At 40.7% G+C, this 55388-nt stretch carries 48 protein-coding genes and 2 tRNA genes; 32 read left to right on the forward strand and 18 right to left on the reverse strand.

Annotation, left to right across the window (positions count from 1 at the left end; translation table 11 throughout):
* Positions 1-263 precede the first annotated feature (263 nt).
* Positions 264-2852, forward strand: a complete 2589-nt coding sequence (gene clpB / locus DW103_RS14150) for an ATP-dependent chaperone ClpB (RefSeq protein ID WP_122277248.1) — start codon at positions 264-266, stop codon at positions 2850-2852.
* A 118-nt stretch (positions 2853-2970) separates the two neighbouring features.
* On the opposite strand, the gene DW103_RS14155 is transcribed toward clpB, so the two are convergent.
* The 7 genes from DW103_RS14155 to DW103_RS14185 form a co-directional block, all read right to left on the reverse strand.
* Positions 2971-3603, reverse strand: a complete 633-nt coding sequence (locus tag DW103_RS14155; protein WP_122277250.1) for a hypothetical protein — start codon at positions 3601-3603, stop codon at positions 2971-2973.
* Positions 3584-4384: a metallophosphoesterase gene (locus DW103_RS14160; protein ID WP_122277252.1), complete on the reverse strand. Its 801-nt coding sequence runs from the start codon at positions 4382-4384 to the stop codon at positions 3584-3586. The genes DW103_RS14155 and DW103_RS14160 overlap by 20 nt, the downstream gene beginning before the upstream one ends.
* Before the next feature lie 128 nt (positions 4385-4512).
* The gene (locus DW103_RS14165) at positions 4513-5445 is read right to left on the reverse strand and encodes a phosphatase PAP2 family protein (RefSeq protein WP_122277254.1); all 933 of its coding nucleotides are present in this window, start codon (positions 5443-5445) and stop codon (positions 4513-4515) included.
* Complete coding sequence (locus DW103_RS14170) at positions 5442-6128, reverse strand: CDP-alcohol phosphatidyltransferase family protein (protein ID WP_122277256.1); 687 nt, start codon at positions 6126-6128, stop codon at positions 5442-5444. The genes DW103_RS14165 and DW103_RS14170 overlap by 4 nt, the downstream gene beginning before the upstream one ends.
* A gap of 20 nt (positions 6129-6148) precedes the next feature.
* Positions 6149-6655: a GtrA family protein gene (locus DW103_RS14175; protein ID WP_122277258.1), complete on the reverse strand. Its 507-nt coding sequence runs from the start codon at positions 6653-6655 to the stop codon at positions 6149-6151.
* Positions 6640-7113, reverse strand: a complete 474-nt coding sequence (locus tag DW103_RS14180) for a phosphatidylglycerophosphatase A (RefSeq protein ID WP_122277260.1) — start codon at positions 7111-7113, stop codon at positions 6640-6642. The genes DW103_RS14175 and DW103_RS14180 overlap by 16 nt, the downstream gene beginning before the upstream one ends.
* 123 nt (positions 7114-7236) lie before the next feature.
* Positions 7237-8529, reverse strand: coding sequence for an inositol-3-phosphate synthase (locus DW103_RS14185; RefSeq protein WP_122277262.1), 1293 nt, complete (start codon positions 8527-8529; stop codon positions 7237-7239).
* Positions 8530-8914: 385 nt separating this feature from the next.
* Here DW103_RS14185 and DW103_RS14190 point away from each other — a divergent pair, with 385 nt between their 5' ends.
* The 5 genes from DW103_RS14190 to DW103_RS14210 all read left to right on the forward strand — a co-directional run bounded on the left by DW103_RS14190 (position 8915) and on the right by DW103_RS14210 (position 18245).
* Positions 8915-9160 (forward strand): RNA-binding protein, encoded by a 246-nt coding sequence (locus tag DW103_RS14190; protein ID WP_122277264.1) that lies wholly within the window; start codon positions 8915-8917, stop codon positions 9158-9160.
* Positions 9161-9320: 160 nt separating this feature from the next.
* Positions 9321-10511 (forward strand): hypothetical protein, encoded by a 1191-nt coding sequence (locus DW103_RS14195; protein ID WP_233545700.1) that lies wholly within the window; start codon positions 9321-9323, stop codon positions 10509-10511.
* Positions 10512-10936: 425 nt separating this feature from the next.
* Positions 10937-12193, forward strand: coding sequence for a Gfo/Idh/MocA family oxidoreductase (locus DW103_RS14200; protein WP_122277266.1), 1257 nt, complete (start codon positions 10937-10939; stop codon positions 12191-12193).
* An 18-nt stretch (positions 12194-12211) separates the two neighbouring features.
* Positions 12212-15673 carry a DUF1080 domain-containing protein gene (locus DW103_RS14205; RefSeq protein ID WP_122277268.1) on the forward strand — a complete coding sequence of 1154 codons (3462 nt, stop codon included), beginning with the start codon at positions 12212-12214 and terminating at the stop codon, positions 15671-15673.
* Positions 15674-15878: 205 nt separating this feature from the next.
* Positions 15879-18245 (forward strand): PAS domain-containing sensor histidine kinase, encoded by a 2367-nt coding sequence (locus DW103_RS14210; protein ID WP_122277270.1) that lies wholly within the window; start codon positions 15879-15881, stop codon positions 18243-18245.
* Between the two features lie 8 nt (positions 18246-18253).
* Here the strand turns inward: DW103_RS14210 and upp are convergent, their stop codons facing one another.
* Positions 18254-18907: a uracil phosphoribosyltransferase gene (gene upp, locus DW103_RS14215; RefSeq protein ID WP_122277272.1), complete on the reverse strand. Its 654-nt coding sequence runs from the start codon at positions 18905-18907 to the stop codon at positions 18254-18256.
* A gap of 117 nt (positions 18908-19024) precedes the next feature.
* The gene (locus DW103_RS14220; protein WP_122277274.1) at positions 19025-19315 is read right to left on the reverse strand and encodes an HU family DNA-binding protein; all 291 of its coding nucleotides are present in this window, start codon (positions 19313-19315) and stop codon (positions 19025-19027) included.
* Between the two features lie 260 nt (positions 19316-19575).
* Between DW103_RS14220 and murB the strand changes: the two genes are divergently transcribed.
* Together murB and DW103_RS14230 are read left to right on the forward strand one after the other, a co-directional pair.
* Entirely contained in the window at positions 19576-20586 is a 1011-nt protein-coding gene (gene murB, locus DW103_RS14225; protein WP_122277276.1) for a UDP-N-acetylmuramate dehydrogenase, read from the forward strand.
* Positions 20587-21348 carry an MBL fold metallo-hydrolase gene (locus DW103_RS14230; protein WP_122277278.1) on the forward strand — a complete coding sequence of 254 codons (762 nt, stop codon included), beginning with the start codon at positions 20587-20589 and terminating at the stop codon, positions 21346-21348.
* Here DW103_RS14230 and DW103_RS14235 read toward each other — a convergent pair.
* From DW103_RS14235 to DW103_RS14255, 5 genes are all read right to left on the reverse strand, one after another.
* Positions 21345-22250 (reverse strand): hypothetical protein, encoded by a 906-nt coding sequence (locus DW103_RS14235; protein WP_122277280.1) that lies wholly within the window; start codon positions 22248-22250, stop codon positions 21345-21347. The two genes, DW103_RS14230 and DW103_RS14235, sit on opposite strands and share 4 nt — an antisense overlap.
* Positions 22251-22254: 4 nt before the next feature.
* Positions 22255-22896, reverse strand: coding sequence for an endonuclease III (gene nth, locus DW103_RS14240; RefSeq protein WP_122277282.1), 642 nt, complete (start codon positions 22894-22896; stop codon positions 22255-22257).
* A 2-nt stretch (positions 22897-22898) separates the two neighbouring features.
* Positions 22899-23285, reverse strand: a complete 387-nt coding sequence (gene crcB, locus DW103_RS14245) for a fluoride efflux transporter CrcB (RefSeq protein WP_122277284.1) — start codon at positions 23283-23285, stop codon at positions 22899-22901.
* A gap of 80 nt (positions 23286-23365) precedes the next feature.
* Positions 23366-24385 (reverse strand): phenylalanine--tRNA ligase subunit alpha, encoded by a 1020-nt coding sequence (pheS, locus tag DW103_RS14250; RefSeq protein WP_122277286.1) that lies wholly within the window; start codon positions 24383-24385, stop codon positions 23366-23368.
* A gap of 107 nt (positions 24386-24492) precedes the next feature.
* Positions 24493-25374 carry a DUF3078 domain-containing protein gene (locus DW103_RS14255; protein WP_122277288.1) on the reverse strand — a complete coding sequence of 294 codons (882 nt, stop codon included), beginning with the start codon at positions 25372-25374 and terminating at the stop codon, positions 24493-24495.
* Positions 25375-25712: 338 nt separating this feature from the next.
* Between DW103_RS14255 and DW103_RS14260 the strand changes: the two genes are divergently transcribed.
* The 3 genes from DW103_RS14260 to DW103_RS14270 are packed head-to-tail and all read left to right on the forward strand — an operon-like array spanning position 25713 to position 30750.
* The gene (locus DW103_RS14260; protein WP_122277290.1) at positions 25713-27053 is read left to right on the forward strand and encodes a TolC family protein; all 1341 of its coding nucleotides are present in this window, start codon (positions 25713-25715) and stop codon (positions 27051-27053) included.
* 31 nt (positions 27054-27084) lie between these two features.
* Entirely contained in the window at positions 27085-28335 is a 1251-nt protein-coding gene (locus DW103_RS14265) for an efflux RND transporter periplasmic adaptor subunit (RefSeq protein ID WP_122277292.1), read from the forward strand.
* Between the two features lie 27 nt (positions 28336-28362).
* Entirely contained in the window at positions 28363-30750 is a 2388-nt protein-coding gene (locus DW103_RS14270) for an ABC transporter permease (RefSeq protein ID WP_122277336.1), read from the forward strand.
* Between the two features lie 239 nt (positions 30751-30989).
* On the opposite strand, the gene DW103_RS14275 is transcribed toward DW103_RS14270, so the two are convergent.
* The 4 genes from DW103_RS14275 to DW103_RS14290 form a co-directional block, all read right to left on the reverse strand.
* Positions 30990-31072: transfer RNA gene (locus DW103_RS14275), tRNA-Tyr, on the reverse strand.
* An 18-nt stretch (positions 31073-31090) separates the two neighbouring features.
* Positions 31091-31164: transfer RNA gene (locus DW103_RS14280), tRNA-Thr, on the reverse strand.
* A 157-nt stretch (positions 31165-31321) separates the two neighbouring features.
* Entirely contained in the window at positions 31322-31732 is a 411-nt protein-coding gene (trxA, locus tag DW103_RS14285; RefSeq protein ID WP_370453487.1) for a thioredoxin, read from the reverse strand.
* Between the two features lie 166 nt (positions 31733-31898).
* Positions 31899-32549: a superoxide dismutase gene (locus DW103_RS14290; protein ID WP_122277296.1), complete on the reverse strand. Its 651-nt coding sequence runs from the start codon at positions 32547-32549 to the stop codon at positions 31899-31901.
* 276 nt (positions 32550-32825) lie between these two features.
* Between DW103_RS14290 and DW103_RS14295 the strand changes: the two genes are divergently transcribed.
* The 21 genes from DW103_RS14295 (at position 32826) to DW103_RS14395 (ending at position 55274) form a co-directional block, all read left to right on the forward strand.
* Positions 32826-33365: a pyruvoyl-dependent arginine decarboxylase gene (locus tag DW103_RS14295; RefSeq protein WP_122277299.1), complete on the forward strand. Its 540-nt coding sequence runs from the start codon at positions 32826-32828 to the stop codon at positions 33363-33365.
* Between the two features lie 171 nt (positions 33366-33536).
* Complete coding sequence (locus tag DW103_RS14300; RefSeq protein WP_122277301.1) at positions 33537-34010, forward strand: PaaI family thioesterase; 474 nt, start codon at positions 33537-33539, stop codon at positions 34008-34010.
* 20 nt (positions 34011-34030) lie between these two features.
* Positions 34031-34870, forward strand: coding sequence for a deoxyribonuclease IV (gene nfo / locus DW103_RS14305; RefSeq protein ID WP_122277303.1), 840 nt, complete (start codon positions 34031-34033; stop codon positions 34868-34870).
* 50 nt (positions 34871-34920) lie between these two features.
* Positions 34921-36330 carry a sodium:proton antiporter NhaD gene (gene nhaD / locus DW103_RS14310; RefSeq protein WP_122277304.1) on the forward strand — a complete coding sequence of 470 codons (1410 nt, stop codon included), beginning with the start codon at positions 34921-34923 and terminating at the stop codon, positions 36328-36330.
* 11 nt (positions 36331-36341) lie between these two features.
* Positions 36342-37982 carry a dipeptidase gene (locus tag DW103_RS14315; protein WP_122277306.1) on the forward strand — a complete coding sequence of 547 codons (1641 nt, stop codon included), beginning with the start codon at positions 36342-36344 and terminating at the stop codon, positions 37980-37982.
* Between the two features lie 40 nt (positions 37983-38022).
* Complete coding sequence (locus DW103_RS14320) at positions 38023-38523, forward strand: porin family protein (RefSeq protein ID WP_122277308.1); 501 nt, start codon at positions 38023-38025, stop codon at positions 38521-38523.
* Between the two features lie 89 nt (positions 38524-38612).
* Complete coding sequence (locus DW103_RS14325; protein WP_122277310.1) at positions 38613-39677, forward strand: DUF4855 domain-containing protein; 1065 nt, start codon at positions 38613-38615, stop codon at positions 39675-39677.
* Between the two features lie 253 nt (positions 39678-39930).
* Positions 39931-40155, forward strand: coding sequence for a winged helix-turn-helix domain-containing protein (locus tag DW103_RS14330; RefSeq protein WP_122277312.1), 225 nt, complete (start codon positions 39931-39933; stop codon positions 40153-40155).
* Between the two features lie 396 nt (positions 40156-40551).
* Entirely contained in the window at positions 40552-41232 is a 681-nt protein-coding gene (locus tag DW103_RS14335) for an ABC transporter ATP-binding protein (RefSeq protein ID WP_122277314.1), read from the forward strand.
* Between the two features lie 98 nt (positions 41233-41330).
* A complete protein-coding gene (locus tag DW103_RS14340) occupies positions 41331-43652 on the forward strand; it encodes an ABC transporter permease (RefSeq protein ID WP_122277316.1) in 2322 nt (773 codons plus the stop codon).
* Positions 43653-43749: 97 nt separating this feature from the next.
* Positions 43750-44865: an acyltransferase family protein gene (locus DW103_RS14345; RefSeq protein ID WP_122277318.1), complete on the forward strand. Its 1116-nt coding sequence runs from the start codon at positions 43750-43752 to the stop codon at positions 44863-44865.
* Positions 44866-45999 carry an acyltransferase family protein gene (locus DW103_RS14350; protein ID WP_122277320.1) on the forward strand — a complete coding sequence of 378 codons (1134 nt, stop codon included), beginning with the start codon at positions 44866-44868 and terminating at the stop codon, positions 45997-45999.
* A 26-nt stretch (positions 46000-46025) separates the two neighbouring features.
* Positions 46026-47231, forward strand: coding sequence for an L-serine ammonia-lyase (locus tag DW103_RS14355; protein WP_122277322.1), 1206 nt, complete (start codon positions 46026-46028; stop codon positions 47229-47231).
* Between the two features lie 17 nt (positions 47232-47248).
* Entirely contained in the window at positions 47249-48241 is a 993-nt protein-coding gene (locus tag DW103_RS14360; protein WP_122277324.1) for a glycoside hydrolase family 43 protein, read from the forward strand.
* A gap of 121 nt (positions 48242-48362) precedes the next feature.
* Positions 48363-48992 carry a TetR/AcrR family transcriptional regulator gene (locus DW103_RS14365; RefSeq protein WP_122277338.1) on the forward strand — a complete coding sequence of 210 codons (630 nt, stop codon included), beginning with the start codon at positions 48363-48365 and terminating at the stop codon, positions 48990-48992.
* Between the two features lie 105 nt (positions 48993-49097).
* Positions 49098-50339, forward strand: a complete 1242-nt coding sequence (locus tag DW103_RS14370) for a TolC family protein (protein ID WP_233545702.1) — start codon at positions 49098-49100, stop codon at positions 50337-50339.
* A gap of 19 nt (positions 50340-50358) precedes the next feature.
* Positions 50359-51276: an HlyD family secretion protein gene (locus DW103_RS14375; protein WP_122277342.1), complete on the forward strand. Its 918-nt coding sequence runs from the start codon at positions 50359-50361 to the stop codon at positions 51274-51276.
* Positions 51277-51308: 32 nt separating this feature from the next.
* Positions 51309-52244 carry an ABC transporter ATP-binding protein gene (locus DW103_RS14380; RefSeq protein ID WP_122277326.1) on the forward strand — a complete coding sequence of 312 codons (936 nt, stop codon included), beginning with the start codon at positions 51309-51311 and terminating at the stop codon, positions 52242-52244.
* A gap of 51 nt (positions 52245-52295) precedes the next feature.
* Complete coding sequence (locus DW103_RS14385) at positions 52296-53030, forward strand: ABC transporter ATP-binding protein (protein WP_122277328.1); 735 nt, start codon at positions 52296-52298, stop codon at positions 53028-53030.
* A 5-nt stretch (positions 53031-53035) separates the two neighbouring features.
* The gene (locus tag DW103_RS14390; protein ID WP_122277330.1) at positions 53036-54166 is read left to right on the forward strand and encodes an ABC transporter permease; all 1131 of its coding nucleotides are present in this window, start codon (positions 53036-53038) and stop codon (positions 54164-54166) included.
* Positions 54167-54182: 16 nt separating this feature from the next.
* Positions 54183-55274: an ABC transporter permease gene (locus tag DW103_RS14395; protein WP_122277332.1), complete on the forward strand. Its 1092-nt coding sequence runs from the start codon at positions 54183-54185 to the stop codon at positions 55272-55274.
* Positions 55275-55388 lie beyond the last annotated feature (114 nt).

The raw sequence follows: 55388 nt of genomic DNA on the forward strand, positions 1-55388 counted from the left end.
CACTTTAATGATGAACATTCTGTCACCTGTCAAAGATATAACGGCGAACTCCTTTTTCTTAAACTTTTTTCCGTCTCCTCTTGTTTTCATACCGAATGTTTGTGTTTCTGTCATAAATTCCAGCACATAGACTTTACGATAGATATTTTTTTAGCGATAGTTGAATATTCGGACAAAATGTCATGTTTTAACTCTGGTATTTATTTTGTAGAAAGATAAATGAAAATTAAAAATAAGAAGAAAATAGAAAGGAGTATAACTATATGAATTTAAATAACTTTACAATTAAAGCACAGGAGGCTGTTCAGCAGGCCGTACAGCTCGCTACTCAAAACGGGCAGCAGGCTATCGAGGCGGTTCACTTGCTGAAAGGTGTCATTATGACGGGTGAAAGTGTGACCAATTTCATCTTTCAGAAACTGGGGGTAAATATCCAGAATTTGAATCGTGTATTGGATGCACAAATCAGCTCTTTACCGAAGGTTTCCGGCGGCGAACCTTATTTGTCCAGTGAAGCAAACGCAATATTGCAGAAAGCAATCGATTATTCTTCCAAAATGGGAGACCAATATGTTTCTTTGGAACCGATTTTTCTAGCTCTCTTTACAGAAAAAAGTACAGCTTCTCAAATCTTGAAAGATGCCGGCGTGACTGAAAATGAATTGCGTCAGGCTATAGAAGAGTTGCGAAAAGGAAATAAAGTGACGAGCCAATCGGCAGAAGATACTTATGATGCTTTGGGTAAATACGCTATTAATCTGAATGAACGTGCCCGGAGTGGTAAGCTGGACCCGGTAATCGGGAGGGACGATGAAATTCGTCGTGTTTTGCAGATATTGAGTCGTCGTACAAAAAACAATCCGATTTTGATTGGTGAGCCTGGTGTCGGTAAAACGGCTATAGCAGAAGGACTTGCACACCGTATTGTGCGTGGCGATGTACCGGAAAACTTAAAATCCAAACAGATTTTCTCGCTGGATATGGGAGCACTGGTTGCCGGGGCAAAATACAAGGGTGAATTTGAGGAACGTCTGAAAGCTGTCGTGAACGAAGTGACAAAATCGGAGGGCGAAATTATTCTTTTTATTGATGAAATCCATACATTGGTTGGAGCCGGAAAAGGAGAAGGGGCCATGGATGCCGCTAATATTCTGAAACCTGCTTTGGCACGTGGCGAATTGAGGTCCATCGGCGCTACGACTTTGGATGAATATCAGAAATATTTTGAAAAGGACAAAGCACTCGAACGTCGTTTCCAGATTGTTATGGTGGATGAACCGAACGAATTGGATGCCATATCCATCTTGCGTGGTTTGAAAGAAAAATATGAAAATCACCATAAGGTTCGTATTAAAGATGATGCGATTATTGCTGCCGTACAGTTATCTACACGGTATATTACGGATCGTTTTTTGCCGGATAAGGCTATCGACCTGATGGATGAAGCGGCTGCTCGTCTTCGTTTGCAGATTGATTCTGTGCCGGAGTCGCTGGATGAAGTTTCTCGTCGTATCAAACAGCTTGAAATCGAACGGGAAGCCATTAAGCGTGAAAACGACAAAGTGAAATTGGAACAACTGAACAAGGAAATTGCCGATTTGAAAGAGGAAGAAACGAAGCAGAAAGCGCAATGGCAGAGTGAAAAGGAACAGATAAATAAGATTCAACAAAATAAGATTGATATCGAAAGTTTAAAGTTCGAAGCTGATAAAGCCGAACGTGAGGGTGATTATGGCCGTGTAGCCGAAATCCGGTATGGTAAAATCAAGCAGAAGGAAGAAGAAATCAAGGAAGTGCAGGAAAAGTTGAGAACAATGCAAGGGGCTGCTGCCATGATTAAGGAAGAGGTTGATAGCGAAGATATTGCGGATGTGGTATCCCGTTGGACCGGTATTCCTGTCAGCAAAATGATGCAGAGTGAAAAAGAGAAACTGCTTCACCTTGAATCTGAGCTTCATACTCGTGTAATTGGGCAGGAAGAGGCCATTAGCGCGATTGCAGATGCCGTACGTCGTAGCCGTGCCGGATTGCAGGACCCGAAACGTCCGATTGGCTCGTTTATCTTTTTAGGTACGACGGGTGTTGGTAAGACAGAACTAGCCAAGGCTTTGGCTGAATATCTGTTCGACGACGAAAATATGATGACTCGTATCGATATGAGCGAATATCAGGAGAAATTCAGTGCGACTCGTCTGATTGGGGCACCTCCGGGATATGTGGGATATGATGAAGGGGGGCAGTTGACGGAAGCTATCCGGCGCAAACCTTATTCGGTTGTTTTATTTGATGAAATCGAAAAAGCGCATCCGGATGTTTTCAATATTCTTTTGCAAGTACTCGACGATGGCCGTCTGACGGACAATAAGGGACGTGTCGTTAACTTCAAGAATACGATTATCATTATGACCAGCAATATGGGGTCATCCTTGATACGTGAAAACTTTGAAAAGATGACGCCGGAGACGCATGATAGGGTAGTGGATGAAACGAAAATCCAGGTTTTGGAATTGTTGAAAAAGACTATTCGGCCGGAATTTTTGAACCGTATCGATGATATTATCATGTTTACACCGCTTAACGAAGAGGAAATTCGTCAGATTGTTTCTTTACAACTGAACAGCGTAAAGAAAATGTTAGCTCAAAACGGTATCTCTCTGAACTTTACAGATGAAGCTTTAGCTTTCATCTCTGATAAAGGCTACGATCCGCAGTTTGGTGCTCGTCCGGTAAAACGTGTTATTCAGAAGTATGTGTTGAACGAACTGTCGAAGGAACTTTTGGGTGGTAAGATAAACAAGGACCGCCCAATTACAATTGACAGTAACGGCAGTGGCTTGGAGTTTAAGAACTGAGAATAAGTGTTGGTTTGATAGATATATGTGTGTAAAAGGCTTTGCTTCCACAGAGGAAGTGAAGCCTTTTCTTTTTGGAAAAAACAGGAAGTATCGTTTTTCTATCGGACGAATATTCTTATAGTATCTGTAGTTTGATACCGAACGATAGGCTTAAATAATCCTTAGGTTTCAGATAACTGTTCCCGAAAGCACTAATCAGATATAAATCGCAGGTACTGAGTTCATAAAAGAAAGTGATGGACTTATGCCAGCTCCTATTGTGTGGTAGATTAATCGTAAAACGTTCTCCCATAAATACATGTGAACGGATTCGCGTTGAAAAACCGTAGTATCCGTCCGGATAACGACTCGGTTCTCTTACCCAGAAATCACGGTCGAATAGAGTGTTGAAATAGAGTCCGCAACTCAGAGGCTCGAATGAAAAATGTTCTCCTATCGGGATATTCCAGGGAATATAGTTTTGCTTCAATGTAAATGTTGCCATGGCATGCCGGTCTGCATTGCGGGGAACGAGACCTAACAGCATATCTGTTTCCCAGTGATTATTCCCATAATTCCAACCTGGACCGATAGAGAGCATACCCATAGAGCCGGCAAACTGGATTTTAGCATAACGGGGAATTATTTTTTGCCAGTTGGATGAATATTTCTGGACACGTTTACTGTAACGGTCATTTTCTTCCTGGGCCTTGGCCGTATGGGAGAATAGAAAGAGCAAAAGCAATATTTTAAAAGTCGATAACTTCATAGGTATAGTTGTCTGGGGTGATTGTAAACAGCATGTAATTACGTTTGGCAATATTGCTGCATCCGAAATACAAAATGCCGTCATTGAATAAATCATTGACAGACAAATTATGGTTGTGCGCATGCAGGCAGAATATCAATGAAGGGAATTGCTTGATGTACAGTTGGAATACATCTTTTACATTGTTATTGAACTGTTCATTGCCCGGAGGCGCATGCATTACGACGATAGTTCGTTTAAAGCGGGTACTGTCCTGAAATTCGTTTTTTATGAATTCAAAATCAGGTACGGGATGCGAATAATCATATTCGATGGCATTGGTATTCAAACATACGAATTTGATATCATTCGTAATGAATGAAAAATTTTCGTTCCCGAAAAGTGCTTTGTACACTTGGTCGCCATTTCCAATGATGTCATGGTTGCCTATAAGGGCTACATAGGGGGCTTTTAGTTTGCCCAGAATATCGATGGTCCATTCGTATTCCTTCTTCATCCCGAAATCGGCTATGTCGCCGCCGTGAAGGATAAAGTCGATGCTGTCATTTTGATTGATGTGTTTGACAAAATCGACGGTTTCGTCGTAATTACGTTGCGTATCACCGATAAAGGCAAAGCGGATGGTATCGCTGTTTTGCGTATTTGCTTCAATAATGCGTATGTTTTTGGCATTGATATCACGCTCTTTTGTATGAAGTCTTCCATCGTATGGATGATAATCTATCAACTCGCATGCTGTCAGCAATGTGAAAAGAAAAAAAGGTATTATTTGTTTCAACATATAAAAACGTCCTGATTTTTTATACAAATTTAGGACGTTTTTGTATGTTGGAAAAGGGCAGTATTTAGCTTGTAATGGTCTAAATACTGTTTTTTTGTAGTTAGTAGTAAATGTTTTTGGTTGTATGTCTATTGGATATAATGGTAATAGCGATTGAAGAAATTCCGGAAACCGGAAAGTTTTAAAAGCCCTTTTTCGAAGACGAAAATACCAAGCAGGGCACAACCTATTCCCAATGTCACGTCAATAATATAATGATGGGAGGTATAAACCGCTGTCGACCAGATACCCAGCATAATAATGGCAAAGAGCGTGATAACGATTGCATTACATCTTTTGATGATGGCATAAACCAGTGCGACAACCATATAAGCTGCATGCAGTGACGGAACAGCTGCAAAGACGTTCGCATTTCGTCCGTAGATGGAGTCGAATATGGAAAGTCCCGTTAAAGCATCGAACCGACCTAATCCGGCTACGTTTCCCGGCGTGTTTAATACCGCTTCAAAGCCGTAATTGATTGCATACCAAGGGGGAGCTGCCGGATGAATATAATACCCCGCGAAACCAATCAAATTGACGAATAGAAATACCATTGAATAACGTAAGTACAGACCCCTGTCCTTAAAATATAGCCATAATCCGAAGGCTATGGGCACAGGTACCCAGCAGAGGTAGAAAATACCGGCGAAAAAGTCGGCAACCTTGCAATTGTGAATAGCGAAAAACTCACAGGGAGTCAGGATGTTGCCATTTTCGTTTATCCCGAATAAACTCTTTTCCAGGTTATATAATCCTTCAACATCTATCGGGTTGACCTGATAATTAGGATAAACCCGCATATAGTCGTATGAAATGGCAAAAATGATGAAAGGCAATAGTCCGACTGCCAGTTTACGGGTAACGGGACTTGCGAAAAATAGCAGTAAAAACAGTATCGAAATCAAGATATGTTCCGGACGAAGCCCTACGGCTACAGCTGTCAGCATCAGAAACAGTATTGTGATGCCAATAACAATTATTGTTTCTTTTCCTGAAGGAAATGTCTTTTTGTTTATCATTGGTTATCTTTATTGTTCAACAACTTACGGCAATGTTCCAAACGCGCGAATGCTGTCACGTTCGAGAAAATGGCAACGAAAAACAGGGGAATTACAAAAATCATAATGGGTTCGAAGACTTTACTTTCAGTCATCATCGGGGCAAAAATACCGCAACATAAAGCACCGAGACCGGTCAGTACTACTCGTTCGGGACGTTGCATGAATCCTACCTTGCAATCCAAACCCAATCCTTCGGCACGTGCTCTGACATAGCTGACCATCAGAGAACCGATTAAAGCAATAAAAGCAATAATGGAACTGATTACATATCCTTGGTTAATCAGGTAAAAACAGATACCGAAAAATACAGTCAATTCACTGTAACGGTCCAGTACCGAGTCGTACAAAGCTCCGAAAGTGGAACTCATCTTGCCGATACGTGCCACTTGCCCGTCCATCATATCGAATAATCCTGCAAACAGGATGATGCCGCCTCCCCAGCCGACATAAGAAAAATCCCCTCGTTCACCTTCCATACCTGCGTAAAGGAAGATACATGCTGCTACTATATTCAGGACTAGTCCTGTTGTTGTGATAAAATTAGGCGTAATGCCTATTTTTATCATTCCGCGTACGATTGGATTGATGATTTTGTAAATCATCTGTTGTGCCCAATCTCTGAAAATTTTAAAAGCTGCCATATTTGTTATTTTGTTTTATTTTATTTTTCTCTACTCCGTGGAAATATATTCCGGATGTTGCAGTTTTTATAAACAAATATACGATGTAAATTGTAATTCCAAAGAAAACCGACGAGCAGTGAAACCACAATTTTGGAGAAAACGAACACATCGTCGATGTAATGCTTCAATATTTCTCTGACCCATGGGCTTTTGCTGATTGTTTCCGTCAAAAAGTAAGTCCCGTAAGTATTCAATACAATACTGCCTATCCATACCAAAACATATTTAAAAAAGACATATCTCTTTTTGCATTCTCTTGATTTGAATGTCCATTTATAATTGACCACGCAATTTACGATACCGCCGCAGACGGAACCGAGGAATGTAGCGTATACATAGTAAATGCCAAATAATTTAACCAATAAAATGGTGATAATGAAATCTGAAATACTGGCTATTTGGGAAGAGAACTGGGCTCGCATGAACATGAAAATTCCTCCCTTTTCGGAAAAAGCCTTAGCCCCTTTCTTTATCCAATCAAACATCTTGCACCGATTAAGAGGATGAGGCTGTATATACCAGCCAGTATATCATCCATCATTACACCAACTCCTCCTTTAAGACTTTCCATTTTGCGCACTCCCAGCGGTTTGAAAATGTCGAACAGCCGGAATAAAATAAATGCGGCGAGTACATACCACCAGTTTCTTTCCGGGACAGCCAATAAAGGAATCCAAACACCAACCATCTCGTCTACAACCACTCGCGACGGATCTTTTCCCCATATAGGTTCGACTGCATTGGCTGAGCAGATGCCGGCTATCGTGAAAATGATGATTAACGCTGCCGTCAACATTCCAATCAGATAAAACGGAACAAGATAGGAACAAACAATCCAGATGGCAGTAGCCAGTAGAGCACCTGCGGTTCCCGGAGCAACCGGCGAAAAGCCGGAACCGAAACCTGTGGCTATTATAATATGAAAAAGGGGTACTTTTTTCATCTTGTCTATTTGTTAAAGAGGGACAAAGTTATGAAAATAATAAAACTTTCCCCTTTATTGCAAGAGGAAAGTTTTATAGAACTATAGGGCTAACACGTTACCCCCATATGGTTTATACTTTTATTAATCCAGGTAGCTGGGGGATTTTTCACCAATTATATCACGTAAAGTTTGTTTTACCATTCTCCACTGGGTGAACAAATCGTGTACGGGCTGATGCTCGAAATCATGCATCGGACTTTTGCAGAAGAATGACAGCCAAGTCTGGATACCGCACATGCCTGCACGCATAGCCAAGTCGCTAAACAACACGAGGTCGAGTGCGATAGGAGCAGCCAGGATAGAATCGCGGCAAAGGAAGTTAACCTTTATTTCCATCGGGTATCCCATCCATCCGAAGATGTCGATGTTGTCCCATGCTTCTTTGTTGTCTTTACGAGGTGGATAGTAGTTGATACGAACCTTATGATAAACGTTACCGTATAATTCCGGATACTTTTCAGGTTCGAAGATATTGTCGATGACAGATAATTTACTAACCTCCTTCGTCTTGAAGTTTGCAGGATCATCCAACACTTCTCCGTCGCGGTTTCCTAAAATATTGGTAGAGAACCAACCGTTTACACCCAACATACGAGTCTTGAACATAGGAGCCAAAACCGTTTTCATTAAAGTCTGACCGCTCTTGAAGTCTTTACCCGAGATAGGTACATTCATTTTTTTAGAAAATTCCCACATTGCGGGAGTATCCACACATAGATTAGGTGCTCCCATGATGAACGGAGCGCCTTCTGCAATGGCAGCATAGGCATAGCACATACTTGGAGAAACAGCTTCAGTGTTGTTTTCCTTCATTGCTTTTTCCAGTGCGGCAAGTGATTTATGTTCGTCTGACAAAGGAATGTAGATTTCTGTGCTTGCCGCCCACAATACAGCGATGCGGTTGCAGTTGTTTGCGGCTTTAAAGTTACGGATATCCTGACGTAATTGTTCAACCATATCCCAGCGTGTAGCCGCTTTCTTGATATGAGTGCCGTTCAGACGTTTAGCCCAATTGTGGTCGAAAGCAGCGGGCATTGGCTTGATAGCCTCCAATTCGTCTTTTACGCCATTCAGGTCTTTTTCTTTTAACACCTCTGCATACATGGCGGCTTCGTATGCATTATCAGGGAAGATATCCCATCCGCCGAAAACGATATCGTTTAAATCCGCTAAAGGTACGATATCCTTGATGCGTTTTTCTTCACCGTTCTCCATCCGCATCGTGGCTAATTGTGTAATAGAGCCGATGGGTTGGGCTAAACCCTTGCGGGCAGCCAGTGTACCTGTAATCATAGTAGTCGCTACAGCACCACCTACACCAACAACAAGAATACCAAGTTTACCCTTGGCTTCTTTCACTTCGATTTTTTCCATGTCAAATTAAGTTCAAAAATAATGGGGCAAAATTAACTCTTATTATTGGGAGAAAAAAGACCTGCATGCGTGTTAATTGGTCAAAAACGTTATAATTTAAGGCTATTTTACATATTGGATGGGGATGGCTTCCTGAAAATTCATTGCTTTTGACCTATCTGGAGTTATTGATTTTTCTTGTTTTTGATATTATTAAGTAATTGATTCGATATTTATGGTGCGATATCCGTATTTATTCCTTTCCTTTGCACAGACAAACAAAACGGTTTGTATTGCTCTTTATCTCCGATGTGATATTCATTTGAATATAATTTTGTAGAAATAGGCTTTCTCTCAAGCTTTGTTGTTTTAATTTTTTTATTAATTATTTTATATCATTTTTTGTATGAATATTTACATTGGTAACCTGAACTATCGGGTTAGAGAATCAGACCTGCAACAGGTACTGGAAGAGTATGGAACAGTAGACTCAGTAAAATTAATCATCGACCGTGACACACGTCGTTCCAAAGGTTTCGCTTTTGCAGAACTTCCTAACGAAAATGAAGCGAAAAATGCAATTGAAGAACTGAATGGGGCTGAATATGAAGGCCGCCAGATGGTTGTAAAGGAAGCTACTCCCAGACGTTAAGATAAACATCAAACGAATAGCAACGGGGATACGGAGAAATCTGTATCCCCGTTTTTTTATTTATTCCTCATAAATGCTTACGTTTGCAGGAAATTTACAGCAAATGAAAACTTTTTTTCTCAAGTCGCGCCGTCGGTTGCTTCTTTTTGTTTTACTGTTTATGACAGGTTCATCGCTGAGTGCTGTTGTATATGCGCAGATATCGGAACGTGTTTTTAAGACTGATTATCGGATAGATCCAGAAAAGAAAGGGGAATTATCGATTGATGTTGATAACCTGAGTTTCTTCAAGGATAATGAGTTTTCTAGCTATTATATAAAAGGATATTCGCTTCCGGGATTGTGGTTGCAAACAAAAGCTGTTTATTATCCACTCGATATAATAAAAGTGGAGGCTGGTGTACATATGTTGCGTTTTTGGGGTGCCAACCGTTACCCGAATGTGGCCTATCAGGATATTGCAACCTGGAAAGGAGACCAATATCAAAAAGGACTTCATGTTCTCCCTTTTTTCCGTGCACAAGTGGCTTTGTCGGAGCATGTGAATATTGTATTAGGAGATATTTATGGAGGAGCCAACCATAATTTAATTGAACCTTTGTATTTCCCGGAATTGAATTTGACAGCTGATCCGGAAATGGGATTGCAGTTTCTTTATAATTCCCGTTTCTTTGATTTGGATACTTGGTTAAATTGGGAAAGTTTTATCTTTAAAGATGATACGCATCAGGAGGCATTCTCCTTTGGGGTATCCACCCGCGTTAAATTTAATGATCCGGAATCCTGTTTTCATTTTTACCTGCCGGTACAAGGAACAGGGCAACATCGGGGGGGGGAGTTGATTGAAATTCATTCCGTCGCGACTTTGTTGAATGGAGCTGCCGGGATTGGTGCCCTTTGGAATACTGGGCATCCCGTATTCAAGAATGTTAATCTGGAGTTTGACGCTGCCGGATATACCCAACAGTCGGGTAGTTTATTGCCATTTGATTCGGGTTATGGTTTGTATGCTCGTGCCTCTGCCGATATTTATGATTTCCGGATAAAAACTTCTTATTGGAAATGCCATGAATTTGTGTCTTTGTTCGGTTTCCCTTCTTATGGCGCATTATCTACTAAGTATGAGGGGTTTGTGTTTGAGGACCCCACTTCGTTTTATATTGGTCTGGAATATTCGCGTGAATTTGCAAAGGGTTTTTCAATGGGGCTAGATTTGGACGTTTACCAACAATCTGCCGGTACAATGCGTGTTATTGCAAATGGCGATACCTTTCCTATTAAGAGTTATACCGATATCTCTGTTGGTATTTATCTGCGTATCAATCCTTCTTTCCTGATAAAGAGGTTCTAAACCAATCTTATCTTTCCGAAAATTCTTACATCCTTTTCAGAAAAAGCATCCGTGCTTAAGTGATTTTCCATGTGAGGGATTTTAGTTTCCATATATGTTGAAACTAAAAACTACAATTGTTGTTTTCAAGAAAGACAATTGTCTATTTTGAATTCAATATATGTTGAAAGTAAAATTGCATGGTTAAAAATGAGAATTCCTGAATTTCCCTGAACGGGAATATAATCGGAAGAGAATGATGTGTCTGCAAAGATAACCTTATTTTTTAGTTTGCCTCGTTTTTAACATGAATCAGGTAGGATTTTATGCAACTGTATTTAAAAACGCGCAAATATTTACAAGGATTGTCAAAAAATTAATATCTTTGTAAATAGATTGCTTTTGAACAATAAGTAATTAGAATTGATATAAATTAAATTATTACCATGAAGACGAACAGAAGGGACTTTCTTAAAACCCTTGGAGGTGTTGCACTTTTCTCTATTGTGCCGCGTCACGTGTTGGGAAACGGGTATATTGCCCCAAGTGATCAACTCACCAAAGGTATTATTGGAACAGGCGGTATGGGACGAGGCCATGTAAATTATGGTGGTACTCGTTTAGTTGCAGTTTGTGACGTAGACAAAAATCATTTAGAGTTAGGAAAAAAATTGGTAAAGGAGAATATAGCTGCTTACCATGATTTTCGAGATTTGATACTGGATTCAAATGTCGATATCGTACATATCGCCACGCCACCGCATTGGCATGGTATTATGTCGGTTGAGGCTGCTAAAGCCGGTAAAGATATTTGGTGTGAGAAGCCAATGACACGGACGATTGGAGAAGGTAAGCGGGTGATGGAGGCAATGAAGCAGTATGGACGCATGTTCCGTTTAAATACTTGGTTCCGTTTTGCTGATCCTTTTTATGGTTTGGGTACCCCTGTTAAACCTTTGAAAAAACTTGTACAAAGCGGAATGTTGGGTTGGCCGTTGAAAGTGACGATTAGTAAACATACCGGTTTTGACTGGAAGTTCTTTTGGGTTGGAAAAGAATATTTGGAACCACAATCCATTCCTTCCGAACTGGATTATGATATGTGGTTAGGACCGGCCCCATACAAGCCTTACAATGCACATCGTGTACATCAGACATTCCGTGGTTATTGGGATTATGACGGCGGTGGACTGGGAGATATGGGACAACATTATATAGATCCTGTGCAATATATATTAGGAAAAGATGATACCAGCCCTGTGAAAGTGGAAGTGGATGCTCCGCAACAACACCCGGATGCTGTCGGAACTTGGCGTTCAATTACATATACATACGATGATGGTTGTCAGATAGTTCTCTGGGGAGGCGACTTTGGGGATCCCAATACTCCTTATATTTCGGGACCTAAAGGAAATGTTTACAAGAATTTTGTGTGTGATATCCCTGATTGGGAAAGAAAATTGGCAGATTATCCTGAACCTGAACCTCAGGTGACAGATTTTATTGAATGTATAAGAACACGTCAACCTTTTGCTTTGAACGAACGTAATGGGTTCCGTTCGGCTACTATTGTAAATATGGGAGCTGTGGCGCTTCGTCTGAACCGCACATTGAATTTTGATCCTGTGAAACTCGAATTTATAGACGATGAAGCTGCCAATCGTTTGTTGGACCAGCCAATGCGGTCACCATGGAATATTTAATATAAAAAGTAATTTCTTATGAGAAAAGCATATATATCAATAACTGCCTTACTGCTATGTGGAAGCATGCTGATGGCACAAGCTCCGGCCAATCGAACGGCCAAAACGATTGCAGCCGATGTGTTGGCTCAGATGCCGGCGGATAAACAGGCGGAGTATGATAAACTAATAAGTGATTTGAGCTCTACCGGTGATGAAGGTGTTTTGATGCTGGTAAATATGATAAATGCACCGGGTAAGGGTAGCAATTCGAATGTGGATTATGCATTGAGCGGTTTGACACATTATGTAATGGCAAAAGGGCAGGAAAATGCCCGTTTGGCAACTGCGAAAGCTTATATAAAAGCTTTGGAAATGACGAACGAGCGCGAAACGAAAGCGTTTATTATTCGTCAGCTTCAAATTTTAGGCAAAGATGAAAGTGTGGAGACATTGGTCTCTTATTTGAATGACGAGAACTTGAGTGGTCCTGCTGCAAGAGCTCTTTCATCTATAGGTACGGAGAATGCCGGGAAAGCGTTATTAGCTTCTTTAATGCGCCGTTCTGGAACTCCTAAAACGCAAAAAGATATAATCCGTGCAATTGCCCAAGCTCAGGTAGAGGGTTCTGAAGAAGCATTGAAAGCTCTGTTGGGATCGTCAGACCCCAATATGCAAAAAGAAGTTTTGTATGCATTGAGCCGTGTTGGTTCCAAAGCTTCTCTCAATGAATTGGCGGATGCTGCTGCTAAGGTAGGCTATACAATGGATAAGTCCGGTGCAAATGAGGCATATATTGTTTTGATTAAACGAATAGCTGGGCAGGGTGATTTGGCCACTGCGGAAAAAGCAGCCAAGGATTTGATGAAAAAGGCAACAAAAGCAGGTGCGCAACAGAGTCGGGAGGCTGCTTTGCAAATCCTTCTTTCTTTACAGAAGGAAAAGGATGTGATTAAATTGGTTACTGCAGCCATGAAGGATGCTGATAAAGGTTATCGGAATGCTGCTTTGAATTATGCATCAGATCAGGCTAACCAGGAAATGTATGTTGAATTGATGAAACTGATGGCAAAAGCAAAACCGGAGGTTAAGATTGATATCCTCAATTGGATTGGTCGTGAGGCAAAAAGACCGTCTCAACATGATATTATTCAAAATCTTGAAATCCGTTTTGATCTTCCGGCTAAGCAGTTGTTAGTCGAACAGTTGAAGAACGAAGATTACGGAGTGAAAGAAGCTGCTGTCTGGACATTGGTTAAAATAGGTGACAAATCGGTTATTCCGTCATTGGCTAATTTGCTGGTAAGTGATGATAACCAGGTCGTTTTGTTAGGACAGGATGCTTTAACAGCTTTCAATGGCGACATAGATGGAGCTGTGGCTAAAGTTATTCCACAGGCAGGCAATGCCGGTAAGATTGCCGGACTTGAATTATTGGCAATGCGTAAAGCTACATCTAATTTGAACGCAGTATTGGAACAGATTAATACCGGCTCTCCGGAAGTAAAAGCTGCTGCTTATGTTGCCTTGAAAGATGTTGTCAGCGATCGTGATTTGACTAATCTCTGTGGCATGCTTGAAACAGCAGATGCGTTGGCTATTCCTCCGATGCAACGTGCTGTAATTTCCGCATTGTCTTCTTTACCAGCTGCAGAGCAGGTGCAGACAATATCCCGGCGTATGATACAGGCCGGAGATAATAAAAAATATCTTTATTATATTGTATTATCATCGACAGGAGAACCGGAAGCTCTGGCTACGATTGTAAAAGGTTTCCGTTCTGCTACAGGTGAGCAACGTGATGCGGCATTTGAGGCATTATTGAACTGGAAAGGTGTAGAAGTTGCAGATGAACTGTATACTATCTGTAAGGATGCTCCGACTTCCAGTTATTTTGCACCGGCAATGGATGCTTATGTAAAGCTGGTTTCCAATCCGGTATTTACCGGAGAAAACCGTCTTCTCCGTCTGCGTAAGGCAATGGAAATAGCTCGTACGGACGAACAGAAAAATGCTATCCTGAAACAAATTGAAAGGACTGGTACATTCTTGGGTATGATATATGCCGGTGAGTTTTTGGACCAAAAACCGGTTCAGCAGGCTGCTGCCAATGCCGTAATGAATATAACTTTGGGTAACAAGGAATATACGGGAACAATTGTTCGTGAACTTCTGAATAAAGTGATGCAGGTACTCGACAATCCGGATGCCGGTTATCAGAAAGAGGCGATTAAGAAACATTTGGCTGAAATGCCTGCCGGAGAAGGTTTTGTATCTATTTTTAACGGCAAAGATTTGACTGGATGGAAAGGTTTGGTCGAGAATCCGATAGCTCGCGCCAAGATGAAGCCTGCTCAACTTGCAAAAGCTCAGGTTGCTGCGGACGAGAATATGCGCAGAGACTGGAAGGTGGAAGATGGTTTGCTTGTCTTTGAAGGAACAGGATATGACAATTTGTGTACAGAAAAGCAATATGGTGATTTTGAAATGTATGTTGACTGGATGCTTGACCCTGCAGGTCCCGAAGCGGATGCCGGTATTTATCTCCGCGGTACGCCACAAGTTCAGATATGGGATACTTCTCGTGTGAATGTCGGTGCACAAGTTGGTTCCGGCGGATTATACAACAATCAGGTGAATGAAAGTAAACCGTCAAAAGTCGCTGATAATAAGCTGGGAGAATGGAATAGCTTTTATATTAAAATGGTAGGTGACCGCGTAACGGTTGTATTGAACGGTGAAAAAGTAGTGGATGATGTTATCCTTGAAAATTATTGGGATCGTAACCAGCCTATTTTCCCGGTTGAACAAATTGAATTGCAGGCACATGGCAGTAAGGTATATTATCGCAATCTGTATGTAAAAGAATTGGAACGTAAGGAACCGTTTAAACTTTCAGCAGAAGAGGTAAAAGAAGGTTTCAAAATTTTGTTTGATGGAACCAATATGCATGAATGGACGGGTAACACAGTTGATTATACATTGGAAGACGGCTGTATTTCTATGATACCGAGCAGAAGTTTTGGTGGTAATTTATATACTAAGAAAGAATATGGTAATTTCATTTATCGTTTTGATTTCCAATTAACCCCGGGAGCTAACAATGGAGTTGGTATTCGTACCCCGATGGAAGGAGATGCTGCTTATGTCGGTATGGAAATCCAGATACTTGATTGTGAACATCCTATTTATAAGGATATCACTCCGTTACAACATCATGGTTCCGTATACGGTATTATTCCGGCGAAGCCCGATCATCATAGTGCATTTAAGCCTGTAGGTGAATGGAATACGGAAGAAATTGTTGCGAATGGCGATAATATCCGTGTAACAGTTAACGGTGTTGTTATCTTGGAAGGTAATATTCGTGAGGCAACAAAAAATGGGACAGCAGATCATAAAGAACATCCGGGACTTTTCAATAAAAAGGGACACATTGGTTTCTTAGGTCATGGTTCTCCGGTTAAATTCCGTAATATTCGTATTAAAGAGCTGAAATAATAATTTGCTTTTGGTTAGATAGTAAGAAACTGTCTGGGATAACAACACTTTTGAGTCCATAATAATTGTAAAAGTGTAGGTTTTATCTCTGGCAGTTTCTTTTTATATGGTATTAATTGAAATCTCTTGAATTTTAACCCAAGTAAAATTTGTGGATATAATATTTTATATCGAATTTTGCACTATATAGGTAAGTTGTTTCACTATGAGTATAGATAAATATCGTTTGTTTTTAGATACAGCTCAGGTTGGTTGGTGGCAAGCTGATTTTGAGAATGGGTATTATATCTGTTCAGACTATTTGGTTAGTTTGATGCAACTTCATAGTGATAAGATTTCTTTTTCTGATTTTATAGCATTGATTCGTGAAGACTACCAAGAACGTATAAAAAAAGAATTTCTTTTCTTTAAAGGAATTGGTATTTATGAACAAATATTTCCGCTTCTAACGTGTTATGGTTATAAATTTGTCCGTTCGAAAATCTGTGAACGGGAAATTGATGATACGGGAAAAATTAATGTATTGGGTATTATGCAATTGCTCCCTTATAGTGATTCAGAAGCGGATAAATTGAAAGTTAAGGATCAACTGAATGGCCTTCTCCGGCATTTAGGCAGTCTTACCCGTTCCCTGCATTCGTTTATTCAAACAAACGATTTGCCGACATCTATCCATTTGGTTCTTACGGAGATTCTTAATTCGATAGATACGAAAGGACGTGCCAGTATTATGGAATATATGAATGACGGACAAACTTTGAATTGTACATACGAGGTGTGCAGTGAAGGGGTTTCCCCCGTTCGCTCTTCTTTGCAAAATATTCCGGTATCGACATTGCCTTGGTCTACCCGTAAAATAAAAAATCTTTATCCTGTACTGATAAATAATCTGGATGAACTTCCTCCGGAAGCGGCAGAAGAAAAACGTTATTTACGTTTAAGAGGAACTCTTTCTATGATATTGGTGCCTTTAATTATAAAAGGAAAAGCTTGGGGATATATGGGGATTGACATTATTGTCAAAAATCGTATTTGGAATCTTGAAGATTACCAGTGGCTTTCTTCTATAGCCAATATTATTAGTATCATAACGAAAATGGCAAGGATAAATGAGGCTTTGGACTGTAATGAAAGGCTATTGCGCAATATTTATAATAATATCCCAGCAGGTATTGAGCTGTATGACAAAGACGGTTATTTGGTCGATTTGAATAATATGGATATTGAAATATTCGGAATAGAGTCAAAAGCAAGCGTGTTAGGACTTAATATTTTTGAAAATCCAATTATTCCGGAAGAAGTCCGAAAGAAATTGTTGGAACGAAAACCTGCTACTTTCCGTGTAAATTATTCTTTTGATGTAGTAAACAAATATTATAAAACAGATAGGGAAGGTAATATTGATGTCTTTACAAAAGTCAGTATGCTCTATGATACACATGGAGATTTGATTAATTATCTGTTTATAAATCTGGATAATACGGACAAGACAGTTGCTTATAACCGTATCGAAGAATTTGAACATTTTTTTCGCCTTGTCAGCAGTTTTGCAAAAGTTGGTTATGCTAAATTTGATTTGTTGACAAATGATGGTTATGCCATCAGTCAATGGTATCAAAATTTAGGAGAAAAAGATGGAACACCATTGCCGGATATTATTGGTGTGTATAAAGCTGTTCATCCTGAGGACAGGCAAGTTATGTTGAATTTTTTCAAGCGGGTAAAACAAGGAAAAGCTAATAGTATTCGTAAAGAATTGCGTATACGGGCCGGAGAAGATTGGAAATGGGTACGTGTGAATGTGATGCGGAATACACAATCGGTTGATCCGAAAAAATTGGAAATGATTTGTGTGAATTATGACATCACTGAATTGAAGGAAATACAGAAACAACGTGAAAAGGCAGAAGAGCTAGATCGTTTGAAATCAGCTTTTTTAGCAAATATGAGCCATGAGATTCGTACTCCGTTGAATGCTATCGTCGGTTTTTCCACATTGTTAGTTGATACGGATGATCCGGAGGAAAAACTGCAATTCGTGGATATTATACAAAAGAATAATGATTTGTTGCTACAGTTAATTTCGGATGTGTTGGATCTAGCCAAAATAGAGTCGAATGCACTCGAATTAAATTTTTCCAGTTTTGATTTGTTGGAGTCATGTGAAGAACTGGTAACATCCATGCGAATTAAATTACCGGAAAATGTTACATTGAATTTAGCACCTGGACTTTCTTCATGTGTTATTACTTGTGATCGAATTCGATTGACACAAATACTGTCTAATTTTATCAATAATGCAATCAAGCATACGGCAAAAGGTTCTATTACTCTTGATTATCAACTTCGACCTAGAGAAATAGAGTATTCGGTTACTGATACTGGTGAAGGAATGTCACCTGAAATATCAGCACGGGTATTCGATCGTTTTTATAAGGGAAATAGTTTTAAGCAAGGAACAGGATTGGGGTTATCCATTTGCAAAAGTATAGTGGAACAATTCGGAGGAAAAATAGGAGTAAAGTCTGTACCGGGAAAAGGTTCCCGTTTTTGGTTTACTTTACCCCGCTAATTTGTTTGCTATTCTTTTTCTCCAAAAGCCAAATCGCCTGCATCACCCAGACCTGGAATGATATATGAATGGTCATCTAATTTGTCATCAAGAGCTGCAATCCAGATTGTTGTAATATCGTCCGGCATCTTACGCTGGATATATTCGAGTGCCTGTTTGCTGCAAATAATGGATGCTACGTGGATATGTGCCGGGTGTCCTTTTGTACGCAGAGCCTCATAGGCTAGTTCCATGGAACTACCTGTGGCCAGCATTGGATCTGTAATAATCAATGTTTTATCGGTTAATCTGGGAGAAGCTATATATTCGATGTGAATATCGAAATTTAGTCGGTCTTTATATTTGCGGTAAGCGGAAACAAATGCATTTTCTGCATTATCCAAATAATTTAAAAAACCTTGATGATAAGGAAGTCCAGCACGTAAAATAGTGCTGATTACGATATGATTGTCAGGTGTCTTTACTGGAGCAATGCCTAAAGGCGATTGAATATCTTTTGTGCTGTAAATGAAATCTTTACTGATTTCATAGGCCATAATTTCTCCAATCCGTTCGATGTTACGGCGGAAACGCATGCTGTCTTTTTGGATATTCACATCACGTAGTTCAGATACGAATCGATTCAATATCGAATTTGTTTCTCCTAGATTAACTATTTTCATGTTATTTGATTTTCCGGTGGCGAAATTAGTTATAATCTCCGCTGTGAGCAAATAGAAAGACGAAAAAAGAGACAATCTTTTGAGACTGTCTCTTTTTGTCTACAATTTGAAAATGTTTTATTTCTTCTGGCCTGGTTTGTTGATAGCTTCAAGCAAATATTTTCCAGGTTTGAATTTTACAGTTGTTCTGGCTGGGATTGTAACGGGTGTACCGGTTTTAGGATTTCTAGCCAGACGACTTGTTTGTGCACGTGGAGTCAACGTGCCGAAACCGATAAGGACGATTTCTTCATTGTGCGCCATTGCTTCGGTAACGATGCCAATATATGCATCCAACATTTTCTTCGTTTTTTGCTTCTGTAATCCGGACCTTTCTGCTAAGGCCTCAATCAATTCTGCTTTGTTCATGAGTGTTTCTTTTTTTTTAATTTAAATACATGGCAAATGTACAAGATTCCTTTTTCTTATCAGCAACTAATTACAAACAAAAAAAACGATGTCCATTTCTTATTTAACAACGCCTGCAGGTGATTGTTACGTTTTGAGGAACAAAAAAAGTTAAATAAGATTTCGTTGCGATATATGAAACACAGCCTTTAATTCTTAGGTGCCGGGAGGTTTGATTGGATATTTATCGTTACTTTTGTCCGGATAAATAAATTGAGAATATGAGAATAGAAGAAAATTACTCATTGGAGAAATACAATACATTTCACATCCCTGTGAAAACTCGTTGGTTCATGGAGTATTCAAATGAAGAAGAATTGGAGCGTATTCTTCGAGATGAATATTTTCAGGAATGTTTGTCTTTGCACATTGGAAGCGGAAGCAATTTGCTGTTCATTAATGATTTTAACGGGATAATCCTTCATTCGACCATTAAAGGTATTGATGTGCTGGAGGAAACGGAAGACTCAGTCTTGTTGCATGTCGGAGCTGCTGAGAAATGGGATGAGGTTGTTGCTTATGCTGTCTCTCAAGGTTGGGGAGGAATAGAGAATCTGTCTCTTATTCCCGGTGAGGCAGGTGCTGCGGCCATTCAGAATATAGGGGCATACGGAGTTGAAGCGAAAGATGTCATAGAAACAGTAGAGGCATATAATCAGTTAACCTTTGAAAAGCGGATTTTTACGAATGAGGAATGTAAATACGGGTATCGTTCGAGCTTCTTTAAAAACGAACACAATGATCCGTATATTGTTACATATATAAATATACGTTTGAATAAGAAACCGCAATTTTTAGTCAACTATGGTAACTTGAAAGAGGAGTTGGCCGGTTCGGAACCGACTCTTCAGAGAGTGCGAGATGCTGTAATAGCTGTTCGTCGTCGTAAATTACCTGATCCTGAAGAATTGGGCAATGCGGGAAGTTTTTTTATGAATCCGGTTATTCCTATTAAACGATTCGAGAAGCTGAAGGTACAATATCCTGAAATACCGTCCTGGCCGGCAGGTGAGGGGATGATTAAGATACCGGCTGGTTGGCTAATTGAGCAATGTGGATTTAAGGGCAAGTCACATGGTCCGGTTGGTGTTTACGAAAAGCAGGCATTGGTGTTAGTAAATTTAGGTGGTGCCCGGGGAGATGAAATAGCTCTGGTTGCGGAAAGCATCCGTACTGCTGTAAATGATCGTTTTGGCATTGAACTCATGCCCGAAGTTAAATATGTTGGATAAATGAAGATTACGTTTTTAGGAACCGGAACTTCTACGGGGGTTCCGGAGATTGGTTGTCAGTGTAAAGTATGTACCAGTCCGGATAAGCGTGACTGGCGTCTGCGGACTTCTGTATTAGTAGAAACGGAAGGTAAGGCAATTTTGCTGGATTGTGGTCCTGATTTCCGTTGGCAAATGATACGGAATAAAACGTATCATTTGGATGCGGTCCTGATTTCTCACGAGCATTATGACCATGTGGGCGGATTAGATGATTTGCGCCCATTCTGTCGTTATCATGGGGTTGATATTTTTGCAGAGGAAGATGTGGTAGAAGCTATAAAAACGCGTATTCCTTATGTTTTTCGTGAACATAAATATCCGGGAGTTCCTAATTTGGAACTACATGATGTTACTCCCGGTCAACCTTTTACAGCTGCAGGTATCCCAGTTATTCCTATTCGCGTAATGCACGGTAAGTTACCTATTCTGGGGTATCGTATTGGCAATATGGCTTATCTTACGGATGTTAAGACTTTACCCGATGAAGAATATGCTAAACTGAAAGGTTTGGATGTCCTTATTATTACGGCTCTTCGTAAAGAGTATCATCCTACCCATGAAACAGTGTCCGAAGCACTGGATAATATAAAACTTATTCGTCCGAAGGAGGCTTATTTGATTCACATGGGACATAGCATTGGTTTGCATGCCGAAGTGGAGAAAGAATTACCACAGCATGTACATCTGGCATACGATGAATTATCTTTTGAAATTGATTAGTCAGGGTCTCCATTTATTTTGCTGCATCCGGTATAAAATACTTGTCCGTTTTCAATGGAAAGTTGATTGGTAATGGAAAACTCGGGTAAAAATTGTTTTAACCGTATGGCTAAAGTGTCTCCTAATATCGGATATAGTGAGTCTGCTTCAGCTTCGTAAGGAATACCTCCGAAATAACAAAGATTGCCTTCATTCGTAAAAATGTCAATTCCTAACCAGCAATTGCGTATGCCCCATTGGGTGGAATCAGGTAAGGAAACAAAGAGATTTAAACTGTCGGCCTGCAACATCAGATTTAGCGGGGCATTCCGGTCGAACGAATAGCGTAATTTTTCTTGTTCGGGAAGTAGAAAGTTTCGATTGTTGAACTGTATCTGTGCTACTTGTTCCAGTAATTTCCGGCTGTAACTGGCAACAAAGATTCCATGATAATAGTAATAACCAAAGAAATGGTTTCCGGCTTCAGGATAATAAGTATAAGTAATGTTTTCTTTTGTTTGCTTTTGAGGGGCAAAGGAGCTAAATGTTGTTTGCACTATGCTGTTTTCTATTTCCTCCACCTGATTTTCGGTTGCTTTGGCATAAAAGATAACTCCTTGTGGATGAAACGAGAAAAGCGGAGATGTCAATTGGGGATTATCCTGAATGACAGATAGGAAAATAGTCGGTATTTTTTTTGTAAAAGTGGAATATGCAGATGTATCCGATAAAATATATTTAGCGAAAATAGCGGGTCGATTGATTGCCAGAATAGCCTCAGGTGCCGGTGCTACCAGCGTGTATAAATCCGTCTGCACGGTCATTTTCTTTTTCTCTATATTGCCGAAAAAGAACCAGACCACCAATAGGGTAGCGAGAGTGGCTATCGTGAAAATCACTATTTCCCGCTTGTAGGCCTTCATCTCGTTATATTTTTACAGTCAGGAAGTATTTACACCAAGGTTTTAGGCCACAATCTTCACATTTGGGTTTGCGGGCAATACAAGTGTAGCGACCGTGTAAAATCAACCAGTGGTGAGCAATAGGAATTTTAGATTCGGGAATATGCTTCACCAATTCTTTTTCTGTTTCTAACGGCGTCTTGCTGTTGTTGGTCAGGCCGATACGGTTGGCTACACGGAAAACATGCGTGTCTACGGCCATTGCAGGTTTGTTGTAAACAACAGACGCAATTACGTTTGCTGTTTTACGTCCGACTCCGGGCAGTTTTTGTAATAGTTCGATATCCGAAGGTACAATCCCTCCGAAATCGGACATCAACATTTTAGCCATACCCACCAAATGTTTCGATTTATTATTCGGATAGGAAACGCTGCGGATATATTCGTAGATAACGTCCGGAGTAGATTCTGCCATTACTTCGGGAGTCGGAAAGTCGCGGAAAAGAGCAGGAGTAATCATATTTACCCGTTTGTCCGTACATTGGGCGGATAGAATAACGGCAATCAGTAGTTGATAGGGATTGTCGTAATGCAATTCCGTTTCAGCAACCGGAACATTTTTTTCGAACCAGTCCAGAACTCCCTTATATCGTTCTTCTTTACGCATATTTATTTTATTAATACAATCGTATTCTTACCAAGAAGTAGTCCTAGAAATACAGCGATGAGACCGAGTATGTTGCTTGCCAATATATTAAGGAAAGCCAGTTTATATTCTCCGGTTTTCATCAAAGTCATGGTATCCAGTGCAAACGAAGAGAATGTGGTAAAACCTCCGAACAATCCGGTGAAAAGAAAAACTCTTACGTTGACCGATAGATTACTATATTCGGCAATGCTCCAGCAGAAACCTATCAAAAAGGAACCGATAACATTAACCGAAAGTATCCCGAAGGGAAAGGAGTAAAGCAATGAACGCTGTATCCACGTTGAAACTCCGAAACGGAATATGGTTCCGATTGCTCCTCCTGCCAACAGTAATAAAACCTTTATCATATTGTTTCATCTTTTAGTGTGTTTTTCCCCGGGTTGGTTAAAGGACCCGGGGAAGATGGTAAATGATTTAGGTTCTCAACTTAATTGGCTGATTCGAACTCACGTAAGAACCGGACATCATTTTCCGAGAACATACGCAAGTCCTTTACTTGGTATTTTAAATTTGTAATACGTTCAATACCCATTCCTAATGCGTAACCGGAATATACTTTGCTGTCGATACCACAGTTTTCCAGTACGTTCGGGTCTACCATGCCGCAACCGAGTATTTCCACCCAGCCGGTACCTTTACAGAAAGGACATCCCTTTCCTCCACAGATATTACAGGAGATATCCATTTCTGCGGAAGGTTCGGTGAACGGGAAATAAGAAGGACGCAAACGGATTTTAGTATCTGCGTTGAACATTTCTTTTGCAAAAAATAGCAAAGCCTGCTTCAAATCGGCAAAGGAAACATTTTTATCAACATACAAGGCTTCTACTTGATGAAAGAAGCAATGAGCACGATAAGAAATTGCTTCATTACGGTATACACGTCCCGGACAGATAATGCGGATAGGCGGTTGTTGATTCTCCATTGTACGTGTCTGAACGGAAGAAGTATGTGTACGTAATAAAACATCCGGATTATGTTGTATAAAAAAAGTGTCTTGCATGTCACGGGCAGGATGGTCTTCTGCAAAATTCAGTGAGGAGAATACATGCCAGTCATCTTCAATCTCCGGTCCTTCAGCTATACTAAAGCCCAGACGCCCGAAAATATCACAGATTTCTTTTTTTACGATTGAAAGCGGATGCCGGGTACCCAATTCGATAGGATAAGCCGTACGGGTAAGGTCGATATCGTCGTTTACCGTTTGTACATTATCAAAGCTCTCTTTCAGTTCGTTGATTTTATTTTGAGTAGCTTCTTTCAACCTGTTGAGATACTGACCTACTTCACGTTTTTGATCTGCCGCAACGTTACGGAAATCATTCATCAGCATTGCAATCTCTCCCTTTTTGCTGAGATATTTAATACGTAAAGTTTCCAGTTCTTCAGCGTTAGCCGCCTTCAGATTCTCTACTTCCTGAAGCAGAGCGTTAATCTTATTGATCATTTCTAATCATATTTGTTTTCAACGTGCAAATTTACTCCTTTCTTTGGATACTGCAACCGATTACGGGATGTTTTTTTGATAAAACCTAAGTGAAATGCTTCTTTTTATCAGAAATTGTAAGCGACCCCGATACCGAGCACTTCTTTAAACTGCACTTTCGCTCCTTGTTTTTTGCCTTCATCATTGAACGTTTTGACGTCATTATCATATTTTAGTGTTGTGTTGAGGGTTGCACTGAGGAATTTGTTTATCTTCATGTTAATCAAGATATCCCAGTTGACATCTACATTTCCGAATTGGTTATCGTAAGGGGTAAAAAGGTCGAGACTGGTTATCAGATTCACATTCTCCATGATTTTCTGTTCGGCTTTAGCTTTGAGATATGCACCGATTTCCGCTTTGAAACGGTCACCGGGGTCAACACCGAAAGCCCCTTCTCCGGAAAGATAATCGTCTTCAACAAAAGTCAGTTTGCCGGCAGCAGGGGATAGGTAAATTGAATATTTATTGTTTAGCCGGTAGTCCATACCTAACGAGATATTCGAATAGGCTGGAGCAAAGAATTTAGAAATGTAGTGCGATTTGTCGGGATAATTATATCCTTTATAGAATTGTGTATTGAGGTCAGCCATTGCAGTATAGTACCATTTTTCAGAAGCCTGATATCCTAATTGAGTGGCAAAGGCAATTTTATCGGAAGTTTTTTGAACTCCTTGTGATTTGGTCTTTGTCAAGCCATAGTCTAATCCGAGCGTGTTAATCCATAACCATTTCCCACTTTTATGTGCCAGTGTCCCGTTCAGGTAAGCATTTCCTGCAAAAGAATTTTCACCACCGGAAGCCCAATTACTGACAGCGGTTTGTGATAGGTTTAATCCGGTTATTCCTTTCAGTACCCATTTCCCGTCTTCATATTCATTTTTGTTTGTTTGTCCGTATGCAGTAGCCGAGAGGGCTACTGACAAAAATATTAAACCTAATTGTTTCATAAAATCTGTTTTTTATAAGTTGTTTTAAATAAAAGATGTACTTATTTAAAACAGGGAGTCCTTCATTTTGTTCAGTTTTTTGTTCTTTTGGTAAGATTGGTACATTAAAGAATATAACCTTTCTTTATGATGTAGGGGTGTTTTGAAGTTTGTAAAATATGAATAAAATATTGAATTGTTTATCTGGATGATTATTATGTATTGTCTAATTCTTTTACATGACTGTCTAATTTCTTGACACTCGTAAAAAATGTGTTTGTTGTTAAATTGTTGAAAAATAACAGTTTGTGTGTTTTGGCACATTCTTTGCTCTTTATTAAGCAGAAAATAATATAGCAATGAAACAGATATTTATCACAGCAGTTTTTTCTTTCGGTTTGTTTGCTTCGGTGGTTGCTCAGGAGAAAAGCTGGACATTGGACGATTGTATGCAATATGCTGTAGAGAACAGTCCGAAAGTACGACAACAGATTTATGTAAATAATACGTATAAGGCAGAACACCAATCGGCAATTACTGCTTTTTTACCGACTGCATCGGCAAATACCTCTATCCAGTATAATTTTGGCCGTGCTATTGACCCGAATACAAATACATACACGAATACTTCTACATTTAATAACTATTACGAAGTATTCGCCCGGCTGACTTTATTCTCCGGCGGACAGTTAATCAACCAGTGGCGGTTAGCCAACGTAAATATTCATAAAGGTCAGAACGACCTTCAAAAACAGAAAGATGACCTTTCCATAAATGTAATGGCAGCTTATGTTGATGTTGTTTATTGCAACGGAATGGTAGGAATGTTAACTGAAAAACTGGAAGAGAGTAAACGAACTTTATATAAAACCCAACGTCAGGAAGAATTGGGGTTAAAAGGAAAGGCGGATGTTGCTCAAATAGAGTCGCAGGTGGCTGCAGACGATTATAATTTGACTCATCAGCAAAATTTATACAATACAGCTGTAATGACCTTGAAAAACAGTATGAACTACCCGGTAGACTCTGTCCTGCCAATTGATACTTTAGCCAAAAAGATGGATTACTTTTATGCAGTGGAACCGGTAGATGAGATTTTTGATTTGGCAGCAAACAACAATCCGACTGCTATGCAAGCAGCTTTCGAATATAAAACCAGTAAAATGACTTATTTGATTATGAAAGGAGGGCTCTTACCTACTATTTCTTTTGGAGCGGGTATTTATACCAGTTATTATGAAAATTTGAAATCAGATAAAACAAAAATTTCTTTCAGCGATCAGTTTCAAAACAACCAAGGTAAAAATATTCAGTTTAGTTTAAGTTTTCCTCTTTTCGATGGTTTATCTCGCGTTACGAAGACACGTCGTGCCCGTAATAATATGCAGATTGCTTACGAAAAACAAATAGAAGTGCTTCGTCAACTTCAAACGGATATTGAGCAGGCTGTTCTTGATCGTGAAGGGTATGCGAAAGAAGCTGTTAAGATGGAGAAAAAGGTGGAGGCTGATGGTCTTGCTTATCAGGTGACGCTCCGTAAATATGAGGAAGGTTTGATGAGTCCTATCGATTTACAGACTAGTGCGAATATACTTTTAGAATCAAAAGCCGGTTTATTGCAAAAACAGTTACTATATATAATAAAAAGCAGATTGGTAGAGTATTATAAAGGTAAACCGATTATAGCGACAGAGAATTAAATAAGAAAACTGAAAATAAAGAGATACAATTATGGATATACAGTTAGAAAAAAAGAGAGGTCTTCAGAAAAAGCATATACCTTATGTTGCTGGTGGTGTCTTTTTTCTGGTTTTAATAGGGTGGATTATTTTTGGTGACCATGCCTCTACCTTAAAAGTGGATGCACGTGGTATCAATATCGGAAATGTGACAAAAGAACAGTTTAACGACTTTGTCCGTATCGACGGGCAAGTTCAGCCTATCACAGTCGTACAGCTTAGTCCCGAAGAAGGAGGGATTGTGCGTGAGAAAGTCGTGGAAGAAGGCGCCCAGGTAAAAAAAGGGGATATTATCGTTCGTCTTTCTAATTCTAATCTCGATCTTCAAATACTGGATGCTGAGGCCCAGTTGGCTGAAAAACAGAACTTTCTCCGTAATACGCAGGTGGCGATGGAACAGGATAAGTTGAACAATCAGTTGGAAAAAGCTCAGTTGGATGTGGATATGAGCCGTTTCCGGCGTGCTTATCAACAGCAGAAACACTTGTATGATGAAAATTTGATAGCGAAGGAGGAGTTTCTTAAAGCTAAAGAAGATTATGAGTTGGCTACTAAAAAGAGTACATTGGTTGTAGAACGTTTGCGTCAGGACTCTATTTCCCGTACTATCCAGATGGATGAAATGGAGACCAGTCTTGCGAATATGCGGCGTAATATTCAATTGGTTCACGAACGGAAGGAACATTTGAACATCCGTTCGCAGATTGACGGCGAATTGGGCCTGCTGGATGTCGTTTTGGGACAAAATGTATCACCGGGACAGAAAATAGGTCAGATTAACGATTTATCTAATTATAAAATAGAGGCCATGATTGACGAACATTATATCGACCGAGTGAAAAAAGGCTTGAGTGCTACCTTTGAACGTCAGGGAGGAAATTTTGCCCTGATTGTACAAAAGGTATATCCGGAAGTACGTGATGGTAGATTCCGTACGGATTTCGTTTTTATCGGCGAGCGTCCGGACAATATCCGTAGCGGACAGACCTATTATATCAGCCTTGAATTAGGTCAACCGACCGAAAGCATTATCATCCCGCGTGGAACATTTTTCCAGAGTACAGGTGGCAGTTGGATATTCGTACTCGACAAAGACGGTAAAAAAGCTTATCGCCGTAAAATTAAAATCGGGCGGCAGAACCCTCAATATTATGAGGTAACAGAAGGTTTGGAACCGGGTGAAAAAGTGATTGTTTCAAGCTACGAAAGCTATAAGGACAACGAAGTACTGATTTTGGAATAATTGGGATTATATTAAAGTAACATGAATATGAAAAACTTGGTAATAGCTGTTCGTTCCCTGTTTAAACAAGGACGCCACAATCTTATGAAGATTGGAACATTGAGTATCGGCTTGGCTGTAGGGTTGGTGCTGATTGCTAAGGTTTATTTTGAACAGTCTTATGATACATTTTATCCGGATTCAGACCGAATATACCGATTGACGGAAAGTATTGAAAAGCAGGATGGTAATGTTGATTATGAACAAGTAGCCGGTGCCGTGGCTCCAGGAATGAAAGCTGAAGTTCCCGGAGTGGAGGCAGCTACCCGGTTGACTTATATCGCAGGTCCCGGTACAACATTCACCACTTCTGAAAAACAGCGTTATTCGGCAGACTTTATTTTGATGGCGGATAGTAATGTGTTTGATGTATTCCCCCGTCCTATCCTTTTAGGTAATCCGAAGGAGGTATTGGCCCGTCCGAACTATGCCATGATTTCCCGTTCATTGGCTGAAAAGATGGGAGGAGTAGAGCAAGTGGATGGTGTGGTAATTGCTATGGATTATAATCCGGGTAGGACTTACGTCATTGGTGGTGTATTTGAAGATATACCGGAAAACTCTCATTTGCATTATGATATGTTGGTTTCCCTGAATGGTATGAATGAATGGAGTCGTACGAATTGGGTAGGTAACGACCGTTATTTGGGATATGTACGGTTAATGCCGGGAATAACTCCTGAAAGTCTGAAACCTGCTATCCATGAGATGCAGTTACGTCATATTGACCAAGAAGAGATGAGTAGGGCCGGTGTGGAACTGACCTTTTATATGAAACCTTTACTTGAGATGCATTCAGGTTCGGACAATGTGAAGAACATGATGTTGATGTTGTCCGTTCTGGCTTTTGCTTTATTGTTTACGGCAGTGATGAATTATATTTTGATAGCTATATCATCTATCATAAACCGTACGAAAGAAGTTGCTGTACATAAATCGTATGGGGCTTCGGAAAAGAATATTCACAGTATGATTATGTCCGAGACTTTTGTGCATATGCTAATTGCACTTGCTCTGGCTGTCTTTTTGATTTTCCTTTGTCAGGATGTAGTGAAAGAGTTATTGAATGTATCCGTCTCTGCGTTGTTCTATTCAAAAGGAACTTTGTTGCTGTTGGCTGTTTGTGTTGTTGTCTTTTTTCTTACAGGGTTTGTGCCGGGTGTTTTGTTTGCCCGTATTCCAGTTGCGGCCGCTTTTCGTAATTTTCGTGAAAGTAAACGTATATGGAAACTTTGTTTATTGTTTTTCCAGTTTGTAGCAGGCGGATTACTGGTCTCGCTACTTTTGGTGGTTACCCGTCAACATACCTATATGGTGAACAGTAATCCCGGTTATTCATATGAGAAATTGGCTTATTGCGATATCAGCGGACTCGATTCGACAGCCCGTGCCAAAGTCATTGAAGAAATGAGGCGTCTCCCTGAAATAGAGAAAGTGTCGACGTCCGATAATTTACCTTTATACAGCATGTCCGGTAATAATATCAGCCTTCCGGGTTCGGATGAAGAACTGTTCAACGTGGCCGACCAATATGATTGTGGTAATGGTTTTCTGGATTTGATGGAAATTCCGGTTATCGAGGGTCGTTCTTTCACTGAAAATATACCTTTTTCAACAGAAATCATGGTGAACCGTGCTTTTGCCGAGAAGATGGAGAATGTGGCCCATTGGACAAGTGTAGTCGGTAAAGAAATACAAATTACCGACCACGGATATAGAATAAGTGAAAATGCTATGGAGAGTAGTACATATACGATTTGTGGTATCTATGAAAATTATCGTATCGGTTCACTCATTTACTTGGATAATCGTCCTTCGGTCCTTTTTTATAATAGTTATCCATCCTCTAATTTATTATTGAATTTCAATAATTTGGATGCTGATGCAATAGAGAAAGCAAATGATAAATTGCAGGAACTGATGCCGAATCTGGAACCTAAATTATCTCTTTTTTCTGAAGATATCGTTAATCTGTACAGTAGTTCACGTAAATTTCAGGATCAATTATGGATAGGGGGGCTGGTTACTTTGCTTATTTCCATAATTGGTTTGATAGGATATACCAATGATGAAATCAGCCGTCGGCGTAAGGAAATCGCTATTCGCAAGGTAAATGGGGCAACGTTGTTGGAAATACAGAGAATTTTCCTTCTTGATGTGATGCGTATTGCCGTACCTGCCGCCTTTATGGGAGGAGCTTTAGCTTATGTCCTCGCTATACGCTGGCAACAACAGTTTATAGAGAAAGTACCTTTAAACATTGGCATATTCTTGCTTGGTTCTCTGTTTGTCATATTGGTAGTTACGATAAGTGTCATTTATCGAATTTGGTTTGCTGCTAACTCTAATCCGGTGGAAAGTTTGAAATCGGAATAATAGAAAAGGGTTTAATCGGGAATGTCATCGGATTCCATTCGTATGCGTCCATTTGTTCCCATAGGAGGAAACTTTTGTTTCAATATGGAGAAACTTTTGTTCCCTGCCGATGAAACTTTTGTTCCACCGCTTGGAACATTGTGGAACGTTTTAGGATTACCCCGAAAAATCATGGGGAGAAGTAGAAAATAAAAAAGGAGTTGTCTGACTTTACAGTTAGATACAACTCCTTTTCTGTGTGGGCAGTGATGGATTCGAACCACCGAAGGCGAAAGCCAGCTGAGTTACAGTCAGCCCCATTTGGCCACTCTGGTAACTGCCCATTATGTCTTTTTCTTCGAGCCTCTTGTCGGATTCGAACCAACGACCCCGAGATTACAAATCACGTGCTCTGGCCAACTGAGCTAAAGAGGCGATTGCTATCTTTCTCGATTGCGGCTGCAAAGGTAGATATTAATTTTAATTGTGCAATAGTTTTTGAATATAATGTAAACCGGTTTTCATGAAAAAACCTCTCCAAACCTTGGTACTAAGGGTGGAGAGGTTGTTTATTAGGCTTGTATTTTGGCCGTTATTCTTTCAGAAGTACCTCATCTATAGCTTTTTTGAAGTCAGCTTTACCCATTGCTCCCTTAGCCATTTGCGGTTGTCCTTCTTTCGGACAAAAGAGGAGTGAGGGAATACTTCTGATACCAAATGAAGCTGCTAATTCTTCTTCTTTTTCGGTGTCGACTTTATAAATATCGATTTTCCCTGCATATTCGTCAGCCAATTCTTCTAAAATAGGGGCTACCATTTTGCAGGGACCACACCAGGTTGCGTAAAAATCTACGATACAAGGTTTGTCGCCTTCGAATACCCATTTGTCCGGGCTGGCTTCATAGTTGGCTACTTTTTTCAGAAATTCCGCTTTTGTCAATTCTGTTACTTTCATTTTATTTCTCCTTTCAAATTGAGGTTCTACCTGTTCTTTATTAATTATATAACAAAGTTACACGATTAATTCCGGCTGGTAGTTAGTCATTTTTCCCTTATAATTGTCAATTTTACTGTATCTATTCCTTAATGCGGAAAAAGTTCTTGATAAAAAAGCCGTCCGGTTTGCGGGCGGCTTTTATACGAGGTTTCATTAACTTAAATCGTTAATATCAGTATCTTTTGCCAACGGCATCCCAATCAACGATTTTCCATAGGGCATTCAGGTGATCGGGACGACGGTTCTGGTAATCCAGATAATAGGCATGTTCCCATACATCGAATCCCAGAATCGGGGTCAATCCATGAGCGGCCGGATTGCTACCGTTAGCTTCTTTGGTAATTGAAAGTTTACCGTTTTTATCTTTCGCTAACCATACCCAACCGGAACCGAACAATCCGGTACCTGCTGTTATAAATTCTTTCTGGAAATTCTCAAAAGACCCCCAAGTTGAATTGATGGCTTCTGCCAGTTTCCCTGTCGGAACACCACCGCCTTTAGGTGAGAACTGGGTGAAGTACAAATTATGATTCAATACCTGTCCGGCATTGTTGAAGATTGCTCCGTCGGATTCGGCTACAATCTGTTCGAGCGGCATGTTTTCAAACTTAGTTCCCGGAATCAGATTATTCAGGTTGTTTACATAGGTTTGAAGATGTTTCCCATAATGGAAATCAATAGTTGACTTGGAAATGACCGGTTCCAGCTCATTGGCTGCATACGGTAACTGAATTAATTCAAATTTCATAACGTTTTCTTTTTTATCTGTTATTTGACTATTATCTGTAATTAACAATATTAAACTGAGACATAATGTAAGCATGACTTTTATGTTTTTGTAGTTTCTATAAATCTAACACTGACTGTTTGATATTTGTTCATCAAATGAAATGTAATTCTTATAAGATTTATTTATCGTCCGATAAACACTTTCTATCATGGTGTTCCGGAAAGGGAGCCTTTGGTTGATATCTCGTATTGTAAATATGTGAAATAATGTGCAGAATATTTGTTTTTTATCTTTTGATAGGTCAAAATCCCGAATAAGTTTCTATTTTTGTGACCTTATTCATTATTAATTAGTAAAACATATTCGTAGATGGTAAAGAAAGTTGGGAATTTGATTCCAAACACCTTTTTTATTACAAAGGGTAGTGGTGATTCTGATTTGGAAAAACATGCAGGTTCATACCACATGGCCCTTTATGATGCCGGTATTTCGGATTTTAATATCATGACGTATTCGTCTGTGATTCCGGCAACAGCACATCTTGCAACTATGGATGAAATCGACCTTCCTCCATTTGGTTCTGAAATGAAAACCATTATGGCCGTGTCGCATGGATACCAGGATGAGTTTGTGTCTGCTGGTGTGGTTTACGCCTGGATGTACAAGGATGAAAACTTTGATGAAAAAGTGGGTGGCCTGGTATGTGAGGTGAGTGGTCGTTATCGTATAGAAGAACTTGAATCTCGTCTTATTCGTGTTATCAACGATCTTCACCAAAAGACATACGGTAAGTATTATTTAGGTGAGTTGAATTTCATAACCGAAGGTATTACCATCGAGAAAAGATATGGAACAGCTTTGGCTGCTCTTTGTTTCTTGGATTTCCTGATGCCTGAAATTGAAGAATAAGCCTCTGTATCCTTGAACTTATTATGAAAAAGCAGAAATGAAGGCCATTGTCCTTTGTTTCTGCTTTTTTTATGAGGATAATCAAAGTGTCCGTTTTGATTGTTATATTTGTGACGTTGTTAAATTAAATTCCGTTTTAATTAAAAACATTTGATTTAAACTTGTTGTTGTATGAAAAAGATTATAAATCCTTGGACAGGACTAGATGGATATATGTGTTTCGGCTGTGCTCCGAATAATCCTTTAGGGCTTCATTTGGAGTTTTTTGAGGATGGCGATGATATAGTTGCCTTTTGGGAACCGAAAGCACATTATCAAGGTTGGCTGAATACGTTGCATGGCGGTATACAGACGACATTAATGGATGAGTTGGCCGGTTGGGTGGTGTTGCGTAAATTGCAAACATCAGGAATGACATCCCGTTTGGACGCACGTTTCATGAAAAGTATATCGACACAGGAATCACGATTGACTATTCGCGGACGAATAAAAGAACGGAAACGAAATGCAATTTTTATAGAAGTAGAAATCTATAATTCCAAAGAAGAACTTTGTACGCGTGCTGATATGGTTTATTTTGTTGTCACACAGGAACAAGCAACAGAACAGTTCCATTTTGAAGGTTGTAAAGCCGAGGGAGAATAAATAATAAATATAAATAACAAATGAAGTATATTGGAGCTCATGTGAGTGCATCGGGTGGGGTTGAGAATGCACCGGTCAATGCAAATGAAATCGGTGCTAAAGCTTTTGCCTTATTTACCCGTAATCAGCGTCAATGGAAATCTGCCCCATTGACAAAAAAAAGTATTTCCTTGTTTAAAGAACGTTGTGAAGCATTCGGATATGAGCCTAAACATATCTTGCCACACGACAGTTATCTGATTAATTTGGGACATCCTGAGACTGAAGGTTTGCAAAAATCGCGTGATGCTTTTCTGGATGAAATGCAACGTTGTGAGCAATTGGGATTGGACCGTTTGAATTTCCATCCGGGTAGTCATTTGAATCTAATGAGTGTGGATGATTGTCTGATTCGTATTGCAGAATCCGTTAATTGGGCCTTGGAACAGACTTTCGGTGTTTGTGCGGTTCTTGAAAATACGGCAGGACAAGGGACAAACCTGGGATATACTTTCGAGCAATTAGCTTTTATTATAGATAAGGTAGATGATAAGTCGCGTGTCGGAGTCTGTATCGATACTGCTCATACATTGGCTGCAGGTTATGATATCAGGACAGTGGAAGGTTTTACTAAAACATTTAATCGTTTTGATGAGATAATCGGCTTTTCTTATTTGAAGGGCATGCATATAAATGATTCCAAGAAAGAATTAGCAACGAAAGTAGACCGTCATGATAGTATTGGAAAAGGAGTGATGGGGCTAACTACTTTTGAAATGTTGATGAAAGACTCGCGTTTTGATGAAATACCGTTAATATTGGAAACTCCGGATGAATCTATGTGGGCAGAAGAAATTGCAAAACTTTATGAAATGTCTTGAAAGTAATATTTCTGTTTTGTAAGTAAGAAACAAATTAAATACATTATACTATGTTTATTTTAATGCCTGTTATTTTTATCTTAGGTATTCTGGCTATTGCATTGGAAGATAAGATTAAAATAAATAAAGCTGCTATCGCCCTTTTGATGGCCATCTCTCTTTGGATGATATTGATGTTTGATGCTTATTCCATTTTTGTGGAACGTTCTAATCCCGTATTTGAGGAGTTTCTGACGGAAAATCCGGAAATGGCAAATCTTTCAGCCAAGGATCAGTTTGTGAATTTTATAAGCAATCGTTCTATAGTTTATCATTTGGGAAATGTAGCCGAGACCTTGTTTTTTGTGATGTGTTCCATGTTGATAGTGGATATTGTCGATAAACATGGTGGTTTTCACGCGGTAACCTGTTATATCCGGACGGCAAATAAGAGAAAATTATTATGGTATATCAGCTTTGCTACATTCTTTTTCTCTGCATTGCTGGATAATTTGGCTGCGGCTATTGTGATTATGGCTGTGCTTCGTAAATTGGTCCCTGACAGGACTGACCGTTTAAAATATGCCTGTATGGTGATTATTGCAGCCAACGCAGGAGGTTCGTGGTCGCCAATCGGGGATGTCACTACTATTTTGCTATGGGTAGGAAAGAATGTGACGGCTATGCACCAAATTTCCCATGTGTTTATTCCAGCTTTGGTCAATATGCTTGTTCCGCTTACAATTGCACATTTCTGGTTATTTAAGAAAGGTGCAACTTTGCGTGTCATGAGCGAGGAAGAAATGGCTGATGAATTCACGCCGGAAATACCCAATCATTCACGCCGGGTTATTTTTGTAATTGGCGTATTGTCTCTTGCTTTGGTCCCGGTATTCCAGATGTTGACTAACTTGCCTCCTTTTTTAGGTGTGCTGTTGGGACTTGTCATTCTTTGGTTTTATACGGATATTATGTACAGTAGACTGCACATACATGAATCCAACAAACTTCGTATTTCCCAATTATTACCGAATATTGATTTGGCGACAATCTTTTTCTTTTTGGGTATTCTGATGTCGGTAGGAGCTTTGGAAACTTCCGGACAATTGGGATTGATGTCGGCATTTCTTGATAAGCATATGCATGAGCCATACGTGATTAGCTTCGTTATCGGTGTGTTGTCTTCTTGTGTCGACAATGTGGCATTGGTAGCGGCAACAATGGGTATGTATCCAATCGTACCGCAAACGGCTGATTTGACTCCTTATGCTCAGTTCTTTGTTTCCGACGGAGGCTTCTGGACATTCCTTGCTTATTGTGCTGTTACGGGAGGCAGTATCCTGATTATCGGTTCGGCAACAGGTGTGACGGTGATGGGACTTGAGAAAATAAAATTCATGTATTATACGAAACGATTTTCAATTCTGGCACTGATAGGTTATTGTTGCGGTGCCGGTATCTATATGTTATTATTTGCTTAAACTTTATTTATATGACGAAAAAATGGATTTTGATGGCTACCTGTACACTCATGCTTGCTGGTATGGAGGCGATGGCATGTACAGGTTTGCTGGTAGGTAAAAAAGCATCGGTTGATGGTTCTGTCATGATTAGTTATGCAGCGGACTCGCATACTTTGTATGGAGAGTTATACCGTTGGCCGGCAGCTACTTGGCCGAAAGGGGCAATGTTGGATGTGATTGAATGGGATACAAACAAGCCGTTAGGAAAAATACCGCAGGTAGAACAAACATATTCTGTGGTTGGAAATATGAACGAATACCAGGTGGCTATTACGGAAAGTACTTTTGGGGGGCGTTCGGAACTGGTAGATACTACGGGTATTATGGATTACGGAAGCCTGATATATATTGCATTGCAACGTTCCAAATCTGCTCGTGAAGCAATTAAGGTTATGACAGACTTGGTAAAGGAACATGGTTATTATAGTAGTGGTGAATCATTTTCCATAGCCGATAAAAATGAAGCTTGGATTATGGAAATGATAGGTAAAGGAGTTGGGAATAAAGGAGCTGTTTGGGTTGCAATCCGTATTCCGGATGATTGTATTTCCGCTCATGCCAATCAATCCCGTATTCAGCAGATTCCATTTGATGATACGGAAAATTGCATGTATTCGCCGGATGTAGTTTCCTTTGCCCGCGAAAAAGGCTATTTTAAAGGAAAAGATAAGGACTTTAGTTTTCAAGCAGCTTATTGTCCGTACGATTTTGGTTCATTACGTGGTTGTGAAGCTCGCGTATGGTCTTTTTTCCGCAAGTATGATAATACGATGGATAGATATGCCGACTTTGTGAAAGGAGACCCTTCAAAAGAGCCGATGCCTTTGTATATCAAGCCGAATCGTCTGTTATCTGTTCAAGATGTACAAAACAGTATGCGCGACCATTTTGAGGGAACTGATTTGGATATGACGAAAGATGCCGGTGCAGGACCGTATAAAGTCCCATACCGTTGGCGTCCAATGACATTTGAAGTGGACGGGCAAGAATATACAAACGAACGTGCCATTGCTACGCAGCAGACAGGTTTTGTCATCGTTCCGCAAATGCGTAACTGGCTGCCTGACGCAATAGGTGGTATTTTATGGTTTGGTGTGGATGATGCCGATATGGCTGTATTTACTCCTATGTATTGCTCTGTTACGGCAGCTCCTGAATGTTATCGTGTTGGGAACGGTGATATGATGAACTTTTCCTGGACCTCTGCTTTCTGGATTCACAACTGGGTGGCTAATATGGCTTATGGAAAATATAGTTATATGATTCAGGATATCCGGCCTGTACAGCAGGAACTGGAAAATGGTTACAAAGAAACTATTCCGGCTATCGACAAGGCTGCCGGTGAATTGTATGCCCAAAATCCGGTTGAAGCTGTAAAATTCCTTACTTGGTTCAGTACAACGACTGCCGACCAAGCTACTGCCCGTTGGAAGAAGCTGGGTGAGTATCTTTTAGTGAAATACATGGATGGAAATGTTAAGAAAGAAGAAAACGGCCAATTTAAGCAAAATGGTTACGGATTGTCTGAATATCCGGACTTCCCGGGTTATGATGAAGATTATTATCGTAGTATTGTGAAAAGTGCCGGTGATAGATTAAAAGTAAAATAACTATATTTGCGAACAATGTTGAATTAAATTAATTGGGAGTATGAAAAAATTAATTGTTATGTGTATGCTGGCTATTATCAGCATGAGTGCATTTGCACAGACTCAGCAAGGACAGTCGTCTTTCGGTTTTAATCTTGGATATGGCTTTAATGACAATGGTAATGCGCTGCTGGGAGTAGATTACCGTTATAATTTGACGGATGAAGTTCGTTTGGCTCCTTCCTTGACTTACTTCGTTAAGGATGATGCTTGGAGTGCATGGGCCATTGATTTGAATGCTCATTATGTGTTTAAGTTGAGTGACATGTTTGGTTTTTATCCTTTGGCTGGTCTTGACCTTTCGTTTTGGAAGGTAAGCTTGGGAAATAGCGCAAGCCTGAATAAAACTCGTTTGGGTGCCAATATAGGTTTAGGTGGTGAAGTGTATGCTACCGATCAGTTGAGTGTTGGCTTGGAATTTAAATATAATATTCTCAAGTCTTGGGAAAATGCTAGATTATCGCAGCCGATTCTGGCAGTTCGTGTCGGATATAATTTCTAAAACATTTTATTAGTTAATATAAAAGGATGTCTCTATCTTTGTGTGGAGCATCCTTTTTTTGTTTTGTGTAATTCCTAAATTTAATAATCATGAAAAAAAGTAGAAGTCTGGCAGATGGTAGTTATAAATTTATTCTGAGTCTATTTTTCCTGTTTGTTTTTTGCGGAGAGATTTTAGCGATAAAACCTGTCCCTAAAGATATGGTTTTGATATATGCCGGAGGTGCACATCGAGGTGTGTGGGATAAGGAAAAGTTTGTACCTTATGTTTCGATGAAAAATGAACAAGGGAAAAATGATTGGTTATTTGACGGTTTTCTTTTTCTGGAAATTAAGAATGGAAAAGGGAGAGGATTTGCTTCCTATTATGAAAAGGAAGGCGCCCGTAAACAGGAGTGGAAAAAATTACTAGATGATTATTTTACTTCCGGACAAATTATTTGTGCCTTGAATGATTGTATAGGGAATGTCCGTCAACAGAAATCCGGAAAGTTTGTAAAAAGAAAGATTGTTATAGGGCTACCGGAACCTATTCCAAATCAAAAGGATTGGGGAGAAGTGGACGGTAAAGCATTGGATTTTAGTTCGACGGAAGATCGTTTGGCCGCATGCCGATGGTTCATCGATTATGCCATGAAGAAATTTAAGGACGCAAAACTGAAAAACCTGGAATTGTCAGGCTTTTATTGGATTGCGGAAGAAGCGACAAATAGTCGTGAACTGGCCCATCAAGTAGGAGACTATGTGCGGATAAAGAAGATGAATTTTAACTGGATTCCTTATTTCCGTTCGGATGGTTTTCAAGAATGGAAAAAATTGGGATTCGATATAGCCTACCTTCAGCCAAATTATTTTTTTGATGAAAAAGTGCCGCAGGAACGCCTGGATATAGCTTGTAAACTAGGAAAAGAAAATGGAATGTATATGGAGATGGAATTTGATGACCGGGCTTTGGCAAAAGGCGGATTTGCCTATCGTTTGGAAGATTATATAAATGCATTCGACAAATACGGAATCTTTGCGAACCTCCCAATCGCCTATTATCAGGGGAATACGGCCTTTTACGATTTATTTTATTCAACGGAAAAAGTTGACCATGCATTATATTTGAAATTAGCAACCCGGATTGCCCAAAGGCAAAATAAGTATAAATAGAGAAATAAATATTTGTTATTTCATAAAGAAGCATACAAATGGACCAATCTATTATCCTTATAGACCTTGTCTGTTTTATCCAATCAGAGTAATTTAGTCTCTGGATTAATATACTGATATTATGAAACAATTTTATTTCATTTTGGAAGTACTTCTGTTTTGAATGTGAGTGTGCCGCTTTTCTTTTTAGGAGAAAGGGGCGTTAGATTAAAATATAAAGGCCACAGGGGTCTTATGATAAAATCAAAAGCTTATGGATAAACATATTGTTGGAGAAAATGCCGGTAAAGTCTGGCATGCTCTAAATGAAGTTGACAAAATTTCTATCCCGGAATTGGCTAGGAAATTGGATATCAGTGCTGAAAGTACTGCATTGGCAGCCGGATGGTTGGCAAGGGAAAACAAGATTTGTATACGGTATAAAGATGGCTTGGTAGAATTGTCGAATGGGGATCGCTTTTCATTTAGTTTTGGTTAACCCTATCCGAAATAAACCGTTTTTTACAATAAGACCGGATTTTTCTACAGAAATGTTTATCTCTGATTATCAGTGTTTGTGTAAATTTCCGTCTGTTAAAAAATATTACCCGTGCAAGTAATTTAAATTACCCGCATGATTCTTTCCATTTTAATGGGATAGTAATTTGAGTTACTTGCAGGGTGATTCTCAAAATAAGTACAATAAGCTAAAATAAACAAAAAGAAATACTGCTTTCAAACAGAGTGTCTAATATCTTTACACTATTGTCTAAAAATTTGACACAGTTGAAAAGAAATAAATCGTTATGTTGTTGTAAATTAATTTATTACTGTCTTTGGCACAGGATTTGATATATACTAACAAAATGATTGTAGAATACAAAATAATGAAACCATGATTAAGATTGAAGGATTGAGCAAGTATTTTCGTACGGAAGAGGTGGAAACAATTGCGTTGAATAATATCTCGATGGAAGTGAAAGACGGTGAGTTTGTCGCTATTATGGGGCCTTCCGGATGTGGTAAATCTACTTTGCTGAATATTCTCGGCTTGTTGGATAATCCGACCTCCGGTGATTATTATTTGGTGGACAAAGAGGTGGGCCATCTGAAAGAGAAAGAACGGACACAAGTGAGAAAAGGCAATATCGGTTTTGTTTTCCAAAGCTTCAACTTGATTGACGAACTGAATGTTTTCGAAAATGTGGAATTACCGCTCACTTATCTGAAAGTGAAGTCATCCGAACGTAAACAGATGGTGAATGATATTCTAAAACGTATGAATATCAGCCATCGTGCTAATCACTTTCCACAGCAACTTTCCGGAGGTCAGCAGCAACGTGTGGCAATAGCCCGTGCCGTGGTTTCGAACCCGAAAATAATCCTTGCCGATGAACCGACAGGTAATCTGGATTCCAAGAATGGAGCTGAGGTTATGCAGCTCCTGACCGAATTGAACAAGGAAGGGACTACCATTGTCATGGTAACCCACTCCAAACATGATGCAAGCTTTTCACATCGCATCGTTAATTTGTTTGATGGAAGTATTGTATCCTCTGTAAGCGAATTTATATAAGTTAATACAGCAATAGACACATTCTAATTATTAATTATTATCGGACATATCCGACTTGTGAAAGCCGGATATGTTTTAAACTTTAAAATATAATTCTTATGAATAATTTGTTGAACTTTAAATCGTTTCTTAAATTCCTGAAGGGGAATAAAGCGTATACGGCTATCGATATATTCGGATTATCTGTATCGTTGATGTTTGTGATTTTGATTGCTGTGTATACAGTACAGGAGCTTTCGACAGACAAATTTCATGAGTATGCTGACCGGATTTATGTATTAGGGAATGAAGACGCTGCTGTATCGGGAGTTCCGGTAGCTTATCGTCTTCAGGAGCGTTATCCCGAAATAGAAAAAATTTGTCCTGTGATTTCTCATAATTTTGACGGACAAATTGTACGTGTTGGTGATAAGAAGTTGAATGCTGATTTTTGTTTTGCTGATTCTTCTTTCTTTAATTTCTTCTCCTTTGAACTTCTGAGCGGAGACCGCAATGAGGTACTGAAAGCTCGCAATAGTGCCGTTATTTCCGAGACATTTGCACACAAACTGTTCGGGCTGGAAAATCCGATAGGACAGAGTATTCGTATCAGCGATTCTACTGATGTATCTGTTACGGGTATTATGAAAGATATTAAGAATTCAGTTATTCCCTATGCTGACCTTTTGATGCGAATAGAAGGAGTTGGGGAGTTTAATCCTTCGCTGAGTATGAATTCCTATAATAATGCCGGGGCAACTACAGCTTTCCTGATGGTGAAACCTGGTGCGGATTTGGTATCTAAGACTGATGATATTTACAAATATTTGAAAGAAATTTTTTGGACATACAGGATGGATGTATGGAAGCAGGTCACGCTGACACCCCTGAAAGAACTTTACTTTTCGAATATAAAAAGTAATGGAAATTCAGGAGATAAGCGTTTTGTGATGGTCTTGATGTCCGTGGGTATTCTGATACTGATTTTTGCAGTATTCAATTATATCAATCTGACAGTGGCACAAGCAGGTCAGCGGGCAAAAGAAATGGCGACCCGCCGTTTGCTGGGCTCTTCACGGAAAGAATTGTTCATGCGTTTGATGATGGAGTCGACTCTGCTGACGTTTATTTCATTTATAATCGGGTTATTGTTTGCGATAGCGGTTATTCCGTATGCGAATGATTTGCTGCAAACGCGTATTTCTTTGATGGATGTCTGTTCGCCCGGATGGATTATTTCCGGGTTTCTCCTTATCTTGTTGATAGGTATGTTGGCCGGATTTCTTCCGGCTATCTTGGTGTCTTCTTCCAAACCTATTGATGTGGTACGCGGAACGTTCCGCCGGCAAACCAAGATGGTCTTCAGTAAATGTTTTATTACTTTTCAGAATGCGATTACAATCTCTATGATTGCCGCTTCTATCGTTATGATTTTGCAGATTGATCATTTGGTACATGCCCCGCTCGGGTATAATACGACTAATATATTGGAAACTTCAAACAGTTTCCTGACTTTGAGTGAGAGAATTGCTGCTATTGACCAAGTGAAACAATTACCATTTGTGAAACGAGTCGGTTTTACCCGGGGAATGCCTTTCAGCGGCAGTAATAATTTGACTGGAACATATGAGGATAAAACTCTTAGTTTTCAGCAGTTTATTATGGACTCCGTCGTGTTTAATATATTAGGATTGGAAATTATACGTGATAATCATCTGGCAAGTCCCAGTTGGTATATATCGGAAAAGGCAATGCATGATATGGAATTGCCGGACGATGCGCCGACCTTTAAGTGGGGTACGGAAAACGTGCCGATAGCCGGCATTCTTCGAAATTTCCAACCTCGGGGAAATGTTACGACTGAGGATCAGCCCGTGATGCTTTATATCAATGAACCGAAGAATATTAATCCTTGGTCCATAATTATAGAAGTAGATGGTAATTTATTTACGGCTTATGATGAAATACGCAAAATTTATGAGAAAGTCTCCGGTGTGGGTTTTGAAGCCAAGTTTATCGACCAGCAGATACAAGAATCATTTGAAGCTCAGAAGCGTTTGGCAAAGATTGTTGTTATTTTTGCCTGTATCGCAGTTTTGATTTCGTTGTTAGGGTTATTGGCAATGTCTACTTACTTTATCCAGCAACGTGCCCAGGAGATTGCCATTCGTAAGGTGTTCGGCTCGGACAACCAGGCTATTCTGTTACGTTTAGTTCGCACTTTTTTGAATTATGTGGGTATTGCTTTTATTATAGCGACTCCCATCATTTGGTATTTGATGGAAAAATGGCTTTCCGACTACTCGTACCGGATAGATTTAAGCCCGCTAATCTTTGTAGCTGCCGGTTTATTCTGCCTGTTGACTTCTTTTGCGGCTGTGTTTGTTCAGAGTTGGCGTGCTGCGAACACTAATCCCGTAGAAAATGTGAAAGCGAATTGATAATGAAATAATATGGTAGTTGAGGCTGTTTAAATAGTAGAAAACTCCTATATTTGTAAATTCAAGTTCTTTGTTGATATACAAGATTTATAAATATATGGAAAAACAAAAACAGCCTCAGCGCTTACAGTCGTTGGATGCTCTCAGAGGATTCGACATGTTCTTTATTATGGGAGGTGCCTCCTTTTTTGTTGCTCTTGCAACATTGTTTCCAAACGCTTTTTTTCAGGCAATTGCCGGCCAGATGCATCATGTGGAGTGGAATGGTTTGACCCAGCATGATACCATTTTCCCGCTATTCTTGTTTATAGCAGGGATTTCTTTCCCTTTTTCATTAGCAAAGCAACGGTTTCAGGGTAAAACGGATGCCGGAATTTATAAAAAGATTATCCGTAGAGGATTGACTTTGGTTCTTTTCGGATTTATCTATAATGGGTTGCTGAACTTTGATTTTGAGCATCAGCGCTATGCCAGTGTATTGGGACGTATCGGATTGGCGTGGATGTTTGCGGCTTTGATATTTGTTAATACCCGTACGATTACCCGTGTATGGATTACGGCGGCTATCTTGCTCGGTTATTGGCTGCTTGTTGCGTTTGTTCCGGCACCTGACGGTAATGGGGCGGGAGTGTTCACGATGGAAGGTTCGCTGGTGGGGTATATTGACCGTATCTTGCTTCCCGGACGTTTGTATTTGAAGGTACATGACCCAGAAGGTCTGTTGGCTACTGTCCCGGCTATCGGAACTGCTTTGCTGGGTATGTTTGCGGGCGAGTTTATTCAGTTGCGGAAAAAGAATTTGACGGAGATAAAAAAGGTTGTTTATTTGTTGATTGCCGGTTGTTTTCTGGTTGCTGTCGGGTTGCTGTGGAGCCTTATTTTTCCGATAAATAAGAATTTGTGGACAAGTTCATTTGTCTGTGTTGTCGGTGGTATATCTATGCTGGCCTTTGCTTTTTTCTATTATATCGTCGATGTCAAGGGATGGCGAAGATGGACTCCGTTTTTTACAGTGATTGGAATGAATTCCATTACAATTTATCTGGCGCAACATTTTGTTAATTTCGAATATACTTCAAATGCTATTTTCGGGGGGCTGGAAAGATTAGTACCGGAGACTGTGCAGCCTCTGGTCGGCTCAATCGGTTATATTGCTGTTTGCTGGGGTTTCCTTTATTTTCTGTATCGTCAACGTATATTCTTGAAAGTGTAGATGGAACAAGTAGTTTATAAGCGTCTGGAGTCACTGGATGTTCTGCGTGGCTTCGATTTGTTTTGCCTTGTCGCATTGGAAGGTGTTTTGCATCCGTTAGGACATGCGATAGATGCCTCATGGTATTATTCTTTTTTATGGGGATTTTCACATGTTCAATGGGAGGGTTTTTCTTCCTGGGATTTGGTGATGCCTCTCTTCATGTTTATGGCGGGAGTCTCGATGCCTTTTGCTTTTTCACGCTATAAAGCAATGCCGGATAAGATGGCTGTTTATCGTCGTATCGGAAAACGTGTTTGTTTATTGTGGATATTCGGTATGATGTGTCAGGGTAACTTGTTGGGGCTTGATCCGGAACGTATTTATTTATATTCTAATACATTGCAGGCTATTGCAGTAGGATATCTGATTACGGCAATGTTGTTCCTGCATGTCCGCCAAACGGTACAGATTGTAGCTGCCGTTCTACTTCTACTTATATATTGGGCTGCTATGCAGTTTATTTCAGTGGATGGCTTTGGGGGTGGCAATTATACACCGGACGGGAATTTGGCAGAATGGATAGACCGTGTTGTATTGGGACGTTTCCGTGACGGGGCGATTGTTCAGGATGGACAAGTGGTCTTTAGTGAAAGTTATCGATATACATGGATATTGAGTAGCCTGAATTTTGGTGTAACAGTATTGACCGGGCTTTTTGCCGGGCAAATCCTGAAAAGTAATCTTGTCCAGAAACGCAAATTGCAACTTTTGTTTGGGATAGGTATTGTGATGGTATTGGTCGGTTGGTTATGGGGATTGCAATTGCCGGTTATCAAGAAAATCTGGACCAGTTCGATGGTCCTGGTCAGTAGCGGATATTGTTTTCTGCTGATGGGTTTATTTTATTATTGGATAGATTATAAGGGACATCGCAAGTATATTACTTGGCTGAAAGTCTACGGCATGAATTCCATTGTTGCTTATATGCTGGCTAATGTGATTAGCTTCAGATGTATAGGTACATCTTTGTTTCATGGTCTCGAACAATATACAGGAAATTACTATCCGGTATTGATTGCAGTGTCAAACGCATTGATTATTTATGTAATTTTGTGGTTGCTTTATAAACGTAATATATTTTTGAAAGTATAAAACTTTAAAGTTCTAAACAAAAAGAAATGGAATCGATTAAACAGATATATCGAATCGGACATGGACCGTCCAGTAGCCATACGATGGGGCCGATGCGGGCTGCTCAAATGTTTTTGGAGCGTACTCGCGGGGTCGCATGTTTTCATGTCACTCTATATGGAAGTCTTGCCGCTACAGGTAAAGGGCATATGACGGATGCCGCTATTCTGGAAGTGCTGAACCCTGTTGCAAAAACAAATATAATATGGGAACCGAAAATATTCCTACCCTTTCATCCGAATGGTATGTTGTTCGAAGCGTTTAATGAGAGTGGTGAGAAATTGGATAGTTGGACCGTTTATAGTATTGGTGGCGGAACATTGGCAAACGAAAGTTTTAGTGAATTAAAGACCGCCTTGATATATGAAATGCAAACTATCCGGGATATACAGGTGTGGTGTGAGAAAACCGGCCATTCTTATTGGGAATATGTGGAGCAGTGTGAAGGTCCTGATATTTGGGATTATCTGGCTGAAGTTTGGGAGGTGATGCAACAAGCTGTACATAGCGGTTTGGAAGCGGAAGGAATTTTGCCGGGTGGTTTGGGTATTCGCCGGAAGGCTTCTGATTACATGATACGGGCCAAAGGGTATGGCAGTAGTATCAAGAGCCGGGGCATGGTTTACGCGTATGCTTTGGCCGTTTCGGAAGAAAATGCTTGTGGGGGAAAGATTGTTACGGCCCCGACCTGTGGTTCCTGCGGTGTTATGCCGGCTGTATTATATCATCTGAAAGAGTCGCGCGATTTCCGGGATTCCCGTATTTTGCGGGCATTGGCTACGGCCGGATTATTTGGAAATGTAGTCCGGACAAATGCTTCTGTTTCAGGTGCAGAAGTGGGATGTCAGGGTGAAGTGGGGGTTGCTTGTGCGATGGCCGCCGCTGCCGCCAGCCAATTGTTTGGCGGGACACCGGCACAGATTGAGTATGCTGCCGAGATGGGGCTTGAACATCATCTTGGATTGACGTGTGATCCTGTATGCGGATTGGTACAAATCCCCTGTATCGAACGGAATGCTTTTGCTGCTGCTCGTGCTTTGGACGCGAATACCTTTTCTAACTTTTCCGACGGAAAGCATCGTGTGAGTTTCGACCAGGTGGTAGAAGTGATGCGTCAGACCGGAAACGATCTCCCCAGCCTTTACAAGGAAACATCCGAAGGGGGCTTAGCGAAGAATATGGAACATTCATAATAAAAATACCTTTGTAAATGAAACATCTTATTATTTTTACTGCATTAGTCGCTGGCTTTTTGTGTTCTTGCCAAGCGAAACAGCAAAAAGCGGCAGACGTCGCTACCAGTGGAAACCCCGTATTTGAAGGTTGGTATGCCGACCCGGAAGGAATTGTTTATGATGACACATACTGGATATTTCCTACATGGAGCGATGTATATGAGAAACAAACTTATTTTGATTGTTTTTCTTCTAAAGATTTAGTGAATTGGACAAAACATGCTTCCGTGCTTGACACTACCGCTGTAAAATGGGCAAAAAAAGCAATGTGGGCTCCTTCCGTTATCAGTAAAAACGGCAAATATTATTTCTTCTTCGGAGCGAATGATGTACATGAGGGTGAAATAGGAGGCATCGGTGTTGCCGTGAGCGACCGTCCGGAAGGTCCGTATAAGGATTTGCTGGGTAAGCCGCTTATTAACGAAATTGTAAATGGTGCACAACCTATCGACCAGTTCGTATTCCACGATGATGACGGACGTTATTATATGTATTACGGTGGTTGGGGACATTGCAATATCGTGTTATTGAACGACGACTTTACCGGGCTGGTTCCTTTTGAGGACGGAAGTTTGTATAAGGAAATTACTCCCGAGAATTATGTAGAAGGGCCTTTTATGTTTAAAAAGAACGGGAAATATTATTTCATGTGGAGTGAAGGGGGCTGGGGTGGTCCTGACTATTCAGTTGCTTACGCAATTTCCGACTCTCCGTTCGGTCCATTTAAACGTATAGCTAAAATACTTCAGCAAGATCCGGAAGTGGCAACAGGTGCCGGTCATCATTCTGTTATCCATGCTCCGGGCTCGGACGATTATTATATCGTTTATCATCGCCGTCCATTGAATGATAAAGCTCGCGACCATCGGGTGACTTGTATCGATAAAATGACCTTCGACAAGGACGGTTATATCAATCCTGTTAAAATGACTTTCGAAGGCGTTCCTGCCCAAAAAATTAAAAAATAGTCTTTTTCTCTTATAAAAGATATTAAAAGAGGAGTGTCTCTATTGCACTCCTCTTTTTTTATACTACTTTTGACACATGTGTCAGACATTTGTGTTGAAAGATATAATAACAATTAAGGATATGGATACAGAAGAAGCATTAGACATGGAAAGCCGTATTATTGAAGCGGCGAAAAAAGTCTTCGTGAAAAAAGGATACGAAGCGACAAGGATGGGGGATGTTGCTGCCAAGGTGGGTATCAGCAGGACGGCTCTACATTATTATTATCGGACGAAGGATATGTTGTTTGATGCAATATTCGGACAATTAATGGATGCTTTTCTACCCAACATCGACATTATTATGAATGAAAAGACGTCTTTTCTGGAGAAGTTGCCAAAGGTTGTGGAACAGTACGTTTCGTTGTTGCAACATCAACCTCCCCAGTTTCCGGTTTTTCTCGTGAGCGAATTTAACCGTGATCCGGAACATTTGTATAAGGCACTGATGAAAGAGCCGCAACGTATCCAGCCCATTTTACGTTTGCAAGAGCAAATGACGGAAGAAATGGAGAAAGGTTTACTCAAAAAAGTACCGCTGATTTATACGGCATCAACTTTGATAAGTTTGATTGTCTTTCCGATACTTGCCAGAAATCCATTGACAGATGTTTTTCTGGATGGTGACGAAACAAAGTTCAAAGCTTTTATAGAGGAGAGAAAGTCATTTATTTCGGATATTATGCTGAGATTGTTGACACCGGATGAATAGAATACAGGAGGATTGGAAAATAAAAAAGATGAATTTATGGATTGGGTAATAAAAAATGGAAGAAAATGGGCAATCACCCTTTGTTCTCTTTCCCTGTTATCGGGAATGGCAGAAGGGCAGGAAATCGTAACACTTACGGAGTGTTACGAATGGGCGCATGCCAATTATCCGCAGATACGACAACATCAGTTGATTGAGCAGACGGAGCAATATAATTTAGCGAATGCAGCGAAAGGCTGGTTCCCTCAATTGTCAGTAAATGCAAAAGCTTCTTATCAAAGTGCCGTAACAAAGCTTCCGTTTGATTCGGAAATGATGTCGGCTGTGTTGCCGGGAGTTAATATTCCGACTCTCAGCAAGGACCAATATCAGGTTGTAGCCGAGGTGAATCAGAATATATGGGATGGCGGGCAGATACAAGCCACCCGTTCGCTCACACGGGCACAGGCGGTAGCCGACCGTGAACAGTTGGAGAGCGACCTTTATACGTTGAATGACCGTGTCAATCAATTGTTTTTCGGTTGTCTTTTGCAAGATGAATTGCTGAAACAGAACGCCTTGTTGCAAAAAGAGCTACAAATCAATATAGAGCGAATAGTCGGTATGATGGAAAATGGCGTTGCGAACCAATCGGATCGTGAGAGCATGGAAGTGGAATTATTAAATGCCAGGCAAAAAGAAATAGAATTAAAAGCTGCTCGTACTGCCTATGGTCAGATGCTGAGTGCGTTGATAGGCAAACCGTATTCAGATAAGCTTCGTTTGCAAGAGCCGGTGGTTCGTAGCCAGGGGCTGTCGGCTGATATTGCGCGGCCGGAATTACAGGCAATGGATGCTAAAAGCAATTTATTGGAATTACAGAACAAGCAGATAACAGCAGGTTTGATGCCTCGTGTCGGAGCTTTCTTGCAGGGTGGCTATGGCCGTCCCGGACTGAATATGCTGGATGATGGTTTCAACTCTTTTTATATGGCAGGTGTCCGTTTGTCCTGGAATATGGGGAAATTATATACATTAAAAAATGACCGGAAGAAAGTGGAGACGGCTCGTCGTTCCGTTGAGGTGCAACGTGAGACATTCCTTTTTAATACTCGTCTCCAACTAATGCAGCAGAATACGGAGATTAAAAAGATAACGGATTTGATGAAAGCCGATGAGGATATCATCCGCCTCCGTACCAATATCAAGCAGGCTGCTGAGGTCAAACTTGAAAACGGCATTATTTCTGTCACCGACCTGATTCGTGAAATAAATTCTGAAGACATGGCCAAACAAACAGCTGCTACACATCGTATCCAGCAATTGCAAGCTATCTATAATTATATATATACGACAAATGAAAGATAAACGACTAATCACATCTCTTATGAAACGAACGATTTTCTATAGCATTTCTCTTTGCGCACTCCTTCCGCTTCTATCTTCCTGCGGAAGAGATAAGGACACTTTCGATGCCACAGGTGCATTCGAATCCACAGAAATAATAGTTTCTTCGGAAGTAAACGGAAAGATAATGGAACTGACCCTGGAAGAGGGCGATCACTTGAATGCCGGTACTTGGGTCGGCTATGTGGACAGTATGCAATTGTATCTGAAGAAGATGCAATTGGCAGCCGGCTTGCGTTCTGTTGATATTCGCAAACCGGATATCCGTAAACAGATTGCAGCTCTCGAACAACAAATAGCCGTGGCCCGCAGCGAACAACAGCGTATGGAAAATTTAGTCCGGGCGAAAGCCGGCAACCAGAAGCAGGTAGACGATATTGTCAATAACATCAAAGTGCTTCAAAAACAATTGGATGCACAATACTCTACACTGAATAAGACGACAGGAGGTGCTGATGCCGAAGCCGAAAGTATCCAGTATCAGATTATGCAGATAGATGACCAATTACAAAAAAGTCGTATCGTCAATCCTTCCACCGGAACTGTTTTGGTGAAGTATGCAGAACCGGGCGAAGTGACTATTGCCGGAAAACCGTTGTATAAAATAGCGGATACCGACCTGCTTTACCTTCGCGCTTATGTTACTGCCGACCAGCTGACACAGTTGAAGTTGAACCAGGCTGTACGTGTCTTCGCCGACTTTGGTGAAAAAGAACGTCGTGAATATCCCGGTACAATTACTTGGATATCCGATAAGTCGGAATTTACTCCTAAAGGCATCCAGACGAAAGACGAGCGTGCCAACTTAGTTTACGCTATCAAAATAGCAGTGAAGAACGATGGTTATCTGAAGATAGGCCAATATGGTGAAACCGTGTTTACTGCAACAGAACGCTAAGGGTTGCCAATCCATTAAATATCATTTCGGAAATGAACAAGTCAAATACGATAAATCTCTCCGGTATCCATAAAAACTATGGGAAGGTCAATGCCTTGCAGGATATTTCGCTGGATATAAAATCCGGTGAACTTTTCGGACTGATTGGGCCGGACGGTGCGGGGAAAACGACCTTGTTCCGTATCCTGACGACATTGCTGCTGCCTGATAGCGGCAAAGCGTCGGTTTGCGGATTGGACGTGGTGCGTGATTACAGGGAGATACGTCGCCGGGTGGGCTATATGCCGGGTCGTTTTTCTCTTTACCAGGACTTGACGGTGGAGGAGAACCTTACTTTCTTTGCAACCGTTTTCAATACGACGATAGAGGAGAATTATGACCTGATACGTGATATTTATATCCAGATAGAACCGTTTAAAACGCGTAAGGCCGGTAAACTTTCCGGTGGAATGAAACAGAAATTGGCTTTAAGCTGCGCCTTAATCCATCGGCCTGAGGTACTCTTCCTGGATGAACCGACAACCGGTGTGGACCCGGTTTCCCGCGTTGAATTTTGGGATATGCTGGACCGTTTGAAACAACAGGGCATTACAATATTAGTTTCTACCCCTTACATGGACGAGGCCTCCCGTTGCGACCGTATTGCACTGATGCGTACCGGTAAATGCCTGTCTGTCGATACTCCGGCCGGTATCCGTTCTACATTTTCCAGGCTTTTGTTGGCTGTTCGTTCGGCATCGATGTATCGGTTGTTGGAGGATCTTCGTGCTTTTCCCGGAACTTATTCCTGCTATGCTTTTGGGGATGCTCATCATTTGACTTTGAAAGAAGAGTCGGATGCCGGGGTTTCGTCCGTAGTCAGCGGATTGGAAACATATTTGCAGGCAAAAGGATATACGGATGTGAGTATCGAATCGATAAAGCCGACGATAGAAGATTGCTTCATGGCATTGCAACCTGAAGCATAAATCTGATACCTTGTTCATTTTAATTATTTACTATAAATATCCGATATAATCGTGAATGTAATAGAAACAGAAAATTTGACGAAACGCTTTGGCAACTTTACAGCCGTCGACCATATCAGCTTTACGGTAGGCGAGGGAGAAATATTCGGTTTCCTGGGAGCTAACGGAGCGGGCAAGACTACTGCCATGCGCATGCTCTGCGGGTTGTCGGTCCCTACTTCGGGCGAAGCGCACGTAGCCGGTTTCGATGTTTATCGGGAGACGGAGTCAATCAAAAAGCACATAGGCTATATGAGCCAGAAGTTTTCCCTTTACGGCGATTTGAAGGTTTGGGAAAATATCCGTCTGTTCGGTGGTATCTACGGTTTGTCCGGAAAACAATTGGCAGCGAAGACGGACGAATTGCTCCGGGTACTGAGTCTCGAAAGTGAACGGAATACGCTTGTCGATGCTTTACCCCTGGGGTGGAAGCAAAAACTTGCCTTTTCGGTTGCCGTCTTGCATGAGCCGCGTGTGGTTTTTCTGGATGAGCCGACAGGCGGAGTCGACCCGGTTACCCGCCGTCAGTTCTGGGAATTGATTTATCAAGCGGCGGAACGGGGAATCACGGTTTTCGTCACGACACATTATATGGATGAGGCGGAGTATTGCAACCGTGTCTCGATTATGGTAGACGGAAAGATTGAAGCACTCGATAGCCCTCAAGCCCTTAAATCTACCTTCCAGGCAAAGAATATGAACGAAGTCTTTCATGCGTTGGCGCGAAAGGCAAAAAGAGGGGAGTAACGAAGATGAAGCAATTTATATCATTTCTAAGGAAAGAATTTTACCATATCTTTCGTGATAAGCGTACGATGCTGATTTTGTTGGCAATGCCGGTTATCCTGATAGTTCTTTTCGGCTATGCGATTACGACCGAAATCAAGAGTGTCCAAGTCGCAGTCCTGGACCAAAGCCGGGATGAAGCGACTACCCGGATTATAGACCGTATAGGAGCCAGCGAATATTTCGAACTGTATAAAGTGCTGGATAGTTACGAAGAGGGTGAAGCTCTTTTCCGGCAGGGGAAGATACGCCTACTCTTAGTCTTTCCTCCCCGGTATGCTTCTTCTTCCGATGCACCCGTCCAGTTGCTTGCAGATGCTACCGACCCGAATGAGGCAACACAGATAACTTCTTATGCGACAGCCATCATCAGTCAATGGAAGATGGAAAGACAATCGGAAATGAATGCAGTAACCGCTCAGTCGCCGGGCGGCAACGGGCAGCTTTCGGCAGGTATCACCCCGGTGGTTCATCTTCTCTACAATCCGCTCATGAAGGGTGCGTACAATTTTGTACCCGGAGTGATGGGGTTGATACTGATGTTGATTTGCGCCTTGATGACCTCTGTCGGTATTGTAAAGGAGAAGGAGATAGGGACAATGGAGGTCCTGCTGGTTTCGCCCATGAAGCCGATTTATATTATTCTGGCAAAGGCTGCCCCTTATTTGTTGCTTAGTCTGGTCAATATTATCACCATTCTTGCGCTTTCCTACTTCCTGCTGGATGTACCGATAGCCGGTAGCTTGACCTTGTTGATTGCCATCTCTATTTTGTATGCGTTGGTTGCGCTCTGCCTGGGTTTGCTTATTTCGACGATTGCCAATACGCAACAAGCAGCCATGCTGGTTAGTGCGGTGGTGTTGATGCTTCCGGTGATGCTGCTGAGTGGTATGGTTTTTCCGATAGAGAATATGCCGGTAATACTGCAATGGCTTTCTAATATCGTTCCTGCCAAATGGTATATCATCGCGGTCAAAGATGTGATGATTAAAGGACTTTCGGCGGGGGCAATCTGGAAAGAGGTGAGTGTGTTGGCCTTTATGGTGGTGGTGCTGATTGTAGTTAGCGTGAAGCGGTTTAAGATAAGGTTGGAATAAGTAAGGAGGAATAGTTATGCTCAGATATTTGTTAGAAAAAGAATTTAAGCAAATCATGCGGGATCGCTTTCTGCCTCGCATTATCTTTATATTGCCGTTGTTGCAGTTGATTGTTCTGCCTTTCGCCGCGAACTTCGAGATGCGGAATATCAATTTAAGCATAGTGGACAACGACCATTCCGTCGTGTCGCGACAACTGACGGACAAAGTCCTTTCGTCCGGTTATTTCCATCTGACCGATTATTCGCCGGATTACAACCATGCTTTGTCGTCCATCGAAAGCAATGCCGCCGATATAATCCTTGAGATACCTTCCCGTTTCGAAGAAAAACTGGGACGAGACGGGCAGGCTGATGTTTTGATAGCGGCCAATGCCGTGAACGGGACGAAAGGCGGAATGGGTAGTTCTTATCTTTCTTCCATCATTCAGGACTTTAATCAGGAAAAAGGGTTTGTGGCAGGCGGCTTGCAGAGCGGCATTCGTTCCACAAATTTGTTTAATCCGCATCTGAATTATAAAAACTATATGGTGCCCGGCATCATGGCTTTTCTGCTGACCATTATCGGCGGCTTTCTTTCGGCTCTCAACATTGTGGGCGAGAAAGAGAAAGGTACAATCGAGCAGATTAACGTCACTCCTGTCCCGAAAGCTCTTTTCCTTTTGTCTAAACTGATTCCTTTCTGGATTATCGGCTTTATCCTGCTGACAATAAGTGCGATAATTGCTTGGGTAGTTTATGGCTTGACTCCGGTGGGTAATTTCGGGATTATCTATCTGTTTGCAGCCGCCTATCTGATTGCTTTTACCGGCTTCGGGCTTGCTATTTCATCTATTTCGTCCACCCAGCAGCAAGCTATGTTTACAGCTTTCTTTTTCTTTATCATCTTTATTTTGCTGGGAGGTTTGTTTACTCCCATCAGCAGTATGCCGGAATGGGCGCAACATCTGACTCAGTTTAATCCGTTGCGTTATTTTATTGAAGTCGTTCGCATGGTCTATCTGAAAGGAAGCCACTTTGCAGACTTGACCGGGCATTTCATCATTATTTGCCTCTTTGCCGTTTGCTTCAACGTGCTGGCTGTCGTGAGTTACCGGAAGAACGGGTAGCGGAGACCGGACTGATACGGACCTCCCTGTTCCCGCATGTAGCGCGGGAGTAGGGAGGTTCTTTTTTTGCACCTATAATTGGCAAAACGACGGGTACAGTTTTTCAAGACGAAA

Origin of the sequence: Parabacteroides sp. AM08-6 (genome assembly GCF_003473295.1) — a bacterium.
GTDB lineage: Bacteria > Bacteroidota > Bacteroidia > Bacteroidales > Tannerellaceae > Parabacteroides.

Excerpts from the sequence above, each read along its gene's own strand:
- clpB (WP_122277248.1), top strand. The coding sequence starts at position 264 with ATGAATTTAAATAACTTTACAATTAAAGCACAGGAGGCTGTTCAGCAG.
- DW103_RS14155 (WP_122277250.1), bottom strand. The coding sequence starts at position 3,603 with ATGAAGTTATCGACTTTTAAAATATTGCTTTTGCTCTTTCTATTCTCC.
- DW103_RS14160 (WP_122277252.1), bottom strand. The coding sequence starts at position 4,384 with ATGTTGAAACAAATAATACCTTTTTTTCTTTTCACATTGCTGACAGCA.
- DW103_RS14165 (WP_122277254.1), bottom strand. The coding sequence starts at position 5,445 with ATGATAAACAAAAAGACATTTCCTTCAGGAAAAGAAACAATAATTGTT.
- DW103_RS14170 (WP_122277256.1), bottom strand. The coding sequence starts at position 6,128 with ATGGCAGCTTTTAAAATTTTCAGAGATTGGGCACAACAGATGATTTAC.
- DW103_RS14175 (WP_122277258.1), bottom strand. The coding sequence starts at position 6,655 with ATGTTTGATTGGATAAAGAAAGGGGCTAAGGCTTTTTCCGAAAAGGGA.
- DW103_RS14180 (WP_122277260.1), bottom strand. The coding sequence starts at position 7,113 with ATGAAAAAAGTACCCCTTTTTCATATTATAATAGCCACAGGTTTCGGT.
- DW103_RS14185 (WP_122277262.1), bottom strand. The coding sequence starts at position 8,529 with ATGGAAAAAATCGAAGTGAAAGAAGCCAAGGGTAAACTTGGTATTCTT.
- DW103_RS14190 (WP_122277264.1), top strand. The coding sequence starts at position 8,915 with ATGAATATTTACATTGGTAACCTGAACTATCGGGTTAGAGAATCAGAC.
- DW103_RS14195 (WP_233545700.1), top strand. The coding sequence starts at position 9,321 with ATGACAGGTTCATCGCTGAGTGCTGTTGTATATGCGCAGATATCGGAA.
- DW103_RS14200 (WP_122277266.1), top strand. The coding sequence starts at position 10,937 with ATGAAGACGAACAGAAGGGACTTTCTTAAAACCCTTGGAGGTGTTGCA.
- DW103_RS14205 (WP_122277268.1), top strand. The coding sequence starts at position 12,212 with ATGAGAAAAGCATATATATCAATAACTGCCTTACTGCTATGTGGAAGC.
- DW103_RS14210 (WP_122277270.1), top strand. The coding sequence starts at position 15,879 with ATGAGTATAGATAAATATCGTTTGTTTTTAGATACAGCTCAGGTTGGT.
- upp (WP_122277272.1), bottom strand. The coding sequence starts at position 18,907 with ATGAAAATAGTTAATCTAGGAGAAACAAATTCGATATTGAATCGATTC.
- DW103_RS14220 (WP_122277274.1), bottom strand. The coding sequence starts at position 19,315 with ATGAACAAAGCAGAATTGATTGAGGCCTTAGCAGAAAGGTCCGGATTA.
- murB (WP_122277276.1), top strand. The coding sequence starts at position 19,576 with ATGAGAATAGAAGAAAATTACTCATTGGAGAAATACAATACATTTCAC.
- DW103_RS14230 (WP_122277278.1), top strand. The coding sequence starts at position 20,587 with ATGAAGATTACGTTTTTAGGAACCGGAACTTCTACGGGGGTTCCGGAG.
- DW103_RS14235 (WP_122277280.1), bottom strand. The coding sequence starts at position 22,250 with ATGAAGGCCTACAAGCGGGAAATAGTGATTTTCACGATAGCCACTCTC.
- nth (WP_122277282.1), bottom strand. The coding sequence starts at position 22,896 with ATGCGTAAAGAAGAACGATATAAGGGAGTTCTGGACTGGTTCGAAAAA.
- crcB (WP_122277284.1), bottom strand. The coding sequence starts at position 23,285 with ATGATAAAGGTTTTATTACTGTTGGCAGGAGGAGCAATCGGAACCATA.
- pheS (WP_122277286.1), bottom strand. The coding sequence starts at position 24,385 with ATGATCAATAAGATTAACGCTCTGCTTCAGGAAGTAGAGAATCTGAAG.
- DW103_RS14255 (WP_122277288.1), bottom strand. The coding sequence starts at position 25,374 with ATGAAACAATTAGGTTTAATATTTTTGTCAGTAGCCCTCTCGGCTACT.
- DW103_RS14260 (WP_122277290.1), top strand. The coding sequence starts at position 25,713 with ATGAAACAGATATTTATCACAGCAGTTTTTTCTTTCGGTTTGTTTGCT.
- DW103_RS14265 (WP_122277292.1), top strand. The coding sequence starts at position 27,085 with ATGGATATACAGTTAGAAAAAAAGAGAGGTCTTCAGAAAAAGCATATA.
- DW103_RS14270 (WP_122277336.1), top strand. The coding sequence starts at position 28,363 with ATGAAAAACTTGGTAATAGCTGTTCGTTCCCTGTTTAAACAAGGACGC.
- DW103_RS14290 (WP_122277296.1), bottom strand. The coding sequence starts at position 32,549 with ATGCTTACATTATGTCTCAGTTTAATATTGTTAATTACAGATAATAGT.
- DW103_RS14295 (WP_122277299.1), top strand. The coding sequence starts at position 32,826 with ATGGTAAAGAAAGTTGGGAATTTGATTCCAAACACCTTTTTTATTACA.
- DW103_RS14300 (WP_122277301.1), top strand. The coding sequence starts at position 33,537 with ATGAAAAAGATTATAAATCCTTGGACAGGACTAGATGGATATATGTGT.
- nfo (WP_122277303.1), top strand. The coding sequence starts at position 34,031 with ATGAAGTATATTGGAGCTCATGTGAGTGCATCGGGTGGGGTTGAGAAT.
- nhaD (WP_122277304.1), top strand. The coding sequence starts at position 34,921 with ATGTTTATTTTAATGCCTGTTATTTTTATCTTAGGTATTCTGGCTATT.
- DW103_RS14315 (WP_122277306.1), top strand. The coding sequence starts at position 36,342 with ATGACGAAAAAATGGATTTTGATGGCTACCTGTACACTCATGCTTGCT.
- DW103_RS14320 (WP_122277308.1), top strand. The coding sequence starts at position 38,023 with ATGAAAAAATTAATTGTTATGTGTATGCTGGCTATTATCAGCATGAGT.
- DW103_RS14325 (WP_122277310.1), top strand. The coding sequence starts at position 38,613 with ATGAAAAAAAGTAGAAGTCTGGCAGATGGTAGTTATAAATTTATTCTG.
- DW103_RS14330 (WP_122277312.1), top strand. The coding sequence starts at position 39,931 with ATGGATAAACATATTGTTGGAGAAAATGCCGGTAAAGTCTGGCATGCT.
- DW103_RS14335 (WP_122277314.1), top strand. The coding sequence starts at position 40,552 with ATGATTAAGATTGAAGGATTGAGCAAGTATTTTCGTACGGAAGAGGTG.
- DW103_RS14340 (WP_122277316.1), top strand. The coding sequence starts at position 41,331 with ATGAATAATTTGTTGAACTTTAAATCGTTTCTTAAATTCCTGAAGGGG.
- DW103_RS14345 (WP_122277318.1), top strand. The coding sequence starts at position 43,750 with ATGGAAAAACAAAAACAGCCTCAGCGCTTACAGTCGTTGGATGCTCTC.
- DW103_RS14350 (WP_122277320.1), top strand. The coding sequence starts at position 44,866 with ATGGAACAAGTAGTTTATAAGCGTCTGGAGTCACTGGATGTTCTGCGT.
- DW103_RS14355 (WP_122277322.1), top strand. The coding sequence starts at position 46,026 with ATGGAATCGATTAAACAGATATATCGAATCGGACATGGACCGTCCAGT.
- DW103_RS14360 (WP_122277324.1), top strand. The coding sequence starts at position 47,249 with ATGAAACATCTTATTATTTTTACTGCATTAGTCGCTGGCTTTTTGTGT.
- DW103_RS14365 (WP_122277338.1), top strand. The coding sequence starts at position 48,363 with ATGGATACAGAAGAAGCATTAGACATGGAAAGCCGTATTATTGAAGCG.
- DW103_RS14370 (WP_233545702.1), top strand. The coding sequence starts at position 49,098 with ATGGCAGAAGGGCAGGAAATCGTAACACTTACGGAGTGTTACGAATGG.
- DW103_RS14375 (WP_122277342.1), top strand. The coding sequence starts at position 50,359 with ATGAAACGAACGATTTTCTATAGCATTTCTCTTTGCGCACTCCTTCCG.
- DW103_RS14380 (WP_122277326.1), top strand. The coding sequence starts at position 51,309 with ATGAACAAGTCAAATACGATAAATCTCTCCGGTATCCATAAAAACTAT.
- DW103_RS14390 (WP_122277330.1), top strand. The coding sequence starts at position 53,036 with ATGAAGCAATTTATATCATTTCTAAGGAAAGAATTTTACCATATCTTT.
- DW103_RS14395 (WP_122277332.1), top strand. The coding sequence starts at position 54,183 with ATGCTCAGATATTTGTTAGAAAAAGAATTTAAGCAAATCATGCGGGAT.